Origin of the sequence: Rubellimicrobium arenae (genome assembly GCF_017916275.1) — a bacterium.
Classification (GTDB): Bacteria; Pseudomonadota; Alphaproteobacteria; order Rhodobacterales; family Rhodobacteraceae; genus Rubellimicrobium; species Rubellimicrobium arenae.
Genome location: NZ_JAFMST010000008.1, coordinates 1 through 55,015 on the forward strand (window position 1 = coordinate 1; position 55,015 = coordinate 55,015).

The 55,015-nt window shown below is 70.9% G+C and carries 59 protein-coding genes (1 of these 59 cut by a window edge); 25 read left to right on the forward strand and 34 right to left on the reverse strand.

All coding sequences use genetic code 11. The features are described from left to right. Positions 1–207: 207 nt before the first annotated feature. The 8 genes from ybgC to J3P31_RS13490 form a co-directional block, all read right to left on the reverse strand. Positions 208–597 (reverse strand): tol-pal system-associated acyl-CoA thioesterase, encoded by a 390-nt coding sequence (ybgC, locus tag J3P31_RS13455; protein ID WP_210529302.1) that lies wholly within the window; start codon positions 595–597, stop codon positions 208–210. Positions 598–743: 146 nt separating this feature from the next. Continuing rightward, positions 744–1,760 carry a Holliday junction branch migration DNA helicase RuvB gene (gene ruvB, locus J3P31_RS13460; RefSeq protein ID WP_210529006.1) on the reverse strand — a complete coding sequence of 339 codons (1,017 nt, stop codon included), beginning with the start codon at positions 1,758–1,760 and terminating at the stop codon, positions 744–746. A gap of 46 nt (positions 1,761–1,806) precedes the next feature. Then, complete coding sequence (ruvA, locus tag J3P31_RS13465) at positions 1,807–2,508, reverse strand: Holliday junction branch migration protein RuvA (RefSeq protein ID WP_210529007.1); 702 nt, start codon at positions 2,506–2,508, stop codon at positions 1,807–1,809. Next, the gene (gene ruvC / locus J3P31_RS13470; RefSeq protein ID WP_210529008.1) at positions 2,505–3,080 is read right to left on the reverse strand and encodes a crossover junction endodeoxyribonuclease RuvC; all 576 of its coding nucleotides are present in this window, start codon (positions 3,078–3,080) and stop codon (positions 2,505–2,507) included. Before ruvC ends, ruvA begins: the two co-directional genes overlap by 4 nt. A gap of 434 nt (positions 3,081–3,514) precedes the next feature. After that, the gene (locus tag J3P31_RS13475; RefSeq protein WP_210529009.1) at positions 3,515–4,393 is read right to left on the reverse strand and encodes a 50S ribosomal protein L11 methyltransferase; all 879 of its coding nucleotides are present in this window, start codon (positions 4,391–4,393) and stop codon (positions 3,515–3,517) included. A 78-nt stretch (positions 4,394–4,471) separates the two neighbouring features. Then, a complete protein-coding gene (gene msrA, locus J3P31_RS13480) occupies positions 4,472–5,122 on the reverse strand; it encodes a peptide-methionine (S)-S-oxide reductase MsrA (RefSeq protein WP_210529010.1) in 651 nt (216 codons plus the stop codon). 69 nt (positions 5,123–5,191) lie between these two features. Then, a complete protein-coding gene (locus J3P31_RS13485) occupies positions 5,192–5,392 on the reverse strand; it encodes a hypothetical protein (RefSeq protein WP_210529011.1) in 201 nt (66 codons plus the stop codon). A 6-nt stretch (positions 5,393–5,398) separates the two neighbouring features. After that, positions 5,399–7,603, reverse strand: a complete 2,205-nt coding sequence (locus J3P31_RS13490; RefSeq protein ID WP_210529303.1) for a primosomal protein N' — start codon at positions 7,601–7,603, stop codon at positions 5,399–5,401. 362 nt (positions 7,604–7,965) lie between these two features. On the opposite strand from J3P31_RS13490, the gene J3P31_RS13495 reads away from it, so the two are divergent. The 4 genes from J3P31_RS13495 to J3P31_RS13510 all read left to right on the forward strand — a co-directional run bounded on the left by J3P31_RS13495 (position 7,966) and on the right by J3P31_RS13510 (position 12,115). After that, positions 7,966–8,652 (forward strand): DUF484 family protein, encoded by a 687-nt coding sequence (locus J3P31_RS13495; RefSeq protein ID WP_210529012.1) that lies wholly within the window; start codon positions 7,966–7,968, stop codon positions 8,650–8,652. Then, the gene (locus J3P31_RS13500) at positions 8,649–9,563 is read left to right on the forward strand and encodes a tyrosine recombinase XerC (RefSeq protein ID WP_210529013.1); all 915 of its coding nucleotides are present in this window, start codon (positions 8,649–8,651) and stop codon (positions 9,561–9,563) included. Before J3P31_RS13495 ends, J3P31_RS13500 begins: the two co-directional genes overlap by 4 nt. A gap of 68 nt (positions 9,564–9,631) precedes the next feature. Continuing rightward, the gene (locus tag J3P31_RS13505) at positions 9,632–11,047 is read left to right on the forward strand and encodes a YcjX family GTP-binding protein (RefSeq protein ID WP_210529304.1); all 1,416 of its coding nucleotides are present in this window, start codon (positions 9,632–9,634) and stop codon (positions 11,045–11,047) included. A gap of 51 nt (positions 11,048–11,098) precedes the next feature. Further along, complete coding sequence (locus J3P31_RS13510; protein WP_210529014.1) at positions 11,099–12,115, forward strand: YcjF family protein; 1,017 nt, start codon at positions 11,099–11,101, stop codon at positions 12,113–12,115. A gap of 98 nt (positions 12,116–12,213) precedes the next feature. Here J3P31_RS13510 and J3P31_RS13515 read toward each other — a convergent pair whose 3' ends face one another. The 12 genes from J3P31_RS13515 to J3P31_RS13570 all read right to left on the reverse strand — a co-directional run bounded on the left by J3P31_RS13515 (position 12,214) and on the right by J3P31_RS13570 (position 25,607). After that, on the reverse strand, positions 12,214–13,038 hold the full coding sequence (locus J3P31_RS13515; RefSeq protein WP_210529015.1) for an NAD-dependent epimerase/dehydratase family protein: 825 nt from the start codon (positions 13,036–13,038) through the stop codon (positions 12,214–12,216). 60 nt (positions 13,039–13,098) lie between these two features. Continuing rightward, the gene (locus tag J3P31_RS13520; RefSeq protein WP_368373083.1) at positions 13,099–13,899 is read right to left on the reverse strand and encodes a glycosyltransferase; all 801 of its coding nucleotides are present in this window, start codon (positions 13,897–13,899) and stop codon (positions 13,099–13,101) included. Next, on the reverse strand, positions 13,896–15,113 hold the full coding sequence (locus J3P31_RS13525) for an NAD-dependent epimerase/dehydratase family protein (RefSeq protein ID WP_210529016.1): 1,218 nt from the start codon (positions 15,111–15,113) through the stop codon (positions 13,896–13,898). The genes J3P31_RS13520 and J3P31_RS13525 overlap by 4 nt, the downstream gene beginning before the upstream one ends. Positions 15,114–15,272: 159 nt before the next feature. Then, entirely contained in the window at positions 15,273–16,268 is a 996-nt protein-coding gene (locus tag J3P31_RS13530) for a sensor histidine kinase (RefSeq protein WP_210529017.1), read from the reverse strand. Between the two features lie 187 nt (positions 16,269–16,455). Continuing rightward, positions 16,456–17,448 carry an ABC transporter permease gene (locus tag J3P31_RS13535; protein ID WP_210529018.1) on the reverse strand — a complete coding sequence of 331 codons (993 nt, stop codon included), beginning with the start codon at positions 17,446–17,448 and terminating at the stop codon, positions 16,456–16,458. Then, positions 17,445–18,965, reverse strand: a complete 1,521-nt coding sequence (locus tag J3P31_RS13540; protein WP_210529019.1) for a sugar ABC transporter ATP-binding protein — start codon at positions 18,963–18,965, stop codon at positions 17,445–17,447. Before J3P31_RS13540 ends, J3P31_RS13535 begins: the two co-directional genes overlap by 4 nt. After that, positions 18,962–20,098, reverse strand: coding sequence for an ABC transporter permease (locus J3P31_RS13545; protein WP_210529020.1), 1,137 nt, complete (start codon positions 20,096–20,098; stop codon positions 18,962–18,964). Before J3P31_RS13545 ends, J3P31_RS13540 begins: the two co-directional genes overlap by 4 nt. Before the next feature lie 51 nt (positions 20,099–20,149). Further along, positions 20,150–21,154: a sugar ABC transporter substrate-binding protein gene (locus J3P31_RS13550; protein WP_246849514.1), complete on the reverse strand. Its 1,005-nt coding sequence runs from the start codon at positions 21,152–21,154 to the stop codon at positions 20,150–20,152. Beyond that, complete coding sequence (locus J3P31_RS13555; protein ID WP_210529021.1) at positions 21,129–22,538, reverse strand: four-carbon acid sugar kinase family protein; 1,410 nt, start codon at positions 22,536–22,538, stop codon at positions 21,129–21,131. Before J3P31_RS13555 ends, J3P31_RS13550 begins: the two co-directional genes overlap by 26 nt. Further along, positions 22,535–23,776, reverse strand: a complete 1,242-nt coding sequence (locus J3P31_RS13560; RefSeq protein WP_210529022.1) for a ribulose-bisphosphate carboxylase large subunit family protein — start codon at positions 23,774–23,776, stop codon at positions 22,535–22,537. The genes J3P31_RS13555 and J3P31_RS13560 overlap by 4 nt, the downstream gene beginning before the upstream one ends. Beyond that, the gene (locus J3P31_RS13565) at positions 23,773–24,816 is read right to left on the reverse strand and encodes a Gfo/Idh/MocA family protein (protein WP_246849515.1); all 1,044 of its coding nucleotides are present in this window, start codon (positions 24,814–24,816) and stop codon (positions 23,773–23,775) included. The genes J3P31_RS13560 and J3P31_RS13565 overlap by 4 nt, the downstream gene beginning before the upstream one ends. 77 nt (positions 24,817–24,893) lie before the next feature. Next, on the reverse strand, positions 24,894–25,607 hold the full coding sequence (locus J3P31_RS13570) for an FCD domain-containing protein (RefSeq protein ID WP_210529023.1): 714 nt from the start codon (positions 25,605–25,607) through the stop codon (positions 24,894–24,896). A gap of 164 nt (positions 25,608–25,771) precedes the next feature. On the opposite strand from J3P31_RS13570, the gene J3P31_RS13575 reads away from it, so the two are divergent. From J3P31_RS13575 to J3P31_RS13590, 4 genes are all read left to right on the forward strand, one after another. Next, positions 25,772–26,608 carry a phosphogluconate dehydrogenase C-terminal domain-containing protein gene (locus J3P31_RS13575; RefSeq protein WP_210529024.1) on the forward strand — a complete coding sequence of 279 codons (837 nt, stop codon included), beginning with the start codon at positions 25,772–25,774 and terminating at the stop codon, positions 26,606–26,608. Beyond that, complete coding sequence (locus J3P31_RS13580) at positions 26,605–27,423, forward strand: sugar phosphate isomerase/epimerase family protein (RefSeq protein WP_210529025.1); 819 nt, start codon at positions 26,605–26,607, stop codon at positions 27,421–27,423. Before J3P31_RS13575 ends, J3P31_RS13580 begins: the two co-directional genes overlap by 4 nt. Before the next feature lie 108 nt (positions 27,424–27,531). Beyond that, the gene (locus J3P31_RS13585) at positions 27,532–29,001 is read left to right on the forward strand and encodes a mannitol dehydrogenase family protein (RefSeq protein ID WP_210529026.1); all 1,470 of its coding nucleotides are present in this window, start codon (positions 27,532–27,534) and stop codon (positions 28,999–29,001) included. A 44-nt stretch (positions 29,002–29,045) separates the two neighbouring features. Further along, positions 29,046–29,825: an SDR family oxidoreductase gene (locus tag J3P31_RS13590; RefSeq protein WP_210529027.1), complete on the forward strand. Its 780-nt coding sequence runs from the start codon at positions 29,046–29,048 to the stop codon at positions 29,823–29,825. Here the strand turns inward: J3P31_RS13590 and J3P31_RS13595 are convergent. The 6 genes from J3P31_RS13595 to nth all read right to left on the reverse strand — a co-directional run bounded on the left by J3P31_RS13595 (position 29,822) and on the right by nth (position 35,988). Then, entirely contained in the window at positions 29,822–30,928 is a 1,107-nt protein-coding gene (locus J3P31_RS13595; RefSeq protein ID WP_210529028.1) for an N-acetylglucosamine-6-phosphate deacetylase, read from the reverse strand. The two genes, J3P31_RS13590 and J3P31_RS13595, sit on opposite strands and share 4 nt — an antisense overlap. Continuing rightward, positions 30,928–32,172 (reverse strand): class II D-tagatose-bisphosphate aldolase non-catalytic subunit, encoded by a 1,245-nt coding sequence (locus tag J3P31_RS13600; protein ID WP_210529029.1) that lies wholly within the window; start codon positions 32,170–32,172, stop codon positions 30,928–30,930. Before J3P31_RS13600 ends, J3P31_RS13595 begins: the two co-directional genes overlap by 1 nt. Then, positions 32,172–33,260 (reverse strand): AgaS family sugar isomerase, encoded by a 1,089-nt coding sequence (locus J3P31_RS13605; RefSeq protein WP_210529030.1) that lies wholly within the window; start codon positions 33,258–33,260, stop codon positions 32,172–32,174. Before J3P31_RS13605 ends, J3P31_RS13600 begins: the two co-directional genes overlap by 1 nt. Next, entirely contained in the window at positions 33,257–34,246 is a 990-nt protein-coding gene (locus J3P31_RS13610; protein WP_210529031.1) for an SIS domain-containing protein, read from the reverse strand. The genes J3P31_RS13605 and J3P31_RS13610 overlap by 4 nt, the downstream gene beginning before the upstream one ends. A gap of 114 nt (positions 34,247–34,360) precedes the next feature. Continuing rightward, positions 34,361–35,347, reverse strand: coding sequence for an adenosine kinase (locus tag J3P31_RS13615; protein ID WP_368373084.1), 987 nt, complete (start codon positions 35,345–35,347; stop codon positions 34,361–34,363). Then, positions 35,344–35,988, reverse strand: a complete 645-nt coding sequence (nth, locus tag J3P31_RS13620; RefSeq protein ID WP_210529032.1) for an endonuclease III — start codon at positions 35,986–35,988, stop codon at positions 35,344–35,346. Before nth ends, J3P31_RS13615 begins: the two co-directional genes overlap by 4 nt. 88 nt (positions 35,989–36,076) lie before the next feature. Here nth and J3P31_RS13625 point away from each other — a divergent pair, with 88 nt between their 5' ends. Beyond that, positions 36,077–36,943: a methylated-DNA--[protein]-cysteine S-methyltransferase gene (locus tag J3P31_RS13625; RefSeq protein WP_438270299.1), complete on the forward strand. Its 867-nt coding sequence runs from the start codon at positions 36,077–36,079 to the stop codon at positions 36,941–36,943. 108 nt (positions 36,944–37,051) lie between these two features. Further along, complete coding sequence (locus J3P31_RS13630) at positions 37,052–37,705, forward strand: YiaD family glycine zipper/OmpA-like lipoprotein (RefSeq protein WP_210529033.1); 654 nt, start codon at positions 37,052–37,054, stop codon at positions 37,703–37,705. Between the two features lie 943 nt (positions 37,706–38,648). Here J3P31_RS13630 and J3P31_RS13635 read toward each other — a convergent pair. The 5 genes from J3P31_RS13635 to J3P31_RS13655 form a co-directional block, all read right to left on the reverse strand. Next, complete coding sequence (locus J3P31_RS13635; protein ID WP_210529034.1) at positions 38,649–39,215, reverse strand: F0F1 ATP synthase subunit B family protein; 567 nt, start codon at positions 39,213–39,215, stop codon at positions 38,649–38,651. Position 39,216: 1 nt separating this feature from the next. Next, the gene (locus J3P31_RS13640; RefSeq protein ID WP_210529035.1) at positions 39,217–39,768 is read right to left on the reverse strand and encodes a F0F1 ATP synthase subunit B'; all 552 of its coding nucleotides are present in this window, start codon (positions 39,766–39,768) and stop codon (positions 39,217–39,219) included. 74 nt (positions 39,769–39,842) lie between these two features. Then, positions 39,843–40,079 carry a F0F1 ATP synthase subunit C gene (locus J3P31_RS13645; RefSeq protein ID WP_139078458.1) on the reverse strand — a complete coding sequence of 79 codons (237 nt, stop codon included), beginning with the start codon at positions 40,077–40,079 and terminating at the stop codon, positions 39,843–39,845. A gap of 40 nt (positions 40,080–40,119) precedes the next feature. Continuing rightward, entirely contained in the window at positions 40,120–40,884 is a 765-nt protein-coding gene (locus J3P31_RS13650) for a F0F1 ATP synthase subunit A (protein WP_210529036.1), read from the reverse strand. Further along, positions 40,865–41,218 carry an AtpZ/AtpI family protein gene (locus J3P31_RS13655; protein ID WP_210529037.1) on the reverse strand — a complete coding sequence of 118 codons (354 nt, stop codon included), beginning with the start codon at positions 41,216–41,218 and terminating at the stop codon, positions 40,865–40,867. The genes J3P31_RS13650 and J3P31_RS13655 overlap by 20 nt, the downstream gene beginning before the upstream one ends. 294 nt (positions 41,219–41,512) lie before the next feature. On the opposite strand from J3P31_RS13655, the gene J3P31_RS13660 reads away from it, so the two are divergent. Further along, complete coding sequence (locus tag J3P31_RS13660; RefSeq protein ID WP_210529038.1) at positions 41,513–41,875, forward strand: ArsR/SmtB family transcription factor; 363 nt, start codon at positions 41,513–41,515, stop codon at positions 41,873–41,875. Positions 41,876–42,050: 175 nt separating this feature from the next. After that, positions 42,051–43,784, forward strand: coding sequence for a calcium-binding protein (locus J3P31_RS21760; protein WP_210529039.1), 1,734 nt, complete (start codon positions 42,051–42,053; stop codon positions 43,782–43,784). Here J3P31_RS21760 and J3P31_RS13670 read toward each other — a convergent pair whose 3' ends face one another. Further along, positions 43,785–44,708, reverse strand: a complete 924-nt coding sequence (locus J3P31_RS13670; RefSeq protein ID WP_210529040.1) for a DMT family transporter — start codon at positions 44,706–44,708, stop codon at positions 43,785–43,787. A gap of 5 nt (positions 44,709–44,713) precedes the next feature. Continuing rightward, positions 44,714–45,595: a LysR family transcriptional regulator gene (locus J3P31_RS13675; protein WP_210529041.1), complete on the reverse strand. Its 882-nt coding sequence runs from the start codon at positions 45,593–45,595 to the stop codon at positions 44,714–44,716. 233 nt (positions 45,596–45,828) lie between these two features. Between J3P31_RS13675 and ffh the strand changes: the two genes are divergently transcribed. The 11 genes from ffh (at position 45,829) to rpmE (ending at position 52,091) form a co-directional block, all read left to right on the forward strand. Then, positions 45,829–47,346: a signal recognition particle protein gene (gene ffh / locus J3P31_RS13680; protein ID WP_210529042.1), complete on the forward strand. Its 1,518-nt coding sequence runs from the start codon at positions 45,829–45,831 to the stop codon at positions 47,344–47,346. 175 nt (positions 47,347–47,521) lie between these two features. Further along, positions 47,522–48,034, forward strand: coding sequence for a GNAT family N-acetyltransferase (locus tag J3P31_RS13685; RefSeq protein WP_210529043.1), 513 nt, complete (start codon positions 47,522–47,524; stop codon positions 48,032–48,034). Then, positions 48,031–48,621 (forward strand): GNAT family N-acetyltransferase, encoded by a 591-nt coding sequence (locus J3P31_RS13690; RefSeq protein WP_368373085.1) that lies wholly within the window; start codon positions 48,031–48,033, stop codon positions 48,619–48,621. Before J3P31_RS13685 ends, J3P31_RS13690 begins: the two co-directional genes overlap by 4 nt. Further along, entirely contained in the window at positions 48,618–48,920 is a 303-nt protein-coding gene (locus tag J3P31_RS13695) for a chorismate mutase (RefSeq protein WP_210529044.1), read from the forward strand. Before J3P31_RS13690 ends, J3P31_RS13695 begins: the two co-directional genes overlap by 4 nt. Before the next feature lie 21 nt (positions 48,921–48,941). After that, positions 48,942–49,289, forward strand: a complete 348-nt coding sequence (gene rpsP, locus J3P31_RS13700) for a 30S ribosomal protein S16 (protein WP_210529045.1) — start codon at positions 48,942–48,944, stop codon at positions 49,287–49,289. A 9-nt stretch (positions 49,290–49,298) separates the two neighbouring features. Next, positions 49,299–49,802 (forward strand): ribosome maturation factor RimM, encoded by a 504-nt coding sequence (rimM, locus tag J3P31_RS13705; protein WP_210529046.1) that lies wholly within the window; start codon positions 49,299–49,301, stop codon positions 49,800–49,802. Positions 49,803–49,875: 73 nt separating this feature from the next. Beyond that, positions 49,876–50,295, forward strand: a complete 420-nt coding sequence (locus J3P31_RS13710) for a hypothetical protein (protein WP_210529047.1) — start codon at positions 49,876–49,878, stop codon at positions 50,293–50,295. Positions 50,296–50,395: 100 nt separating this feature from the next. Further along, positions 50,396–50,560 carry a DUF1328 family protein gene (locus tag J3P31_RS13715; protein WP_210529048.1) on the forward strand — a complete coding sequence of 55 codons (165 nt, stop codon included), beginning with the start codon at positions 50,396–50,398 and terminating at the stop codon, positions 50,558–50,560. Positions 50,561–50,613: 53 nt separating this feature from the next. After that, complete coding sequence (gene trmD, locus J3P31_RS13720) at positions 50,614–51,441, forward strand: tRNA (guanosine(37)-N1)-methyltransferase TrmD (protein WP_210529049.1); 828 nt, start codon at positions 50,614–50,616, stop codon at positions 51,439–51,441. 51 nt (positions 51,442–51,492) lie between these two features. Beyond that, a complete protein-coding gene (gene rplS, locus J3P31_RS13725; RefSeq protein ID WP_210529050.1) occupies positions 51,493–51,873 on the forward strand; it encodes a 50S ribosomal protein L19 in 381 nt (126 codons plus the stop codon). After that, positions 51,870–52,091 carry a 50S ribosomal protein L31 gene (gene rpmE / locus J3P31_RS13730; RefSeq protein ID WP_210529051.1) on the forward strand — a complete coding sequence of 74 codons (222 nt, stop codon included), beginning with the start codon at positions 51,870–51,872 and terminating at the stop codon, positions 52,089–52,091. The genes rplS and rpmE overlap by 4 nt, the downstream gene beginning before the upstream one ends. A gap of 171 nt (positions 52,092–52,262) precedes the next feature. Here the strand turns inward: rpmE and J3P31_RS13735 are convergent, their stop codons facing one another. After that, a complete protein-coding gene (locus J3P31_RS13735; protein WP_210529052.1) occupies positions 52,263–53,621 on the reverse strand; it encodes a DEAD/DEAH box helicase in 1,359 nt (452 codons plus the stop codon). Between the two features lie 315 nt (positions 53,622–53,936). On the opposite strand from J3P31_RS13735, the gene J3P31_RS13740 reads away from it, so the two are divergent. Together J3P31_RS13740 and J3P31_RS13745 are read left to right on the forward strand one after the other, a co-directional pair. Continuing rightward, on the forward strand, positions 53,937–54,746 hold the full coding sequence (locus tag J3P31_RS13740; protein WP_210529053.1) for a division plane positioning ATPase MipZ: 810 nt from the start codon (positions 53,937–53,939) through the stop codon (positions 54,744–54,746). Positions 54,747–54,857: 111 nt separating this feature from the next. Further along, on the forward strand, positions 54,858–55,015 hold the 5' end (the start) of the coding sequence (locus tag J3P31_RS13745; RefSeq protein ID WP_210529054.1) for a bactofilin family protein. 217 nt of this gene lie beyond the right edge of the window; only the first 158 of its 375 coding nucleotides appear in the window; it begins with the start codon at positions 54,858–54,860; its stop codon lies off the right edge, out of view.

Here is a 55,015-nt window from a genome sequence, read left to right on the forward strand (position 1 = left end):
TCAGCCCCACCATGATGAGCTTCACCGCAAAGGTCGCGTGGGCAAACAGCCCCCACATCGTGTAGTCGGTCGCCTGGTCCATGTGCCTGTCTCTGCCGCCTGCCGCCACTCGAGGGCGCGCTTGGGGGGTGGGGATAACTCAGAGACGCAGAAGATGCCAACCGTCTTGGCGCAATCCGAAGCGAATGTGTCTTCGCGACTGCGGCGCTAGTTTGCGGCGGCGCGGAGCTGCGCGGGAATCCGCCGAGGTCGCCCGCTCGCGTCCATGGCGACCAGCGTCACGGCGCTTTGGAACAGGCAGTCGGCTTGACGCCATATCTGTTGCGACAGCACCAGGCGCGCACCGGCGGCCGCAGTCACCTGGGTCCGCACCTCGAGGATGTCGTCGAATCGCGCAGGCATCAGGTAGTCGGCCTCGACTCGCCGGACGGCAAAGACGATTCCCTCCTCGGCGCGCATACGGCCCTGGTCGATCCCAGCGTTGCGTGCCCATTCCGTGCGGGCGCGTTCGATGAAGCGAAGATAGTTGGCGTAGTACACGACGCCGGCAAGGTCGGTGTCCTCATAATAGACGCGGACAGGGAAGACATGGACCATGCTGGCAACTTTTCCGGCCCAGCCGCCGCCGTCAAGCCGACAGGTCGGAACGGGGCCGTCGGCCAGACGTACCATCCGGGGTTCCAAGACCCAGCGCACGCTTGAATTGGCGGTCTCCGAATGCCGTCGTTCTGAAGTCGTTGGATTCAGCCGAAGAGATCGGTCTGCGCCCGGGGTGGCTCCACGCCCAGATGGCGGAAGGCGGCCTGCGTCAGCATGCGCCCGCGCGGGGTGCGTTGGACCAGCCCCTGCTGAAGCAGGTAAGGCTCGATGACCTCCTCGATGGCGTCCCGTGCCTCGGAGAGGGCGGCGGACAGGGTCTCCACGCCGACCGGCCCCCCCAGGTAGCTGTCGGCGATCAGCTTGAGATAGCGGCGGTCCGCCCCATCCAGGCCAAGATCATCGACGCCCAAGCGGTTCAGCGCCCGATCGGCGATCTCACGATCGATGCGCCCATCGCCTTCGACGACGGCAAAGTCCACCACCCGCCGCAACAGGCGCCCGGCGATCCGCGGCGTCCCACGGGCCCGGCGGGCGATCTCGCGCGCGCCCTCGGGATCGGCCGGCGCGCCCAGAAGCCGGGCGTTGCGGATGACGATCTCGTAGAGTTCGTCCACGGTGTAGAATTCGAGCCGCGTGGGGATGCCGAAGCGGTCGCGCAGCGGCGTCGTCAGCAGCCCCAGCCGGGTCGTCGCCCCGACCAGCGTGAAGGGCTGGAGCTCGATTCGCACGGTCCGCGCCGCCGGCCCTTCGCCGATCACGAGGTCGAGCTGGAAATCCTCGAGCGCGGGATACAGGACCTCCTCGACCACCGGGCTCAGCCGGTGGATCTCATCGATGAACAGGACGTCCTTGGCCTCGAGATTCGTCAGGATCGCGGCCAAGTCCCCGGCCTTGGCGAGCACCGGTCCCGAGGTCATCCGGAACCCCACCCCCAGTTCCCGCGCCATGATCTGTGCGAGCGTGGTCTTGCCGAGCCCCGGCGGGCCGTAGAACAGGGTATGGTCCATCGCCTCGCCCCGCATCTTGGCGGACTCGATGAAGACCCTGAGGTTGGCGCGCGCCTCGTGCTGGCCGATGAACTCGGACAGGAGTTGCGGACGCAGCGCCTTGTCGGACATGTCCTCGGGCTGGAGGTCGGGGCGGAGAAGCGGATCGGACATGGGACCAACCTAAGTGTTCATGTTGTGTTCCGCCAGAGCCCCGGCGTCATTCCTTGGGCGCAAGAAGCCGCAGCGCCGCGCGGATCAGATCGGGCGTCCCGGCGCCGGGATTTGCATCGGCGGCTTGCGCCACTGCCTGCACCGCCTCGCCGGGGGCATAACCCAGGTTGCCCAGGGCCGACAGCGCGTCGGCCTGCGCCAGGGCGGACCCATCGGGCTCGCGGCGGCGGGACCCCTTCTTCGCGGGGGCCGCGTCCTCGACCGGCTCGACGACATCGCCCTCCTCGGGGTCGAGTGTGTGGGTGGTGGCGGTCGAGGTTCCGACCAGACCTGCCATTGCCATCACGCCGGGCGCCTTCTCCCGAAGCTCGTTCACGACGCGCTGCGCGGTGCGGGGCCCGACCCCCTTGGCGCGCGCCAGCGTGGCCCAGTCCCCGAGGGCGATCGCGCGGCCCAGGGCGTCCGGCCCCAGGGCCCCCAGCAGCGCGAGGGACACCTTGGAGCCCACCCCCTGCACGGTCAGGAGCAGCCGGTGCCACTCCTTCTCGACCAGGGTCGGGAAGCCGAACAGGGTCCAGCCGTCCTCGCGCACCTGGAGTTCCGTGAAAAGTGCCACGGCCTCGCCGTTCCGGGGAAGGCTGGCCATGACGCGGTCCGAGACATGGACGAGGTAGCCCACCCCGCGCACGTCGATCAGCACATGGTCCTGCGCCCGATACACGAGCCGCCCCGCCACGCGACCGATCACCGGCGCACCTCCCGCAGGGCGCGGGCGAGCACGGCCCGAGCGGTGTTCGCCCGCTCCTCGGCGTCGCGGTCCTGGGCCTTGGCGATGGCTGCGGACAGATGTGTGGAGGACTGGAGATGATGCGCGTGGCAGATGGCCACCGCCAGGGCGTCCGCCGCATCCGGCCCGGCCAGCGACACGCCCGGCAGGTGGAGCCGCACCATGTGGTCGATCTGGGCCTTCGCGGCGTGGCCGACGCCGACGATGGCCTTCTTCACGGCGTTGGGCGCATATTCCCCGACCGTGATCCCGTACTGGGCCGGGACGAGAAGGGCGATCGCCCGCGCCTGTCCCAGCTTGAGCGTGCCGACGGCGTCCTTGTTGACGAAGGTCTGCTCCACCGCGGCGGCTTCGGGGTCCTGCGCCGAGACGACGGCCCGCATCTGGTCGTAAAGCCGAAGCAGGCGGATCGCGAGGTCACCCTGTCCGGAATGGACGATGCCGTTGGCGATATGGCGAATACGCGGCCCATCGACCTCGATGACGCCCCAGCCCATGTTCTGGAGGCCCGGATCGATTCCCATCACGCGCATCCCTGCCCCTTTCGCGCCACCAGTGCCGACCCGGGACCTAGCACAAAGGGGGAACGGGAACCAGTCGGACCCGGGAACTCCCCTCCCCTGCGGCCCTGAGGCCACTCTGTCCCGACCAGGACGTAACGCGCGAACCCCCGTGGGAGCGCCATTCGCCCCTGGACACCGGGGCGAGACCGAAGGCTTGGAGGACGACGAGAGAGCGGCCGGCCCGGCAGGCTTGCCCTTGGGCCCATGCGCCTGACCGGCCGCTCACTTCCCCGGTCTGCGCCGCGCTGTTCTTGTTATCGCTGGCGACCTGCTGCTCGAAGGTGGCCTGTCGCTCGGGGTTCGTGAGGCCAAGGCGCCGGAGCGCCCTGGCCTGTTGCCGGCCCGATGACACGCCAATATGGCGAAATAACGGCAGATCGGCCTGCAAGTGGCTGTTTACGCCATCATTTCTCGGGTGCAGCCAGGATCAGCGTCGCCCATTCGCCGATCTCCTCCCGCTCGATCTCGGTCAGGCCGGCTTTGGCATAGGCGGCGGCAACCTCGTCCGCCTGGTTGGTCAGGAGGCCCGAAAGGATCACGCGTGCCCCCGGCGCGGCCGCGGCCGCGATGTCCGGAGCCAGCGTGATGAGCGGTCCCTTGAGGATGTTGGCCAGGATGAGGTCGAAGGGCGCCCCGTCGCGGAACTCGGGCGCGTCCAGGCCGGCGGCCTCGATGCAGGCCACGCGGTCGCCCAGTCCGTTCGCCCCAAGGTTGGCGCGGGCCGTCTCGACCGCGACCGGGTCGATGTCCCCGGCGACGACGGGACTCGCCTCGGGCCAGAGCCGCGCGGCGCCCATCGCCAGCACTGCGGTCCCGGCCCCGACATCCGCTACGCTGCGCGGATGGAAGCCGCCCCGCTCCAGCCGGTCGATGGCGCGAAGGCAGCCGACCGTCGTGCCATGGTGGCCGGTGCCGAAGGCCATCGCGGCCTCGATCAGCAGGGGCACCATGTCCGTGGGCACCTTGTCGGCGTCATGGGAGCCGTAAAGAAAGAACCGGCCCGCCTGGACGGGCGGAAGGTCGCGCCGGACCTTGGCGACCCAGTCCACGTCCGGCACCTCGGACAGGGTCCAGGGCCGCGCGCCATGAACGGCCGCCAGCAGATCGAGCACGATGCCGTCCGGCTCGTCCTCGAAATGGGCGCCGATCTCGAAGCGGCCCGAGCCGTCCTCGATCTCGAAATGGCCCACGGCGAAGGGCGGCGGGTCGAGATCCTCCACGGCCTCGGCCAAGGCCTGCGCCGAGGCAAGGCCGTTGGTGGTGGTGATGGCGGAATACATCATGGGGCGGGCCCTCCTTCGGGAGGAGGGCCTAGGGTGCCCGATGCCAACGGTCAACCGGAGGCGAAGGCCGCCCGGTGGTCATACGGCGACGCCGACCGGGCAGGTCACGCCGGTCCCGCCCACGCCGCAGTAGCCGCGCGGGTTCTTGTGGAGGTACTGCTGGTGGTAGTCCTCGGCCAGGTAGAAGGGCCCGGCGTCCTTGATCTCGGTCGTGATCGCGCCATAGCCCGCCGCCCGCAGCCGCTCCTCGAAAATGGCCTTGGTCCGTTCGGCCGCGTCCCGCTGGGCGTCGCTGAAGGTGTAGATGCCCGAACGGTATTGCGTGCCCCGGTCGTTGCCCTGCCGCATCCCCTGGGTCGGGTCATGTCCTTCCCAGAAGGTCCGGAGAAGATCCTCGTAGGAGATGACCTCCGGATCGTAGACCACGCGCACGAGCTCGTTGTGGCCCGTGCGGCCGGTGCAGACCTCCTCGTAGGTCGGGTTCGGCGTGTAGCCCGCGCCGTAGCCCACCATGGTCGAGTGGACGCCGGGGAGCTTCCAGAACATCCGTTCCACACCCCAGAAGCAGCCCATCCCGAACTCCGCGACCTCCATCCCCTCGGGCACGTCCAGGCTGATCGGGGTGCCCAGCACGGCGTGCGTGTCGGAGGTGGGGATGGGCCGCGAGCGGCCGGGCAAAGCCTCGTCGGCGCTGATCATGCGGGTCTTGTCGGGGAAAAGGCTGAACATGCGGAGCACTCCTGTCCTGTCGCGGCAGATATAGGTGCGCCTCGCTGCCTTCGTCAGGGGCGCGCGTCCTCAATCCATCGCGATGGCAAAGCCGGAGAAGGCCCAGGACAGGAACACCCCCGCGCCCAGCCAAGCGGCTCCGAGCCCCAGCCCGACGGCCAAGGCAGCCCCGACCCGTCCCCGCATGCCCCGGCGGACGAGCCACGCCGTCAGGAGCGCCGGGCCCAGCGCCGCGACCAGGGTGCCCAGGACGAAGGCCGCATCTGACATGGGACCTCACATGAAGCTTTGGGGATCGATGTCGATGGTGAGCCGCAGGTCCGAGGGAAACCGGAACTGCGCGACCCAGCGGGCGATCGCGTCCTGAAGCGGCGCTCCCCGGTCGGCCTTGATGAGGAGCCGGACGCGGTGCCGCCCCCGCACGCGGGCGATGGGCGCGGGCGCGGGCCCCCAGACCTCGGCCCCGATCTTCGCCAGCGGCTCCTTGCTCCGGGCCATCTCCACGGCCTTGTCCATGGCCTCCTGCGCGTCCTCGGAGGACAGGATGATCCCGGCCAGCCGCGAGAACGGCGGCATTCCGGCCATGCGCCGCGCGTCCGCCTCGGCCCGCCAGAACCCTTCGTCGTCGCCCTTGAGGATCGCCTGGATCACAGGATGGTGCGGCTGGTAGGTCTGGAGCAGCGCCTCGCCCGGCGCGTCCGACCGCCCGGCCCGCCCCGACACCTGCCGCATCAGCGCGAAGGTGCGCTCGGCCGCGCGCAGGTCCGATCCATAAAGCCCCAGGTCCGCGTCGATCACCCCGGCCAGCGTCAGCTTGGGGAAGTTGTGCCCTTTGGCCACCAGCTGCGTGCCGATGATGATGTCGGCGGCGCCGTCGGCGATCTGCTCGATGGCGTCCTTGAGCGACTTGGCCGAGCCGTAGAGGTCCGAGGACAGCACCGCCGTCCGCGCCGTCGGGAAGAGCGCCGCGACCTCCTCGGCCAGCCGCTCCACCCCCGGCCCCACGGGGGCGAGCTTGCCCTCGGCCCCGCAATCGGGGCAGGCGACGGGCATCGGAAAGGTCTCGCCGCACTGGTGGCACATCAGGCGCCGCATGAAGCGGTGCTCCACCAGCCGCGCGTCGCAATGCGGGCAGCCCAGCTGGTGGCCGCAGGACCGGCAGAGCGTCACCGGGGCATAGCCGCGCCGGTTGATGAAGAGGAGCGACTGCTCCTCCCGCTCCAGCCGGTGCGCCACGGCCTCGGCCAGGGTGGGTCCGACCCAGTTGCCGCGGGCGACGTCCTCCAGCCGCATGTCGACGGCCTTGATGGTGGGCAGCACGGCAAGGCCCACCCGCGCGGGCAGGGTCAGGCGCGCGTATTTCCCGGTCTGGGCGTTGTGCCAGCTTTCCAGGCAGGGCGTGGCCGAAGCCAGGATCACCTGCGACTTCTCGATGGAGGCGCGCAGCACGGCCATGTCACGGGCGTTGTACAGGACGCCGTCCTCCTGCTTGTAGGAGGTGTCGTGCTCCTCGTCGACGACGACGAGGCCCAGGTCGCGGAACGGCAGGAACAGGGCCGACCGCGCCCCCACCACGAGGCTCGCCCCGCCGAGGGCCGTCTGCCGCCAGAGGCGCCGGCGCTCGGACTGGGTCATCCCCGAATGCCATTCGGCGGCCGGCGCCCCGAACCTCGCCTCGACGCGCGACAGGAAGGCCCCGGTCAGCGCGATCTCGGGCAGCAGCACCAGCGCCTGCCGGCCTTGGCGCAAGGTCTCGGCCACGGCCTCCAGATAGACTTCGGTCTTGCCCGAGCCCGTCACGCCCTTGAGGAGGGTGGTGTTGTAGGTCCTCGCCTCCGCCCCGATCCGCAGCGCCGCGGCGGCCAGCATCTGGTCCGGCGTCAGGGCCACGCCCTTTCCGTCGACGTCCAGCACCGGATAGGGCCGGTCGCGCGGGGTCTCGCACTCGATGACGGCGCCCTGGGTCACGAGGCCGCGGATCACCGCCGTCCCGACCCCGGCCATCGACGCCAGCTCGCCCAGGGTCAGGCTCAGGTCCGGGTGGTCGCGCAGCACGGCCAGCACGCGGCCGCGGGCGTCCGTCATCCGCCCGGCCTCGCGCGGGCCGATGCGGTAGACGTGCCGCATGGCCTGGCCTTCGGTCAGCCCCGGCGCACGCGTGGCGAGCCGCACCATCGCTGGCAGCGGCGTCAGCGTGTAATCGGCGGCACGGCCCAGGAACTCGCGCATGGAGGAGCGGAGCGGCGGCGCATCGAGGATGCGCGTGACCGGCCGCAGGCGCGCCTCGGGAACCTCGCCCGTGCCCTGCCCCCAGACGATCCCCACGATCTTGCGCGGGCCCAGCGGCACCTCCACGAAGGCGCCCGGGGCGCATCCCTCGGCCGGCGCCTTGTAGTCGAGCAGGCGGTCAAGCGCGCCGAGCGGCAGGATGCCGACGCGTTCGCCCGGGGCGAAGCGCGCCTCGTAGGAGGGCTCGGCCATGCGCCAGACCGGGGGCGCCGCGGCGGGGGAGGGTTCGGGCTGCCCCTCATCGTCCGGCCGCCCGGGCGCGTCCAGGAGGTCGAGGCCGAACGGATCCCCCTCCGTCCCAGGCCCGGCCGGCAGGGCGGCCGGGACGATGCGCTTGTCCTTGCGGGGCTTGGGCATTCTGAGTCCCTCCGGGAGGCTGGTTCCCGATATGTTCCATTTTGGTCACAGGAACAAGTCTTTTGCCCCAAGGAACAGGTCTGGCGTGAAGGCCACGATTCGCCGAAGGCCCGTCCCTGCCTCGCCCGACTCGGCTGGTCAGGTCGGGCGCGGCTGATAGTCTGCCGTCCGAACACCAACGAAAAGAGTGTGACGGCATGAGCAGCAGCCCCATCATGGACCCCAAGGTCCGCGAGAGCATCATCGCGGACCCTGCGGTCCTCCTGGACGACAAGGACATCATGCGGGTCCTGGTCGCCGCCAACGAGAGGGCGATGGGCCCCAACATCGTGGACCTGCGCGGCATCGCGATGGACCGGCTCGAGGCGCGGCTCGACCGGCTCGAGGACACGCATCGGAGCGTCATCGCCGCCGCCTACGACAACGTGGCCGGAACGGCCCAGATCCATCGCGCCGTGCTGCGCCTTCTCGAGCCCCAGCGCTTCGAGACCTTCCTGCGCGACTTGGGCGGCGACGTCATGCAGATCCTGCGCGTCGATTCGCTGCGCCTGGTGATCGAGGCCGACCAGGCCGACGGCGACGACGGGGTCGAAAGGCTCGACAGCATCCTTTGCATGGAGCCGCGCGGCTTCGTGGACGCCTACCTCCGCGCGGGCAGCGGGTTCCCGGCCAAGCCCGTGGTGCTGCGGCAGGTCGGGCTCGCCTCCATCCATGCGGACGACATCGAATCCGAGGCTTGCCTGCGGCTGGACCTCGGCGAGGACGTGGGCCTGCTCGCCATGGGATCGCGCGCCGTCTCGCACTTCTCGCCCCAGCACGGCACGGACCTCCTGGGCTTCTTCGGCGCGGTGGTCGAGCGGGCGCTGCGCCGCTTCATCGGATGATCGCGCCCCAGTTCTCGGATGCGCTGGACGCCTGGCTCGGGCAGGGCCGGGCGCGCCGGGGACTGTCGGACAAGACCCTCGAGGCCTATCGGGCCGACCTCGTCGCCTTTCTCGCCTTCCTGACCGCCCATAACGGCGGGACCGAGGGGACGGCGGCGCTGGCGCGGCTGACAGCATCGGACCTGCGCGCCTTCATGGCCCACGAGCGGGCCCGCGGCCTGTCGGCCCGCTCCCTCGCGCGCAGGCTTTCGGCGGTGCGGGGCTTCTGCGGCTGGCTGGCCGACCGCGAGGGGTTCGATGCCACGGCGGCCCTGTCCGCCCGGGGACCGCGCCCCAAGGCCCGCCTGCCCCGCCCCCTCTCGCCCGAGGGGGCAAAGGACATGATCGACGCGGTCGAGGCCGAATCATCCGAGCCTTGGGTCGCGGCGCGCGACGCCGCCGTGGTCACGCTGCTCTACGGACTGGGCCTGCGGATCTCCGAGGCCCTGGGCCTGACGGGCGCCCAGGCCGACCTGCCCGCCACGCTCCGCATCACCGGCAAGGGTGGCAAGGAACGGATCGTGCCGGTGCTGCCAGCGGCGCAGGCCGCGGTCGCGGACTATGCGCGGCTCTGCCCCTTCGGCCTGGACAGGGACGGCCCTCTCTTCCGTGGGGTGCGCGGCGGGCCTCTTTCGCCGCGCCTCGTGCAGCGGGCGATGGAACGGGCGCGCCTGCGGCTCGGGCTGCCTGCGACCGCGACCCCGCATGCCCTGCGCCACTCCTTCGCGACGCATCTGCTGGCCGCCGGAGGCGACCTCCGCGCGATCCAGGAGTTGCTGGGCCATGCGTCGCTATCCACCACCCAGGGCTACACGGCGGTCGAGGCGGCCCATCTCCTCGAGGTCTATGAACGGGCGCATCCCCGGGCCTGAATCCAGCCGTTCCCGCCCTACAATTCCCAGGCTCGCTTCCCTATGTTCCTGGTGAAGGCGAAGGGGACATCATGATCGGTTCGGTCACCGGGAGCGTCTGGCAGGCGACGCGCAACATGGCCGAGGCGGTCGTCGCCCCGTTCCAGGACCCGGTGATCCGATTGGGGGTCACGGGCCTGTCCCGCGCCGGCAAGACGGTCTTCATCACCTCGCTGGTCGCCAACCTGATGGACCGGGGGCGGATGCCCCAGCTTCGCGCGGCGGCCGAGGGGCGGGTCTTGGCCGCATGGCTCCAGCCGCAGCCCGACGACGTGGTGGCGCGCTTTGCCTACGAGGATCACCTGGCCGCCCTGACCGCGCCCGATCCGCACTGGCCCGAGGGCACGCGCCGGGTGTCCGAGCTGCGCCTGTCGCTGCGCCTCGCCCCCACCGGCCTTCTGGGCGGACTGTCGGGTCCCCGCACCGTGCACATCGACATCGTGGACTATCCGGGGGAATGGCTGCTCGACCTCGGCCTGCTCGACCGCGACTATGCCAGCTGGTCCGAACGGGCCCTGGCAAAGGTTCGGCTCCGCCCTGGCGCGGAGGAATTCCTGGCGCGGCTCGACCGCATCGACGCCGCGGGCCCCCTCGACGAGGTGGCGCTCAAGGGCCTGGCCGACGCCTATGCGACGCATCTCCAGGTCGCGCGGGAGGCGGGCTATTCGGACTGCACGCCGGGGCGGTTCCTGCTGCCCGGCGACCTGGAGGGATCGCCGGTCCTGACCTTCGCGCCCCTGCCCCCCGTGCCCGAGCCCGCCCGGCGCTCCATGTGGCGCGAAAGCGAGCGGCGGTTCGAGGCCTACAAGCGGCTGGTGGTGAAGCCGTTCTTCCGCGAGCATTTCGCCCGGATCGACCGGCAGGTCGTGCTGGTGGACGTGCTGGGGGCGCTGGCCCGGGGACCGCAGGCCTTCGAGGACCTGAGGACTGCGATGGCCGACATCCTGACCGCCTTCAATCCGGGCGCCAGCGCCTGGCTCGCGCGGCTCCTTGGGCAGCGGCGGGTGGAGCGGATCCTGTTCGCCGCCACCAAGGCCGACCATCTGCACCATTCGCAGCACGCCAAGCTGACCACGCTCACCGAAGCCCTGCTGCGCGAGGCGCGCGACCGGGCCGAGTTCGCGGGCGCCGAGACGGAGGCCATGGCCATCGCCGCGCTGCGGACCACGGTCGAGGACCGGATCGCGCATGGCGGCGGGATGGTGGATGTCGTGCGGGGCCGGCTGCTGGGGTCGGGGCGGCAGGCGGCGCAGCATCCGGGCGACCTGCCCGAGGATCCGGGCCGGCTCCTGGCTCCGGCCCGCGCCGGGGCCGAAGCCTGGCCGTTGGAGGACTATGCCGTGCAGGACTTCGCGCCCGCGCCGCTGACCCTGCGCCCCGGCGAAGGGCCGCCGCATATCCGGCTCGACAAGGCGGCCGAGTTCCTGATCGGGGACCGGCTGTGATGCGCCGCCCCGACGCGTCCAGCCGACCCTGACCGCAAGGGAGATGTTCCGATGACCGACGCCCCCCGGCCCCGCGGTCCCGTCCTGATCGAGATCGAGGACGCCCCCCCGCCCACACCCGAATCGGCTCCGCCGGTCCCGGACATGCTGGCGGGGACCGCGCCACCGGCCATGGAACGGGCCATGCGCCTCGCGGCCAGGCCCCGCTCGCACCTGGGCGCCTGGTTCTGGTCGCTCCTTGCCAGCTTCCTCACCTTCGCCCTGTCGCTGGCGGCCTGGGAATGGGTGACGTCGCTCCTCGATCGCCACCCGGTCCTGGGGATGATCGCGACCGTCCTGCTTCTGGGGCTCTGCGCCGTGGCGGTGGCCATAGCGGGACGCGAGGCGCTCGCCATCCGGCGTCTCGCGCGGATCGACTCCGTCCAGCGCGAGGCGGCCAGCGCGCTGGCCTCGGGCAGCCTCGATCAGGCCCGCGCGGTGACCGACGGGCTGGTCCGGATCTACGCCGGCCGGGATGGGCTGAGCTGGGCCTCGGCGCGCCTCGTGGAGCGGCAGGGCGACATCTTCGATGCGGACGGCCTCCTGCGCCTGGCCGAGCGGGAGTTGCTGGGCCCCCTCGACCTGGCGGCCGAACGCGAGGTCGCCGGCGCGGCGCGGCAGGTCGCGGCGGTGACGGCGGTCATCCCGCTGCCGCTGGCGGATGTCGCGACCGCCCTGGGCGCCAATCTCCGGATGATCCGGCGGATCGCCGAGATCTATGGCGGGCGCTCGGGCACGCTGGGGTCCTGGCGGCTCGTCAAGGGCGTGATGACGCATCTGGTGGCGACAGGCGCCGTGGCGGTCGGGGATGACCTCATCCACGGCGTCGCAGGGGGCACGGTGCTGGCCCGGCTGTCGCGGCGGTTCGGCGAAGGGGTGGTGAACGGCGCGCTGACCGCCCGCGTGGGCATCGCGGCGATCGAGGTCTGCCGGCCGCTTCCCTTCCTCGCCCGGGAGGCGCCCAGCGTCACGGGCATCCTGGGCGGCGCCCTCAAGGGCCTGTTCGGCCGCGGAAGCGGTGAGGACTGAGGACTGAGGACCGCAGCCGACCTCTCGGCGTCAGGCCCGGCTCCTCGGAGCAGGGTCACGAGTGAGGGACATAGTCCCCGGGACGGAGGGCACGGGGGTCACCCGGCCCCGGCCAGGGCGCGCAGGGTCTGGTCCAGCGCCACCTCGCCCCCCGGTGTCCAGCCCAGGGCGCGCAGCCGGGCGCAATCCATGACGTTCGGCACCTTGACCGAAGCCGCCGGCCGCTGTCCTTCGACCCCTGTGATCCCTGACCACCGGTCCAGCAGGTCCCGGCGGTCGAGCACGAGGTCCGAGCAGTTGTAGGCCCCCGGAGCAGCGTCCAGCAGCAGCAGGACCGCCCGGGCAAGATCGGCGCCGTGCACCTCGGTCCCGCAGGCTGGGGCGATCTCGCCACCTTGGGCGAAGCTGTCGAAGAGGTCGGCCCATTTGTGGCGCTGCCCCGGCGCGGGCGGGCCATAGACCCCCGTCGCGCGCAGGCTGGTTCCGCCCAGACTGGCCAGCGCCTCCTCGGCCCGGAGCTTCACCTGCCCATAAAGGCTGTCGGGCGCGAGAGGGAGATCTTCGGTCAGGAGGCTGCCGGCCGGAAACCCGTCGTACACGGCACGGGAGGACAGGAACACGGTCCGGCGCCCCCGGGCTTCCTCGAAGAGCCGCAGGGTGCCGTCGAGGTTGGTCCGGAGGAACCCCGCGGGATCATCCCCTTCCCCACCGCGATAGCGTCCGGGGACATGGGCGAACGCGGCATGGACCAGGGCATCGCAATCGTCGAAAGGCGCGGGGTCGTGGAAGGTCCAGGGGCGGTGCTCCCCCCCGTGCGGGGAAGGGGACCGGCCAAGCGCCACGACCTGATGCCCGGCGGCCAGGGCCCCGGCGACGATGAACTGGCCCACGAGCCCGGTCGCCCCCGTGACCGCGATCCTCATTGGGGCCGCCCCTCTGCGCCCGGGGGGGGCCGGTCGGGGGCGCCCGGTTCGGGGACCATGCTAGGCGGGTCCAGGCAGGGCGGACAGGTCCGGAATGTCCCCCTCGCCCGCATAGCCCCGCCACAGGTCGATCAGGGGCCGCAGCCGGTCGGCCTTGGCGTGATCCTCCCAGGGCTTCTCGTACTGGTAGTGGACCACATGGACCGAAGCCCAGTCCCAGAGCCCCGGCAGGTTGAACCAGACATACTGGAGCATGTTGTAAATGACCGGCAGGCCGTGCCAGTCCGGGAAGGCCGACTGCAGGAAAGTCTGGTCGGTCCGCTTCCAGAAGGCCCCCGGCACGTCGAGCTGGCCCAGCAGCCGGTCGAAGGTCGCCGCCGAGGGTCGGGCCGTGAACACCCCGGAGTTCATGCGGTGGAAGTCCGCCAGCCCTTCATAGACGTTCGGAGCCGCGCAGAGTTCGGGATAGTCGAAAAGCCGGTCGATGTTCCGCACCACCAGCGTGTCGGCGTCGAGGAAGACGACCCGGTCGTAGGGCAGCTGCCACAGCCGCAGCTTGGCGAAGTTGTCGAGCGGCGTGTGGAACGGCGGCTTGGTTCCCTTGGTGAACGGGTTGAGGCCGTGGATCCGGTCCTTCTGGTGAGCGGCGTTGAACGCCTCGGAGGTGGGCAGGAGGTCCACCTCCACCAGCCGCGCGCCGCGGTCGGCCAGCGGGGCCAGCGCCGCGGCAGGGACCCCGCCGGTGTGCATCACCACCCGATCCGCCGTGGTGCCCGTCAGGGCCAGCGACCGCAGCAGGGCCCCCGCCCCCAGCGCGAATTCCGCATTGGTGACGAGGGTGACGTAGGCGCGCGAGGTCACGATGCCGGTCGAAGCGCCTGACGCTCGGGGTCGCGATCGACCTGCGCGGCCAGCTCCTTGGTCCAGGCCGAGACGGCGGGCACGCGCGAGCGGTCGATGCGGTGCGCGAACTTCTTCGCCACGTCCACCACCTCGCTCAGGAGCCCTTCCTCAAGCCGGATGGGATTGAGCCCCAGAGCGAGGAACTGGTCGTTCTTGACGATCAGCTCGTTCTCGTCGGCTTCCTTGCGGGGGTTGGGCAGGTAGGCCACCTTGGCCCCCGTCAGCCGCGCCACCATCTCCGCGAGGTCGCGGACGCGGTGCGTTTCGGTCATCTGGTTGAAGATCCGCACGCGGTCGCCGCGCTTGGGCGGGTCCTTGAGCGCGAGCTCGATGCAGCGGACGGAGTCCTGGATGTGGATGAAGGCCCGGGTCTGGCCGCCGGTGCCGTGGACGGTCAGCGGGTAGTCGATGGCTGCCTGGATCAGGAAGCGGTTCAGCACCGTGCCGTAGTCGCCGTCATAATCGAAGCGGTTGACGAGCTGCGCGTGCCGCCGGGTCTGGTCGGTGTGCGTGCCCCAGACAATGCCCTGGTGCAGGTCGGTGATCCGCAGCGCGTCGTTCTGGGCGTAGAACTGGAACAGGATCTGATCGAGGCTCTTGGTCATGTGGTAGACCGAGCCGGGGCGCGTCGGATAGAGGATCTGCTGCGCCTTCTTTCCGTCGGGCGTGTCGATCTCGACGTCGAGGTAACCTTCGGGGATCGGCGCGCCGACGCTGGAATACCCATAGACGCCCATGGTCCCCAGGTGGACGAGATGCGCGTCGATTCCGGTCTCCACCAGGGCGGCCAGGACGTGGTGGGTGGCGCCCACGTTGTTGTCCACCGTGTAGACCTTGTGGCGGTCGGTCTTCATCGAATAGGGCGCGGCCCGCTGCTCGGCGAAGTGGATGACCGCGTCCGGGCGGTATTCGGCGAACCACTGCTTGAGCCGCTCATACTCGGTGGCGAGGTTGAGGAGGTGGAAGCGCAGGGTCTTGCCCGTGACCTCCTTCCAGATGCGGCACCGCTCCTGGATGGAGTCCATCGGGGTCAGGGACTGGACGCCGAGTTCCGTGTCGATCCAGCGGCGCGAGAGGTTGTCGACGATGTGGACCTCGTGGCCCGCATTGGACAGATGCAGGCAGGTGGGCCATCCCACGAAGCCGTCGCCGCCGAGGATCGCGATCTTCATGCCAGAACTCCGCTTGCCGCCCGCATCGCGCGGACGGGTTTTCCTTAAAGGAATGACGCCAGAAGGTCCATGAGGGTTTCCCGGCGCCCCCATGTCGAAACCGAATGACGCTGCGATGCAAGGGGCCGGAGAAGACAGGCCGTCGGGTCCCCCGGGTTGTCAGGCCCGGAACTCCAGGGTGGTCGAGGTCCCGTCCGGGCCTGCCCGCACCGAGATCTCGCCCCCGAGCTCGGACGCGAAGGCGTCGATGAGGCTTTGGCCGATCCCCTCGTCCTCGCTGCCCTCCGCCTCCCCGCAGCGGTCGTCGGACACGACGAGCCGGCACAGGCCGTCCAGGTACGACAGCGCCACATGGATGGTTCCGGCCCGGCCCCGAGCAAAGGCGTGCCTGGCGGCGTTGCTCAGAAGCTCGTTCACGACCAGCCCGAGCGGAACGGCCAGCCGGGTCGGCAGGGTCAGCGAGGCGAGATCGGCCGAAACCGAAAGCGGCCCTGCCGCCCCCATCGCGTCGCGGAAGCTGGCCACGTTGCCGCCGATGTACTCGGCCACGTCGATCCGGTCGATCTGCGAGACGCCGTCGAGCCGCCGATAGAGCGCCGCCAAGGCCTGGATGCGCCCCTGGAGCCGTTCGAGCGGCGGGCGCGCGCCTTCGGGAGCCGCCCGCCGTTCCATGGCCACGATCGCCGAGATCGAGGCGAAGCTGTTCATCACCCGATGGTTCAACTCCTTGAGCAGGTTCTGGGCATGCTCCAGGGCGGCGGCCTGGTCCGCCTCGAGGCGACGCAGGTCCGTCAGGTCGCGCAACAGCAGGGCAAAGCAGCCCGGCGCGTTCACGGGTGCGGCCAACACCTCGTAGTCGCGCCCGGTGACCAGCGAGGTTTCCTTGAAGCGCAGGGGCTCCCCTCCCTGGGCCACGCGGCCGTAAAGCTCGATCCACTTGGGCTCCAGCGTCGGGACGAGGTCCAATGCCGTGCGGCCCTGGGCGTCCTCGAACCCGGTCAGTTCCTGGAACCGGCGGTTCACCCGGAGGAACCGGTAGTCCGCTGGACGGCCTTCTGGGTCCGTGATGATGGAGCAGACGGCGAAGGCGTCCTCCAGGAACGCCGCAATCGCTTCGAAAGCCGTGTCGTCGACCATGGCCATGCGTTGGAACATCGTTGCACCCTTGGCCGCACCCTGGGCCGGCCCGCCGACCGGGCCGGGCCACCGCCAGCACGGGCCACCCACCAGAACATCATCTCCTGGTTGATCCATGGCACAGGCGATGCGTTCGGCCCACAGGATTCCGGCCCCCCGGCATCGATTTCGACGCCGCGGGCAGTTCCTTGCCGAGACTCCGGCGTCAGCCCGCCCTGGGGCGGATCACCCGACGCCGCAACGACCGAAGGCGCGCCTCCCTGAGGCCGTCCAGGAACACCGCGACCAGGATCACCGCGCCCTGGAGCAGAGGCTGGAGGTAGAGGTTGACGCCCGAGAACACGAGCCCCGCCTTGACGGCCTGGATCGTGATCGCGCCCAGCACCGCGCTGCCCGCCCCGCCGATCCCGCCGAAGAGCGACGCCCCGCCCAGGACGGCCGCGGCGATGACGTCGAACTCCCGTCCTTCGCCGAAGCCCGCATCGAGCCGCCCGATCTGCGAGATGAGCACGAAGCCCGACAGCGCGGCGAGCGTGCCGGAGATGACGTAGACGCCCGCCTGGATGCGCCGGACCGGCAGCCCGGCCTTCTGCGCGGCCAGGGGGTCGTTGCCGAAGGCGTAGACGTGCCGCCCGAAGACCGTGTGGCGCAGGATGACGTGCGCGGCCGCCGCGATGATCGCGAAGATGACGATGGGCACGGGCACGCCCAATACCGAGGCCAGGCCGAAGCCCCTGAGGCTGTCCGGAAAGTCGAGCTGACGGGACTCCACCAGCCAGGTGCCGAAGCCACGATACAGGAACAGCGTGGCCAGCGTGACGATGAAGGGGATCACGCGCAGGCCGACGATGAAGACGGCGTTGATCGCCCCCAGCACCGCCCCGGTCGCCACGCAGGCCAAGAGCCCGAGCGCCACTCCCACGCCCGCGTCGCGCATCAGCAGGCCCGCGACCAGCGGCCCCAGATACATGACCGAGCCCACCGACAGGTCGATGCCCGCCGTCAGCAGCACGAAGACCATGCCCACGGCGGCGATGCCGATGAAGCTCGATTGCTTGATGATGTTGGCAAGACTGTCGGGCGCCAGAAAACCGGGGGTCAGCGCGCCGAAGATCAGCACGATGGCGACCAGCATCAGCACCGCCCCCATCCGGGTGGCGAGGTCGAGCGCGCCCTGCGGCGAGACGGCGGCGGTCATGCGGCTTCTCCGGCGGAGGTGGCTTCGCGGAAGGCGGCGGCGATGATGCGGCGCTCCTCGAAGTCGCGGCGGTCGAAGGTGGCGACGACCTCGCCCCGGCTCATCACCACGATGCGGTCGCAGAGGCCCATGAGTTCATCGAGTTCCGAGGAGATGACGAGGAGGCCCGCCCCCTCGGCCGCAAGGCGGTCGGCGATGCCGTAGATCTCGGAGCGGGCGCCCACGTCCACGCCGCGCGTCGGCTCGTCGAGGATGAAGAGCCTGGGCTCGGTCGGGAGCCACTTGCCGATGACCACCTTCTGCTGGTTGCCGCCCGAGAGCGCCCGCACCGGCTGCCGTCCGAGGTCCTGCGCCTTGAGCCGCACCGTCTCGCGCAGGTCCTGCGCGACGTCGGCGATGCGGTCGCGGTCAAGGCCCAGCCCGCCCCGGAACCTCTCGATGGCGGGGAGCGTGAGGTTGTCGCGGATGGATGCGTCCATCATCAGCCCCTCCTCGCGCCGGTTCTCCGTCACGAAGGCGAGGCCCTGGCGCACCCGGTCGCGCGGGCCGCCGGTCAGGGGCTGGCCGCGCAGACGCGCCTCTCCGCGCTCTGCCGGGTCGAGGCCCATGAGGATGCGGGCCGTCTCGCTCCGCCCCGAGCCCATGAGGCCGAAGAGGCCCAGGATCTCGCCCTCGCGGACGGTGAAGGACACGTTCTCGATGACGCCAGGGGCCGAGAGGCCCTGCACCTCCAGCACCGGCACCTCGCGCGGGACCGAGGTGCGGGGCGGATAGACGGCGGCGAGGTCGCGGCCGATCATGGTGCGGATCATGCGGGGGATGTCGAACTCGGCGATGGTCCCCTCGCCCACCAAGCGCCCGTCGCGCAGCACGGCGACCCGATCGGCGAGGCGGCGCACGTCCTGCAGGATGTGGGAGATGTAGATGACCGTCCGCCCCTCGGCCCGCAGCCCCTCGATGGCCTGGAACAGCCGCTCCGTCTCGCGGTGGGTGAGGGAGGTCGTAGGCTCGTCGAAGATGATGAGGGCCGCGTCGCGGTGAAGCGCGCGGGCGATCTCCACCAGTTGCCGCTCCCCGGGGGACAGGGAATCGAGCGTCCGGTCCGGCGGGATGTCGAGCGCGAGGCGGGCCAGGATCCTTGCCGCGCGGTCGCGCATGGCGCGGCGGTCGATCAGCCCGCGCAGCAGCCCCGGGCGGCGCGGGAAGCCATCGATGAACAGGTTCTCGGCCACCGACAGGTTGGTGAACAGGTTCAGTTCCTGGTGGATGAAGGCGATGCCCGCGGCCTTGGCGTCGGCGGCGCCCTGCGGGGCGTAGGGCTGCCCGCGCCAGAGCATGCGGCCATGGGTCGGGGGCACGATGCCCCCGATCATGTTCATCAGCGTGGACTTGCCCGCGCCGTTCTCGCCGATGACGCCGATCACCTGTCCCTCGGGGATGTCGAGCGACAGGTCGCGGACGGCGGGCACGCCGAACCAGTCCTTGCCCAGGCCTTCGAAGCGGAGGAGCGGGGTCATGCCATGCTCCTCAGCAGCCGGGTCCGCGCCACGTCGAGGAGGGCCGCGGCGAGGATCACCCCGCCCTTCACCATGTCGATGTGGAAGGTGGACAGGTTCATCAGGTTGAGCGTGTTGGACAGCAGCACGAAGAACATCACGCCGAAGACGGTCCAGATCACCTTGCCCTTGCCGCCGAAGAGCGAGGTCCCCCCGATCACCGTGGCCCCGATCACGTCGAGGAGGAAGGTTCCCTCGCCCAGCGTCGGGCGCCCGGCCTCGAGCCGCGCGGAGTAGAGGATGGAGCCCACGGTCGCGCAGAGCGCCGAGAGCACGAAGACCAGCACGATCACGCGGCGGACGGGCACGCCCGCGATCTCGGAGGCCTTGCGGTTCGCCCCGACGGCGGTGACCTGCCGCCCGAAGGCCGTCCGCTCCAGCAGCCAGTGGAGCGCCACGGCCAGCGCGACGGCGATGATCGCGGCGTAGGTGACGAGGTCGTGGACCTGCCGGCGCGGGATCTGCGAGGTGTCCTTGGGGCCGAAGTAGACGGACACGATCTCGCCCTTGCCCAGCGCCACGAAGCCGTCGGGCAGGTTGCGGATGTTCTCGCTCTGGGTCAGCCAGATGGCGAAGGCGCTGACGGTGATGAGCGACACCAGCGTCACCATGAAGGGCGGCATCTCCAGCCAGGCGACCAGCGCGCCGTTGACGAGGCCGACCAGCGCCCCGGCGATCAGCATGGCGAGGATGCCGAACCAGATGCGTCCGGCCAGCACGCCGCCGGTCTCGCCGATCAGCAGGCCCCAGATCGGCGCCTTGGAGAGCACCTCGGGCGCGCCGGCGGTGGCGATCAGCGCGGCGGCGACAGTGGAGGTCAGGCCGATGACCGCCCCCTGGCTCAGGTCGATGCCGCCGATGGTCATCACGAAGGTCTGGCCCAGCGCCACGACCAGCAGCGGCCAAGCGTTCGACAGGAGGTTCACGAGGTTGGCGGGCGTCCCGAGCGTCGGCAGGAACGGCAGCAGCACGACGAAATAGGCCAGCGAGAGCCAGAGGACGAACCAGTCTGACAGGAGCGCGCGGGCCAGCGGCCGCCGGGCGGGTCGCCGCGGCGCGGGCGCGGTCGGCGCAGGGGAAAGCATCGCGGTCATTCGGCCTCCGGAAGGGGGTCCGGGGGCGAGGGCCGCCCCCGGGTCATGGCGTCAGTTGTTCAGGAAGCCTTCGGACAGCAGGACGCAGCCCCACATGTCCATCTCGCGCTCGCCCAGATTGTCGGCGGTCAGCGCGAAGCCCGGGTCCTCGATCACCTGGTTGGGCTGGGCCTCCCCGGCGTCGATGGAGGCCAGGATGGCGTCCATGGCGCTTTGGGCCTCGAAGTAGAGATCCTGCACGCCGGTCGCGTCCACGAGCCCGTCCTTGATGAGCTTGCAGGCGGTCGCGTCGCCGTCGAGCCCCGCCAGCAGCACGTGGCCGTCCTCGCCCCGCGGCTTCCACATGCCCCGCGGCTCGAGCACCGAGCGGATGGTCGGGAAGAGGAAGTCCGAGGACGTGAAGATCATGTCCACGTTGGGGTTCGCGGTCAGTGCCGCCTCGAGGTTCGCGAGCGCGGTGGCGGCATCCCATTCGGACGCGACCTCGATGGGCTCGGCGAACTTGTCGCCGTACTTGGCCAGGGCGGCGTAGAACCCGTCCTTGCGGCCCACCGCGTTAGGGTCGCCCAGGTCGCCCACGATGATGAGCGGCTGGATCGGGCGGTCGGTGATCTCCTCCATCGCCTTCTGGGCGACGAAGTCCACGGCCTGCTCGGCGATGGTGGCGTTGTCCGCAACGACGACGATGCCCTTGGAGGTGTCCGACGGCGGGCGGTTGAAGACGGCGATCGGGACGTCGTTGTCCTGGGCCGTCTGGACGATGGTCACGGCGCTTTCGCCGTCCTGCGGGATGATGATGATCCCGTCCACGCCCTGCGCGATGCAGTCGTTGACCTGCTCGAGCTGCCGGTTCGCGTCCTCGTTGGCATTGCGCTCGATGACGGTGTGGCCCGCGTCGGCGAGGGTCGTGGTGATGGCCTTGTGACCCGCGACCCAGAACTCGGTCTCGAGGTCCTGGAACGCGAAGCAGATGGTGGCCGCCTGGGCGCCCGTGCCCATGGCGACGGCCACGGTTGCCGCACCCAAGGCACTAAGGAACGTGCTCCTTCCGGTCATGGTCTCCTCCCTGAAGATGGTTGGTGGTGGGGGTTCGGAGCGGGGGTCTTGTGCCCTCCTGCTCGGGTTCGGTCCGCGCCCCCAGGGCGCGGGCGAAAAGATCCTCCGGGCCCATCTGGCCGCCCTTGAGGATGAGTTCGATGCTGTCCGTGGCCCGGTGCGCCCGCAGCAGCGAGGCCCCGTGGGCGATCCAGGCCCAGGGTTCCAGCGCGACGACGCCCAGCGCGCGCGTCACACGCCCCGAGGTATCCCCGCCGGCGACCACGGCCCGGCGCAGGCCGGCACCCACGAGACGCGCCAGGATCTCGCCCAGGGCCTCGCCGATGCGCGCCTCCCCCTCGGCGGGTGCCAGGCCCGCAGCTGCCATGGCCGCCCGGGCCTCGGGAAGCGCCGGATCGTCGGGGCCGCGCAGGGCGACGACGACGGGATTGCGCCCCTGGGCCAGGCTGGTCATCGCCGCATCGCTGGCCCGGGTGACCGCATCCGCCCCGCCCGCCCCGAAGAGCGCCCCGGTCTCGAGCCGGATCACTGGCCAGCCCTGTCCCTCGGCCCAGGCGATCTGGCGGGCGGTGACGGCCGAGGCCGAGCCGGACACGACCGCGATCTGCCCGACCGGCAACGGGGCGGGCCGGACAGGCTCATCCTCCAGCCAGCCCTCGGCCCGGAAATGGGCGATCAGCGCGGATTCGATCCCCTGCGAGCCCAGGACGAAGCGGCGGGACCAGACGATCCGGCCGACCTCCCTCAGGTCGTCCGCCCCCGCGCAATCCACGGCGATGCCGCGGACACCCCGGGCCAACCGCCCGAACGCCGCAAGGCCCAGGTCGGGCCGCATCAGCACGGCCAGCGGCAGGCCGGTCTGGCGGCCCAGGTGCCGGACGATGTCCGCCTCGTCCATCGGCGTGACCGGGTGGCGCGACATGACGGGATGCCGGTCGATCCGATGAATGCCGCCCAGCCCCGCCGCGAACAGCTGCCCGAAGGCCTGGTAGCGCCCCATCTCGGGCGAAGCGAACAGGATCGGGGCGCAGGTTTCCCCCGTCGCGGCGAGGCCCAGTTCCAGCGCGCGGCCCAGCGAGCCCACCTGCGGCGCGCTGTCCATGGTCGAGCAGGCCTTGTACTGGATGACCGGCGCGCCGGTCGCGACCAGCGCCGCGTAAAGGCCGGGGAGATGCGCGTCCATCCAGCCCGGGCTTTCGGCCCGCGCGGTGGTGGCGATGCCAATGCCGCGCAGGCCTCTGAACCGCGTCAGCAGCTCCGGCGTCGGCGGCTCCAGGAACATCGCGGCGGGGAGCCCCGCGAAGGCCAGCGTCTCGGCCACGGCGGCCCCGCCGGTGAAGTCGTCGCCCAGCCAGGCGATCAGCGGGCCGGAGGGCAGTGTCACTTGTAGGCCTCCAGCGCGTCGGCCAGAACCGGGCTTCGCCGTGCCCGCGCGCCGATGTCCTCGCCCGCCTTGGCGGCGGCCCAGGCCTCGCGGAAGCTTTCCACCCCCGCCCTCGGTCCCTTGGGATGCGCGAGGATGCCGCCCCCCGCCGCATGGATCAGGTCGTCGGTGCCCAGCGCCGCCCAGGTGCCCGCCGCCTGCCGGATCGTCTGCCCGGAGGAGAAGACCGGCATCGCCAGCATCGGCGCGTCGTCCCAGAGCGGCGTCAGGATGGACCGGGCCGAGGCGACGACGCTGTCGTCCGGCTCGCAGAACTTGTTGGCGAGCCCGTTCACATGCAGGTGGTCCGCCCCGGCCAGCCGCCACATCCTGGACCAGGCGACATACGAGATGCCGTGGTTCGGGTGACGCCCCATCGCACCCCAGCCGTTCCGGTGGGCGTGGATCGGCAGCCGGGCGTGCCGCCGCAGCGCCAGCATGCCGGCCAGACCGACCGAATGCATCGAGGCCATGACGCAGGTTCCGCCCTCGGCCTCCACGAGGTCGTGGCGGGCGCGCATCTCGTCCACTTCGCCGGTGAGGTTGAAGGCGAACATCACCCGCTTGCCCGTGCGGTCGGCGTGGTCGCGGATCACGCGCATGACCGCGCGCACCCTGTCGTCGAAGGGGCAATGCGGCCCGTCGGCCTGAAGCTCGTCGTCCTTGATGAAGTCGATCCCGGCCTCGACCAGCACGCGCACGAGATCGGCGGTTTCCCCGGGCGACAGTCCCACGGACGGCTTGATGATGGTGCCGATGATAGGCCCGCTGTCCACGCCCGCCATCCGGCGGGTGCCCTCGATGCCGAAGCCGGGCCCGGGGTTGTGACGCCCGAACTGGCGCGGCAGCCTCAGGTCGAGGAGCTTGAGCCCCGAGAAGGCCCGCAGCTCGAACAGGTTGCCGGCCACGGTGGCCAGAAGGTTCGGCAGCGAAGGCCCAAGGTTCGACAGGGGCCAGGACAGGGTCGCGCGGGCCAGCACGGGCCGCCCTGGCGTCGCCCCGGGAAGGGATGGCCGCTCGGCCTCGCCCACCACCTCAAGACGTTCGACGCGCGCGCGGGCCAGGCGGACGCCCTCGTTGTCCTCGCCCGGGACGGACACGAAGGTGCCCGAGGATTGCTCGCCCGCCATGACCTCGACGGCCTTGGCCGGGTTCTCGGCTGTCTCGACGAGGTAGTCGGCTTCGATCCGGTCGGTCACAGGAAAACGCGCCTCCCCTGCTCCGCAGAGTCGTAAGCCGCCAGCGCAAGGGCCAGGGTCTTCAGGTTGTCCGCCCCGGAGGGCTGGGGCTCGGCCTCGCCCCGCAGGACAGCCAGGGCGTGACGCTCGAAGTTGCGGACCGAATCCTGGACGATGTGCCACGGCTTCTCGCCCCAGGCCGGCACGGCGGGCTCGACGTCCTCCTCGCGCCGGCCCGTCGCGTCGTGGATCACCAGCCGGAAGCCCTCCCGCAGCTCCAGCGTCCCGTCATCGCCCTCCAGGGTCGCCAGGGTCTGCGGGAAAGGTTCGGGGTGGAGCCTGGTATGGAAGGAGCTGTCGGTCACGCAGACCCCGCCCCCCACATGGGCGGTCAGCGCCGTGAAGGCATCCTCCCCCGCCACGCGGGGGTTGCGGCGCTGCGTTTCGCAGGTGATCGCGACCGCCTCGCCCATCAGCAGGCGCGCGAGGTCGAAGAGATGCACCCCGACATCAAGGATGGCCAGGCGCCGGAAGGTCAGCAGGTACGGCTGGGGCGCATAGACGTCGAAGCCGTGCCGATAGGAGATGCGGCCGAAGCGCGGCGTCCCGATGGTGCCCGACCGCAGCAGCTCCTGGATGCGCATGAAGGGTCTCTGCCAGCGGAAGTTCTCGTGGACGACGAGGCGCGCCCCCGCGCGGTCGCAGGCCGCGACCATGGCACGGGCATCCTCGGGGTCCTCGGCCAAGGGCTTCTGGCAGATCACGAGGCCGGCGCGGGGCGCGCAAAGCTCCACCAGGGCCCGGTGCGACGGCGGCGTCGTGGCGATGTCCACGAAGTCCGGCCGCAGGGCATCGAGCATGGCGAGAGGGTCGTCGAACGGCTCGGCCCCGAACTCCTGGGCCATGGCGCGGGCCTTGGCCCCGTCCAGGTCGCAGACCCCTGCGATTCGCACGCCCTCGGGCCCGAGATCGCGCCAGGATTGCATGTGGTTGCGCGCGAAGAACCCCGCGCCGACCAGGCAGCCGCGCCGGATGTCCGCCCTGTCCTGCGTGTCAGTCAAGGCTCCTCCCCTTCCCTGCTGAACGGATCATTATACCAGTTCGACCGCAAAGCAACTGGTATGATGACCCTTGGGCTTCAGACCCCGTCCTGGCGGTAAAGGTCGTTGGCCCGGGTGAGGTGGTCCCGCATGGCCCCGGCCGCGCGCTCCGGGTCGCGGGCGGCGATGGCGGCGTAGATCGCCTCGTGCTCCTCCAGGGTGAGCTTCTCGAGGCCCGCGCTGCGAACGGCATGGACATGGAACCGCGCCATCCAGCCAAAGACCGCGCGGACCACCGAGGACAGGACGACATTGCCGCTGACCGCCGCGATCGCGGCATGGAACTCGCCGTCGCAGGCCGTGAACTCGGGCGGCTCATGCCGCGCGAGCCGCTGTCGCGCGAGGATGTCGCGCAGGTTCTCCAGGTCAGCCTCGGTCCGCAGCTCGGCGGCAAGGCGGACCGTGCCCGTTTCCACGACGATCCGCGCCTCCTTGAGTTGGGCCAGGATGCTTTCGTCGTGGGTCAGGACGTGACGCATCGTGAGGGCGAGCTGGTCGGCCAGGAGATCGAGCCGGGGGGCCGCCAGGCGCGGCCGGTCGCCGTGGCGCACCACGATCAGGCCCAGCGAGGCGAGTTGCTGCATGGCCTCCCGGATCGCCGGACGCCCGACCCCATAGAGCGCCATGAGCTCCCGCTCGGAGGGGAGGGGATCGCCCGGGCGCAGGTCCCCTTCGTTGATCTGGGCCAGCAGACGCTCGCGAACCTCGTCGGAAAGCTTGCGGCGGCGGATGGGGTCGGCGTCCAGGGTCATGCGGTCGGTCCTTTGGGGCCAAGCCTAATCCCGACGCAGGGAATTGGCGACCCCTTCTCGTCATACCAGCCGGGATGCCGGTGCGTTGCGGCATTGACCGCCGGCCCGTCCACCTTTACTGGTATGATGAGTTGCGCAGCAACGCCGACAGGGGGAGGATCGAGATGACGCGAACGGTGGCCGTCCTGGGCGCAGGGGGAAAGATGGGGTTCCGCGTGACGCGGAAGATCCGTGACGCGGGCTATCGTCTGCGCGCCGTCGAGATCGGCGAGGCCGGCCGCGAACGGCTCCGGGGCGCGGGGATCGACGCGCTGGAGCGTGACGCCGCCCTCAAAGGGGCCGAGGTGGTGGTGCTGGCCATCCCCGATTCGGCCATCGGCGCGGTGGCCCACGAGATCGTCCCCCAGCTCGACCCGGGCACGATCGTTGTGATCCTCGACGCCGCCGCGCCCTATGCGGGCGCCCTGCCCGCGCGGGACGACATCAGCTATGTCGTCGGCCACCCCTGCCATCCGCCCCTTTACGCCTACGAGATCGACGACCCCGACCAGCGGCGGGACGTCCATGGCGGCGTGGCCCCGCAATCCATCGTCGTCGCCCTGATGCAAGGCCCCGAGGAGCATTACGACATCGGGCGTGAGGTCTGCGAGGCGATGTGGTCGCCCATCATCCGCACCCACCGCGTCACGCTCGAGCAGCTGGCCATCCTAGAGCCCGGCCTGTCGGAGATGATCGCGATGCCCTTCATCGACGTCATGACCGAGGCCATCGACGAATGCGTCGACAAATACGGCATCTCGCGCGAGGCGGCGTTCGACTTCCTGATCGGCCACATCAACGTCGAGGCCTCAATGTGGTTCGGCTTCTCGCCCAAGGTGCCGTCGGACGCGGCGCTCCGGCTCATGCGGTTCGCCAAGGGCGTGGTCGTCCAGCCGAACTGGCGCGAGGCGCTGAGCCCGGCCAAGGTCAAGGAAGCCTCCGAGCTCATCGCGCGCGGGTGACCCCGGCGGTCTCCACCGCGGCCTTCGACGGGCACCCTTGGGAGGTCGCGTTCGACAGCCTTGCCGCGCTGGGGGTGGAGCACGTCGAGCCCGCCTTCATCAAGGGCTACGTCGCCTTCACCGAGGAGGATTTCCAGCCCGCCGCCGCGGCGCGGATGGCGCGGCTGCTGTCCGACCGGGGGCTGCGGCCGCAAGGCGTCTCGGCGCATATGGACCTTTCGGCGCCGGATGCCGGCCGGATGCTGGACCGCCGGATCGGCTTTGCGGCCGAGCTCGGGGCAAGCCACCTCATCACCAACGCCGGACCGGCCGCCGGGCGCGAGGCCATCCTCCGGCGCCTGGAGGCGGCGCTTCCGGCCCTGGACGATGCGGGCCTGATCCTCGCGCTCGAGAACCCGGGCCATGGGTCCGGGGACCTGATCGGGCGCGGCGAGGAGGGCGCGGCGCTGGCCGCCCGGCTCGATCACCCCCGCCTGAGGCTGAACCTCGATGTCGGCAACCTCCTGACCTATGCGGGCGGCCTCGAGCCCGGACTGTCCGCCGCCCTGCCCCATGCCGCCCACGCACATCTCAAGGACGTGGCGGCGGATGGGCCCGACTGGCGCTTCGTGCCTTTGGGGACCGGACTGGTGGACTGGCCGGAGGTCGCGCGCACCATCGCCCGGCTGGCGCCCGACCTTCCGCTCGCGATCGAGCTGCCCCTCCGCCTTTGGCGTCCCGGACGTGGCGACCCGGTGCGGCAGCCCGAACCCCGGCCCGTTCCGGTCATCGAGGAGGCGCTGCGCCGGTCCCTAGAGACCTGGGCCGCCGCGTGACCGACCGGCGGCGCGGACCGGGGGGAATGCTCCCGCAAGGGCGTTGACTCGGGGGAGGCCCCATTCGACAACTCGACGGGCGCGAGGATCATTCCGGGAGGCGCTTGCATGGCTTCGGGTCTGCCACGACTGGGCGGGGCGACACTGGACCGGCTCCCGGCCGGGGTGCGCCGCCCGGACTGGATGCGGGGCGCCACGCGCATCCGGACCGTGCATATCGGCGCCGGCGCCTTCCATCGCGGACATCAGGCCGATTACGCCGAGGATCTGCTCCAGGGAGGCTGGGACGCCGCCCTGGTCGGGATCAACCTGAAGCCGCCAGCCCTGCGCGACCTCCTCGGGCCGCAGGACGGGTTCTACACGCGCACGCTGCGCGAGGGCGACGGGGCCGAGACGCGGCTCATGGGGGCCATCCGGGGCGTGGTGGATGCCGAGGCCAATCCCGGCGGAGCCCTGGACTGGCTGTCCACCCCGGAGGTGACGACGGTCACGATCACGGTGACCGAGAAGGGATATTGCCATGTCCCCGCGACCGGGGCGCTGGACATGGGGCATCCCGACATCCAGGCGGACCTGCGCGGCGACCTCGACCGGCCGCGGTCCCTGCCCGGCTTCCTGGTCGCCGCGCTGCGGGCGCGCCGGGACGAGGGCGGCGGCCCGATCAACCTCGTGAGCTGCGACAACCTGCCGGGCAACGGACGCATCCTGGCCGGCGTGGTGCGCGAGATGGCGGACGCGACGGCGCCGGATCTCCTGCCCTGGATCGAGGACAACCTGGCCTGTCCCTCGACGGTGGTGGACCGCATCGTTCCCGCCCTGACCCCCGAGGATCGGGACTGGCTCGACCGCCGCCTTGGCCTGCGGGACGAGGCCGCCGTCCTGGCCGAGCCCTTCCGTCAATGGGTGATCGAGGACAGCTTCCGCGCCGAACGGCCCCAATGGGAGGCGGTCGGGGCGCAGATCGTCTCCGACCTGTCGCCGCAGGAAGCGTTGAAGATGCGCGTCCTCAACGCCGCCCAGACGCTCCTGTCGCTGCTCGGCGCGCTGGCCGGGCACGACTTCTCCCATCAGGCGGTCCGCAACCCGGTGCTGCTGGGGTATGTCCATGGGACGATCCTCCGCGAGGTGCTGCCGCATCTGCCCGACGCGGTCGGAGGATCGTCCAAGGATTACCTCGACCAGTCGCTCCGCCGCATCGGGAACACCGCCATCCGGCACCGCTGCCATCAGATCGCGACGGATACGTCCCGGAAGATCCGGCAGAGATTGCTCGATCCGCTCCGCGCACGACGTGCGGGCGGGCAGCCGGGCCCCGGGCTCGAGGCCGGGGTCGCCGCCTGGGTGGCCTACCTGGCCGCCGGCCTGCCCGCCCATCGCGACCGCTGGGAGCCGGACGATCCGGTCTGGGCCCGGCTGGCGGGGTCGCGGAACGTGGACGACCTCGCCCAAGCGCTTCTGTCCTCCGAGGACATCTTCGGGTCTGACCTGTCCCGGGACGAGGCGCTTCGCGGGCGCATCACGGCGAGGGCCAGGGGCCTGCTGGACGGCGAGTTCGCGCGCGTCCTGGGCGGCGGGTGACCTCGCGGACCAAGGGGTTCCCGACCGGAAGGAGGATGGCGCCGATGGACGTGAGACTGGATGGCCGCGTGATCGTCATCACCGGAGGGTCGCAGGGGATCGACGGGGCCACGGCGCATCTGGCCGCCCAGAGCGGAGCCGCAGGCCTCCTCCTCGTGGGGCGCGACCCGGCCAAGGGCGAGACCCAGGCCAAAGCCCTGCGCGAGCGCGGGGCCGAGGTGGCCTTCCTCGGGGTGGATCTCGCTCGGCCCGAGAGCCCCGGGCAGGTGATCGCCGCCGCGCTCGACCGCTTCGGGCGGATCGACGGGCTGGTCAACGCGGCCGCCCTGACGGACCGGGGCGACCTGGTGAACGCCGATCCCGCGCTGTGGGAGCGGCTCTTCGCGGTGAACGCCCGCGCGCCGTTCTTCCTGATGCAGGGCGCCATCCGCGACATGCTGGCCCGCTGCGCCCCGGGGGTCATCGTCAACATCCTGTCCGTCAATGCCTACTGCGGCGGCCCGGATCTGGCCGTCTATTCGGCCACCAAGGGCGCGCTCGCCACCCTGACCCGGAACGCGGCCCATGCGCATCTCAGGGACCGCATCCGCGTGAACGGGATCATGATGGGCTGGACCTCGACCCCGGGGGAACAGGTCATGCAGGCGCAGGTCCTGGGCAAGGGCGACGGCTGGGAGGCGCAGGCGGCGGCGGGGATGCCGCTGGGCCGCCTGCTGACGCCCGAGGAGGTGGCGCAGGTGACGATCTTCCTGCTCTCGGACGCCTCGGGACTGATGACCGGGGCGCTGATCGACCTGGAACAGCGGGTGCCGGGGGCGCCCTAGAGAGCCCGGTCCAAGGGCCCGGTCACGGCGAAGGTCTCGTCGAGGAGGAAAAGGTCCGCCGCGTCCCGCCCCTCGATGGCCGCGAGATCGGGGCGCCCCACCAGCCGCGCCGGCACGGTCACCGCCATGCGCAGAGCCGTCTCCGCCGCGACGCCGACCCGGGCCACGAGTCGGGCCACGCTCTCGGCCATGGTCACATGCGCGCCGGCGAGGTTGCCCTCGGGGTTCACCAGCTTTCCGTCCTCGACGCGCAGATCCATGTCATAAAGCCGGAAGCGGTCGGGGCCGCCGACCGTCGGCATGGCATCCGACACGGCGTAGAAGAGGTCCGGCGCGGGCCGCGCGCGGAGCGCCAGGGCCAGCACCTCGTCCACCACATGGATGCCGTCGCAGATGAGTCCCACGGGGACGTAGGACCCCAAGGCGGCCCCCACGACGCCGGGCGCCCGGTGGGTCAGGGGCGACATGGCGTTGAAAAGATGCGTGAAGGTTCCCGCTCCTTCGGCCAGGGCGGCGCGGGCCTGGTCGGCACTGGCGTCGGAATGGCCGATCGACACGATCACCCCCATGGCCGCAAGCGCCGCGACCTGGCCGGGCGACGTGGCCTCGGGGGCCAGCGTGATCAGGACCGTGACCCCTTCGGCCCGCAGGCGGCGCAGGACATCCAGGCTGCGATCGTCCAAAGGACGGATGAAGCGGGCGGCATGGGTCCCCCGCCGCGCCACCGAGATATGCGGCCCTTCGATGTGCAGCCCCAGGATCCCGGGACGCCCGCGTGCCGCGATCGCAGCCTCGGCGGCGCGGTCCAGCACCTCGGGGGCGTCGGTGATGAGCGTGGGGAGCAGGGCCACCGTTCCCAGCCGTCGATGCGCCGCCGCGATGGCCTCCATCCCCTCCAGGGTCGGATCGGCGTTGAGGAGCACCCCGCCCCCGCCGTTCACCTGCAGGTCGACATAGCCGGGCGTGAGCAGGCCCGGCACCGGCCGCGCCTCCATCCGCGGGTCGAGCGGGGCCACATCGGCCACCCGGCTTCCGTCAAGCCGCAGCGCGAGGCCGTCCTGCAGCCGTTCGCCGTCGAAGACGCGGGCGGGGGCGATCCACATCAGGCGTCTCCGAAGAAGTAGGGCGCCAGGGCCTCCTGCACGCGGGCCTGGATCAGGGCCTCGACCCGGGGCAGGTCCGACATGGTCTCGGCCCGGTCGAGGATGGCGGGCGGAACGCCCTGGAGCAGCAGGGGATCGGGAAGCACCCGCCCCGACAAGACCTCCCGCAACCGCGTCAGAGCCGCCTGCGCTTCGGGGCGCGGCCAGTAGTAGCGGATGCGGTCGGCATAGGAGACATGCCGTTGCACGCGCAGGTCGCCCGCGTCCTCGGACAGGTGCCGGACCCAGTAGCGGGGGTCGGAGAGCATCAGGGCCTCCATGGTGTCCGGCAGGGTTCCCGCGCCCCAGCCGGCCAGGCGCGCCAGCCCGTCCAGGGCGTAGACCGCCTCGCGCCAGGCGAAGGTCAGGGCCGGGCCGACCTTCTGGAAGGCGAACCCGAGCTCGGCCAGGCGCGGAAAGACCTCGGGATGCTGGTAGTCGGTCGAGTGCGCCTCGAGGACGACCCCCTCGTGATGCGCCACGGCCTCGCGCAGGCGGGGATCACGGTCCATGGGCAGGCGGTGGATATCCATGGCCCCGAACTCCACCCCCGGCTGGACCACGAGCCCGCCGATGCGGCCCAGGTTGCGGAACGCCTCCATATGGGCGTCGAGCGTGGCGCGCGCCGCCTGCGGCTGGGTGGGGGCGATCCCATGCTCGCCCACCCGGGCGCCGCCCGGCGGGGGAACCTCGGTGCCGACGACGAAGACGAGCGTTTCGGCGGGCACGGTCTCGATGGCGGCGCGGGCCAGGAGGGCGGCGCGGGGGACCGTCTCGGCGTCGGACAGCTGGGCGGGCTCTCCGGCGCAGCCTTCCGAGCAATCCAGGTGGATCTTGGTGAAGCCCGCCCGCGCATAGGCCCGGATCATCGCGTCGGCCTTGGCCATGGCCTGGTCGGGCGGCAGGTGCCGCCAGGCCTGCGGCCCGAGATGGTCGCCGCCCAGCACGATCTGATCCCGGTCGAGCCCGATCCGGTCCGCGAGCCCGTGCACCATGGCCACGAAGTCCGAGGGCTGCTGGCCGGTGTAGCCGCCGTCCTGGTTCACCTGGTTCGAGGTGGCCTCGATCACCACGGCGCGGCCCAGTTGGCGGGCCAGCCGCAGGGACGCCTCGAGAACCTCGGGATGGGCCGAGCACACCGAGGGGATGGCGGCGCGGCGCCCCCTCCGGCTTTGGGCGATCACGTCCCCAAGAATGCTGTCCATCATGTCACCTTGTGAAGCCGGACGCCCTGCACGACGCGGGACAGGGTGTTCTTGCCCTCGAAGGGGTTGTCCACCTTGCAGCCGAGCCGGTCCGACAGCGTCGCCGCCAGCATCTGCGCGAAGGGCACGACCAGCGCCGCCCCCCACTCGGCCCCGTCCGGCATGGGCACGTCGATGTCGCCCCCCGGGCCGACCGTCGTCACCCGGGACTCGGGGAACTGCGCCCGGAGCTCCTCGGCCAGGTCGGCCTCGTAGCGGGAGGGATGCCGCTCGGGGGAAAGATACAGGACGATGTCGGTCGCGCCCTGCACGAAGCTCTTGGGGCCGTGGCGGAAGCCCAGGGTCGAGTCCCAGAGGCAGGGGATCGCGCCCGCCGCCAGCTCCATCACCTTGAGCGCGCTTTCGCGGGCGGCGAAGGCCAGGCCGCCGGTGCCGAGGAACACCATCCGTTCCGGCGTACGGGCCGCCGCCACGCCGGCCTCGTAGAGGGGGAGGAGGTCGCGCAGCTGCCGGGACAGGCCGGCCAGGGGCCCGGGCCCCTCGGGCGCGACGAGGGCAAGGGCGGTCAGCAGCATCGTCGTGAAGCTCGAGGTCATGGCGAAACCCGCGTCATGCGCGGCTTCGGGCAGGACCAGGACCTTGAACGGCGACTCGCGGATGTTGGGATCGGGCCAGACCTTGGGCGGGCGGGTGGCCAGCGTCCCCTGGGGATTGCAGGTCACATGCAGGCGCGGCGTTTCGGGCGAAAGGACGTCGAGCACGTCGAGGAGACCGAGGCTTTCGGCCGAATCGCCCGAGCGCCCGAAATGGATCACCAGCGCCTTGGTCGGCATGTAGGGCTGCGGACGGCTCACGAGGTCCGTCGTGGGAATGGCGCGGAGCCGCTGGTTCAGCACCCCCTCCAGCCCGGCGACGACGATGTCGCCGATATAGGCCGAGCTTCCGGCCCCGCAGAACCAGATCTCCTTGACGGCCAGCGAGGCGATCCAGTCCCGCGCCTCGCGCAGGGCGGAACTGCGGCTCCAGGTGTCCCAAAGGTCGGGCTGCTGCTGGATCTCGCGCCAGGTCGCGGTGGCTTGGAGGCTCATGTCGTGCGCGTGACCTTGGACAGGGTTTCGGGGGCGTCGGGATCGTGGCCCCGCGCCAGCGCCGTGGCGTGGACCACCGGATAAAGCAGGCACAGGAGAAGTGCCGCCGCCGCCGCCGGGGTGAGGTCCGTGGCCCCCACGTCGGCGGGAGACACGCGATGCACGACCGCATCCTGATCGGCGAGGCGCTGCTCGGCGACGTCGAGGCTGTCCGCGGTCCCCGGCGCGCCGGTATCGAGCAGGAGGACCGTCAGCCCTTCGGTGGCAAGCTGGAGCGGGCCGTGCAGGACCTCGGAGGCGGAATAGGCCTCGGCGTGGAGGGCGCAGCATTCCTTGAGCTTGAGCGCGATCTCCTGGGCCGCGCCGAAGCCGGTGTCCCGGCCGATGACATACACGCTCTGGGCCGATTCGAGCGCGTGCCGCAGGGACGTCAGATGCGGATGGGCCTGCCCGCCGAGCCGGGCCACGACCTCGGCGGAGGCCTGGGCCCGGGCCGCGTAGGAGGGCACGAGCGAGGACAGGAGCGCCAGCCCCGCGCCGACCGCGCCGACGACGGTCTTGGTGGCGGGGACGGCCAGCTCGGGCCCGGCGCCGATGGGCAGGCAGGCCTGCGCCTCGGCTTCGACCGGGGAGCCGGGGACGTTGGTGATTGCGACGACATGGCCGCCGCGCGCCCGCGCGCCCTGGGCGGAGCGGATCAGATCCTCGCTGGCCCCCGACTGGGAGACGAGGAGGATGAGCGCGTCATCGAGGGCGACGCCCTGGCCGATCGAGAACACGGAGGGCGGCAGCGAGGTGACCGGGCGGCCCGCCTCGCGCATGATCTCGTAGGCCAGGATCAGGGCCGCGGCGTCCGAGGAGCCGCGCGCGATGGTGTAGGCGCCGCGCCAGCCGGACGGGAGCGGCGGCGCGTCCTGGCGGACCGCCCGCAGGAAGGCGTCGGGAGCTTCGGCGATCTCGGCGGCCATCTGGTTGCCGGCGGTCATGGGCGGGTCCTTGCAGTTGGGAATGGGGCGCGTCGTGCCATCCTTATGCAGCCGCGCGGCTTAGGAAAGTCCGACGGCGCCGCGCGGTCGGCCCAGCCGCCGCGCAACGCCCCGTCACACCAGGCCGGCCTGCCGGAACAGGTCCCGGAGATCCGCCTCGGGCCGCGCGCCGAAATGCGAGATGACCTCGGTCGCGGCGACGCAGCCCATCCGGCCCGCGGTCTCGAGCCCCTGCCCCGTCGCGAGGCCGTACAGGAATCCCGCGGCGAAGAGGTCGCCCGCGCCCGTCGCATCCACGGGCACGACACGATGGACGGGGATGGTGGCCCGCTCCTCGCCGCGCAGGAGGATGACCTCGTCGCCCGAACGGGTGCAGACCACGAGGCCGCAGTCCTGGGCCGCCATGCGGAGCGCGTCGTCGAGGTTGCACTGGTAGAGCGATTCCCATTCGTGCTGGTTGCCGATCACATAGTCGAGGTCGCGCACGAGGCGACGGAAATCCGTCCGGTGCCGGTCGACGCAGAACGGGTCCGACAGCGCGATGCCCGCCTGCCCGCCGCCCCCGTGCGTGATCCGCGCGGCGGTCTCGAAGGCGTCCTTGCCGGTGGGCTTGTCGTACAGGTAGCCTTCGAGGAACAGGATGTCGGCATGGGCGCAGACCGCCTCGGGCACGTCCTCGGGCGACAGTTCGGACGAGATGCCGAGATAGGTGTTCATCGACCTTTCCCCGTCCGGGGACACGAAGATCATCGACCGGGAGGTCGGGAGGTCCGCGCCCGCGACCGGCGGGTTCGGGAAATGGCTGCCCTCGGCGGCGAAGGATTCGGCGTAGAAGCGGCCCAGCGGGTCGTCCTTGACCCGCCCGATGAAGGCCGTGCGCAGCCCCAGGTTGCCCAGGCCCGCCATCGTGTTGGCGACCGACCCGCCGGGAACCTGCCGGGGCCGCCCCATGGCGGTGTAGAGCTCCTCGGCCCGGTCCCGCTCGATGAGCTGCATGATGCCCTTTTCGATCTTCATGCGGTCGAGAAAGGCGTCGTCGGTTTCCGAGAAGACGTCCACGATGGCATTCCCGATGCCGATGACGTGGTAGCGGTCGGTCACGTGGTCTTCTCCTCGAAGGTGCAAAGGTCGCGGATCAGGCAGTCCGGGCACCTGGGCTTGCGCGCCACGCAGGTGTAGCGGCCATGCAGGATCAGCCAATGGTGCGAAAGCTGCTGGTATTCGACGGGAACGTGGTTCTCGAGCGCGCGCTCCACGGCGACGACATCTGCGCCCAGGGCCACGCCGACCCGGTTGGAGACCCGGAAGACATGCGTGTCCACCGGCTGGGACGGAAAGCCCCACCACATGTTCAGGACCACGTTGGCGGTCTTGCGCCCGACGCCCGGCAGCGCCTCGAGGGCGGCGCGGGAGGAGGGCACCTCGCCCCCGTGCCGCTCCACGAGGAGGCGGGACAGGGCGATTACGTTCTTGGCCTTGTTGCGGTAAAGGCCGATCGTGCGGATGTGGGGGATCAGCCCCTCCTCGCCCAGGGCCAGCATCTTCTCGGGCGTGTCGGCGATCGGGAACAGGTCGCGGGTGGCCTTGTTCACGCTGGCGTCGGTCGCCTGCGCCGAAAGCGCCACGGCCACCAGGAGGGTAAAGGCGTTGAGGTGCTCCAGCTCGCCCTTGGGAAGGGGGTTGGCGGCGCGGAAGCGCCGGAAGACCTCGATCTGCTCGGAGTAGCTGAGTTGGCGGGACATCGCGACGGGTATGCCCGCCCCGGTCGCAACCCGCAAGTTCCGGGTCGCGGGCCGGGGGCCCCTCCCCTACAGTCCGGGACGCCACCAGATGGACGGCCATGCCATGGACCAGAGCAGCTACCATTACGACGTCATGCGCCGCGCGATCGACCTGATCGACCGTGCCGAGCAGCCGATGAGCCTCGAGGAGATCGCGGCGGCGATGCACATGAGCCCCGGGCATTTCCAGCGGCTGTTCTCGGCCTGGGCCGGCGTGTCCCCCAAGCGCTACCAGCAGTATCTCGCGCTGGGGCACGCCAAGGCGCTGCTGCGCGACCGCCGGGCGGTGCTGGACGTCGCGCAGGAGGTGGGGCTGTCGGGGCCGTCGCGGTTGCATGACCTGTTCGTGCGGTGGGAGGCCATGACTCCGGGCGAGTTCGCGCGCGGCGGCGAGGGCGTCGCGATCCGCGCCGGCCGGTTCGAGACCCCCTTCGGCCCCGCCGTGGCGATGGCGACCGACCAGGGGCTCTGCGGCCTGGGCTTCGCCGCCGAGCAGGGGGAGGCGGCCGTGCGCGCCGACCTGGCCGCCCGCTGGCCCGGCGCCGCCGTCACGGAGGACCCGCAGGCGGTCCGGCCCTGGGTCGAGGCGGCCTTCGCCGGGGGCGGCCGGCCCCGGCTCCACTTGGTCGGAGCGCCGTTCCAGATCAAGGTCTGGGAGGCGCTCCTGACGATCCCCCCGGGCCACGTGGCCACCTATGGGGAGATCGCCCGGGCCATCGGGCACCCCAAGGCCGTGCGGGCCGTGGGGACGGCCGTCGGACGCAATCCGGTGTCCTGGCTCATTCCCTGCCATCGCGCGCTGCGGACGACCGGGGCCCTGGGCGGCTATCACTGGGGCCTGCCGGTCAAGCGCGCCATGCTGGCCTGGGAGGCGGCCCGCGCCGACTCCGGCGAACCTGAGCGGGGCGCCGCCTAGACCAGCGGGAACATAGTTATCAGGCGGGCGTTATCGCATATCAGTGAGGTTCCGGTCATACGGACCGGGCCAGGGCGTCGCTGCGCCCGATCTTGAAGGAACGAACAGATGGCATTCGAACGACTCACCCTTTCGGTCATGGCCGCCTCGGTGCTGGCCCTTGCGGCCTGCCAGGCTCCGGCCCCCGGCCAGGACGTCAGTCAGACCCGCAACGGCGCCGCCGTCGGCGCGGGCATCGGCGCGCTGGCGGGCGCCCTCACCGGCGACAACCCCGAAGAGCGGGTGCGGAACGCGGCCATCGGCGCCGCCGTCCTGGGCGCGGCGGGCGCCGGCGTCGGGGCCGTCCTTGACCGGCAGGAAGCGGAACTGCGCGCCGAACTCGGCAGCGGCACCGTGACCAACACCGGCAACCAGCTGATCGTCACGCTGCCCCAGGACATTCTGTTCGGCACGGATTCGGCTTCGGTTTCGCTGCAGTCGCAGCAGGATCTCCGCGCGGTGGCGAATTCGCTCAACAACTACCCGAACACGACCGTCAACGTGGTCGGCCATACGGACAACACCGGCGACGCCGCCTACAACCAGGACCTGTCCGAGCGCCGTGCCCAGGCCGTGGCCCAGGTTCTCATCGGCAGCGGCGTGTCCCCGGCCCGGGTCAACACGATCGGCCGCGGCGAGGATGCGCCCATCGCCTCCAACCAGACGGTCGCCGGCCGCGCGCAGAATCGGCGGGTTGAGATCATCATCACGCCGAACCAGTAACCGCTGGTCGCAGATCCATGACAGGAAGGGCCGCAGGGGTGATCCCTGCGGCCTTTTTCATGCGACCCGGCCCTGCGCGGCCGGGTTGGGATGGAGCAGGGGCAGCAGGATCGGGCATCGTCCGGCAGCAGGTCGCTAGCTTCCGCTCGACTTACGCTTGCCCCTGCTGCCTCGGGATCCGACGCGGCCCCGGAGATCGCATAGATGGCAGGGAGCAAGCGCCGATCTGGTCCATGACCCTGGGGTTGTGCGGGGGCGGACGGGCCGCACCATCCTGCTCCGGGCCAGCACCCTGCGGCCCACCGCGGCGCCCGCTGGACACCTCGGATCGCCCGGGCGCAGCAGTGCCCTCCGGAGGAATCCCGTGGCCCCCCACGGCCGGACCTGGGCGACCTGTCCCCTGATCGGTTCACATTGCAGGCCAGCGGGGCGCCCGTCTCCGGAACGCGGCACCCGGACTGAAGGGCGTCGCCGATGCATCGGCCCAGGGACGCGGGTGTCGCGATCGACGCAGGCCGTGGCGCGGCCTCCGACGGAGGCGAGCGTCGCCGTGGCGATTGCCTGGCAATGCGACGGCCACGAGCCGCTGGCCTTCCTCCAAGACCCGAGCGAGCGCCTCGGGACGCCGGAAAAGCGCTACGCGGCACCGGTCGGGCGGGTCCAGCGAGAGCAGGCGCAGGACGGCCAGAGGCTCACGGCGCCGGGATCGCCGAGGCTGCCGATGTGGCAGGAGGGCGCCGGTGTCCTGTCGGTAGGCTCGGCTTTCGACAAGACGAACGCCCGCCTGATCTCTCAGGCGGGCGCGTCCATGATCTTGCTAGGGTTGGCCAGATGGCAAGGCAAGGCTGGCAGATCAAACTCCTCCTGCCCTACCCATGCGCCGGGACAGGGCGGCTCGTAGCACGATCCCGCCCGCGCCCGATGCATATGGCGCCGGATGGCGTCAGTGCAGGCGGTCGGCCACGGTCCCGATCGACTCCTCGATCAGTTGGGCGCGGGCAGCCGGCGTAAGCTGGGCGGCCAGCACCTCCTGAGCGGCGGCGACGGCCACCGTCACCGCGCGGTCGCGCACTTCGCGGATCGCCTTGGCCTCGGCGGCCGCGATCTGCTCCTCGGCGGAGGCGAGGCGGCGCTGGACGGCGCGGGCCGCGTCCTCCTTGGCCTGGGCGGCGGCGCGCTCGGCCTCGGCGCGGGCGTCGGTCACGATCCGTTCGGCCTGGGCAGCCATCTCCTGGCGCTTGCGGTCGAAGGAGGCGACGAGCTGCTGCGCCTCTTCGCGCAGGGCGCGGGCTTCGGCGATCTCGCGGCGGATCCCGTCCGCGCGGCGGTCGAGCAGGGCCGACAGCTTGCCGGGTACGCCGGCGTAGATCATGATCGCCAGCACCAGAAGGAACGCCAGCAGCACGATGAAGTTCGTGTTATGGAGCGAGAAGAACCCGTACTCCGCATGGTCCTGCGCAAGCGCAGGCGTGGCCGCGAGAAGCGCGACGACGGTTGCGAGCTTTCTCATGTCAGCCTCCCACACGCTGGGACACGGCGCGGTCCACGGCGACCTCGTCCACCTGCGCGCCCATGACGCGAAGGATCTCGCGGGCGGCGTCGCGGGCCACCTCGGCCACGCTGGCCTGAGCCTGCGCCTGGATGCCGGCGACGGCGCGGGCGCCTTCGGCGGCACGGGCGTCGATCTGCGCGTCGGCTTGGGCCAGCGCGGTGTCGAGCTCGGCCTGGATCTGGGCGCGGGTCGCCTGGGCTATGCGGTTCGCTTCGGCGCGGGCGTCGGCCACGGCCTTGTCATAGGCGGCCTGCGCGTCGCGGGCCTGCGCCCGGAGGGTTTCGGCGGCGGCGAGGTCGCTGTTGATCGTGCCTTCGCGGGTCGCGATGGTGGAGCCGATGCGCGGCAGGGCCATCCGGGTCAGGATGAAGTAGATCGCGACCAGCGCGATTACGGCCCAGAAGATCAGGTTGTCGAAATAGGCCGGCTGCAGGAGGGGAATCGGTCCCTCGGCCGGAACCGCCGTGCCGTGCGTGAGCTCGGCTGCGGCGTCGTGGGCGTCATGCTCCATCGAAAGCTCCTCGTGGCACAAGCGAAGGCGGCGGGATATGGACCCCGCCGCCGCTCAGGTCTGGAGTTCGCGGATCAGACTGCGAACAGCAGGAGCAGCGCCACGAGGAAGGCGAAGATGCCGAGGGCTTCGGCGAAGGCGAGGCCGATGAACAGCGTCGCGGTCTGCGAAGCGGCTGCGGACGGGTTGCGCAGGGCGCCGCCCAGGTAGTTGGCGGCCACGTTGCCCACCCCGACGGCCGCGATGCCCGAGCCGATGGCCGCGAGGCCAGCGCCCATGAACTGGCCGAGTTCGCCGATATTGCCTTCCATGATCGTTCTCCTTGAGTGGGAAGGGTTGGTCCGGATGCCGTCAGTGGCCCGGATGCAGCGCGTCCTTGAGGTACACGCAGGTGAGGATGGTGAAGACGTAGGCCTGGATCCCGGCCACGAGGATCTCGATCCCGTAGATGGCGGCGACGCCGAGGATCGCGAAGGGGCTGATCGCGGCCACCTGGGCAAAGCCCGCGAAGACCTTGATCACGGTGTGGCCCGCCATGATGTTGCCGGCAAGACGGATGGAGTGGCTGACCGGGCGGACGAAGTAGGAGATGAGCTCGATCACCGCGATGATCGGGCGCAGGAACAGGGGCGCGTCGGTCATCCAGAACAGGCCCAGGAACTTCTTGCCGTTCAGCACGAAGCCCAGGACCGTCACGAAGATGAACACGCCGAAGCCCAGGACGGCCGTGACCGCGATGTGCGAGGTCGCGGTGAAGGACATCGGCAGAAGCCCGAAGAAGTTCGTGAACAGGATGAACAGGAACAGCGTCATGATCAGCGGGAAGAAGCGGCCGGCGTCATGGCCCGCGACGTCGTCCACCATCTTGCGGATGAAGGAGTAGATCAGCTCGGCCACGGATTGCGCCCGGGTCGGGACGATCGAGCGCGAACGGGTCGAGAACACGAACAGGAGGAAGATGGCCAGCACCGCCAGCCCCATCCAGAGCGTGGCGTTGGTAAGCGAGAAGAAGGCCGGGTTGTAGTCCTCTCCGCCGCCGCCGAAGAGCGGGGTGAGCCGGAACTGGTCGAGCGGATGGAACGTCAGGCCAACTGCTTCATGTGCCGTTTCTTCCATCCTGGCCCTCCTTGCCGCGGGCCACCTCGGCCTCACGCTTCAGTTGCACTTCCTTGGCCGAGCGGAGCATCGTCTTGACGCCGGCCGCGAGGCCCAAAAACAGAAACAGCACCAGGAAGATCGGCATCGTCCCCGCCAGGGTGTCGATCCCGTACCCGATGCCGGCGCCGATCATCAGACCGGCCACAAGCTCGATCACCATTCGCCAGGCGAGGTTCGCCTGCGAGTAGTGCTCCTCCGTATGGGGCTTCGCCGGCGCGCCCCGAGCCTTGGCGAGCCGCTCCTCCAGCGCGTCCAGGCGCGCATCGTGGGAACGGTCGTCGGGATCGGACATGGGCCTGCCCCCCTCCGGAAGGTCGGTGGGGTGCTAGGCGACCCAGCCCACGGAGTCAAGCAGAAGCCCCGGCAGCCAACTCGTTGTTTTCCTTGCAAAGTGGCGGCAGGCAGGCATTTCGTCGGCGCCCCGCGTCGTTCAACCTGTCGGTTGAGCATCGGGTGGAGGGAGCGGGAGGCCGCGCCTGGACGGCCCGGCTGCGCGGGACACCCGCCCTTTCACGCCCGCGTGGACACTGGCCACCGGGCCGGCTGCCCTCTTGACGCCCGCCGGCGCGGGCCGGTTAGTCGTCCCATGATGCCCAACCTCGACACCGTCTTCGCAGCGCTGGCCGATCCCACGCGCCGGGCGATCCTGTCCATGCTGCTGGAGGACGACATGGCGGTCAGCGACGTGGCCAGCGCCTTCCCCGTCTCGCTGGCCGCCGTGTCGAAGCATCTACAGGTCCTGGCGGAGGCCGGGCTGATCAGCCAGGAGAAGCGCGGACGCATCACCTGGTGCCGGCTCGAGCCCGACGCCCTGCGCGAAGCAAGCACCTGGATGGCGGGGTTCGGGATGATGGAAGCGCTGGACCTCGATGCCTTCGAACGGTTCCTCGAACGTGAGCTGACCGAGGAGGAGCCGGAGCCCGAGAGCCCGCAGGTCCAGGCCACCTGACCTGACCGTGGCCGCGCCGACCGGCCTGAACGTCATCGGGAAGCCACAGGACGGCCCGCTTCGGTGACCCCCCTTGGGGCCGCCCTTTCCATTCCTCAGGCGATCGGGAATCCGTGGCGCACGCAGGAGTTGAGCCCCGGGGCGGGGCCAGGTCCCGCGCTCGGGAGAGATCGACGTGGCATACATCCTCAAGGTCACCTCGCCGGACCACTTCACGGTGGTCGAGGGGCGGCAGAGCAAGCTCGTGTTCACGTCGACGGGCATCCCCGGAAGCGCCGACGGCTCCGACAGCTTCGACACCTACACCTCGGGCCTGACCGCCAGCCTGTCCGACGTCGTCTTCGACGAGGTGGGCGTGCTGACGAACAGCAGCTCGCCCGACGGTTACGTCCGGCGCGAGGAGATGCCGATCTACGCCTTCGACGATGGACGGAACGAAGGCCCCGAGACCCTCGTCGTGCGGGTCTACACGGGGTTCGGCACCCGCTTCGCCGACGGCCGCACCTTCCGGGAGATCGTGGTCACCATCCTCGACGCGCCCCCACTCGAGGGCACGGGCGGGGCCGACAGCTTCGACGGCCGCAGGGGAGACGACAACTACCTGGCGCTGGACGGGGACGACATCCTCCTTGGCCACTCCGGCAACGACATCCTGAACGGCGGGCTCGGCGCCGATCGCATCGAGGGCGGGCCCGGACGGGACACGCTGCTGGGCGACGAGGGCGACGACTGGCTGAGCGGCGACGAGGGCAACGACAGCGTCGACGGGGGCTCGGGGAACGACCGCATCCAGGGCGGGCTGGGCGACAACCTCCTGAACGGCGGTTCGGGCGACGACAGCATCACGGGCGATGCCGGCCAGGACACGATCCTGGGCGGGTTGGGCGACGACCGCATCCATGGCAACGGGCTGGCCGACTCCCTGTCCGGAGAGGGCGGGACCGACATCCTCCGCGGCGGGTCCGGCGATGACGCGCTGTCGGGCGGGGACGATCCCGACAGCCTTTATGGCGGGACCGGCGACGACCTCCTGACCGGCGACGCCGGAAACGACCGGCTGAGCGGTGGCGCCGGGAATGACCAATTCCTCGGCGGCGCAGGCGACGACCTCCTCCTGGGTGGCGGCGACCATGACGTCCTGCATGGGGGCGAGGGGAACGACACCGTCCTGGGCGGGACGGGCGCGGACTGGCTGCATGGGGACGGCGGGGATGACCTCCTCCTCGGGGGCTCGGACTACGATTCCGTCCATGGGGACGCCGGCAACGACGTGATCCGGGGCGGGGACGGGTCCGACGACCTGTCCGGGGACGGGGACGACGACCGGATCGACGGCGGCACGGGGGACGACACGATCCGCGGCGGCCTGGGCGACGACAGCCTCCGCGGCGGGTCGGATGCGGACGTCATCCGCGGAGGGACCGGGACCGACCTCCTGGCCGGCGACGATGGGACGGACTCGCTGTATGGCGGGGCCGGCGACGACCTGCTCGACGGCGGCGCGATGTGGGACGAGCTTTACGCCGGGACCGGGAACGACAGCCTGATCGGCCGCGACGGCAACGACTGGCTCAAGGGCGGCGCGGGCGACGACAGCCTGTCGGGCGGAACCGGGCGCGACTGGATGGTCGGCGGCGCGGGCGACGACCGTCTTCGGGGCGGGGCCGACGGGGACTGGTTCGACTTTTCGGGCGGCCGCGACGTCATCGAGGATTTCACCGACGACCTGGACATGATCGGCTTCGATGGCGCCATCGTGCCCGCGGACATCCACGACATCCCCGACCTCGTGGCGATGGCCCGCGTCGTCGACGGCGATACCGTCTTCGATTTCGGGAACGGCAACGTGCTCACCATCCTGGGGCTGACGGACCCGGGCAAGCTGGCGAACGACACGGGCTTCTACTGATCAACCCCGTTCGGGCCGCAACAGGAGAAGGAGCGCGGCCCCCGTCATCGCGACCCCCAGAAGGACCAGCGCGGGCGGCGGTGGCGCACCCAGCGCTTCCTCCCACAGGAGGACCCAGGCGGGCACGAGATAGGTGTAGGCCATCACCTTGGACGAGGGGAGCCGCAGGGCCGCGAACTGGAGCAGCACCATCGTCGCCGCCGACGCGAAGACGGCCACATAAAGGAGCGTGACCCAGACCAGCGCGGGCAGCGCCGCCCAGTCGGTGGCCAGGATGCGGGGCAGCCCCAGCGCGGTGAGGAGGATCGCCCCGGCGAGCACCACGCCCAGCGAGAATTCGGCCGCGCCCTCGCCCCGGTTCAGGCGCGCCACCAGCGGGGTATAGAGCGCGTGCGCCACGCAGCCCAGGAAGTAGATGGCCTCCCCCCGCCCGAGGTCGAGCGCCAGGAGCGCGCCCAGGTCCGCGCGGAAGATGACCCACAGCGCCCCGGCTCCGCCCAGCGCCAGCGCCGCCGCGATCCGCCCCGAGAACCGCTGCCGCAGGAGCCACCAGCCGAAGCCCGCCGCCATCAGCGGCGTCAGGGTGAAGACCGCCGATGCGCTGACCGGAGGAGCGGTCTTCAGGCCCTCGAACATGAGGACGAAGTAAAGCGTGTAGAGCACGCCGAGAAGCCCCTGCCGCCACACGGCCCGCGGCCGCCTCATCCCGCCGCCCATCGCGAGGCCCGCCCCGATCACCAGTCCGGCGACCCAGAAGCGGAGGGCCGTGAAGGCGACGGGATCCACCGCATCGGCCACGCGCGCGCCCAGCGAGAAGGACCCGGCCACCAGGGCCGAGAACACCAGCATCGCCAGATGCCCCTGCCCCTGGGACCCGAGGACGCCACGCGCCCTGGGCGCCTCCGGGACAGGGGGGACGGCCATGCGGCTCAGGCGTCCCAGCCCTTGGCCCGCTCCTTGAGGAGGGCGAGGATGGCCTGGACCTTGGGCGTGCGGTGCAGGTCCACATGCGTCACGAGCCAAAGCGGCACGGTCCAGCCGTCGCGCGGGGGAAGCACCTCGCGCAGGTCGGGATGGGCGCGCTGTTCCAGCACGGACACGAAGCCCAGCCCCGCCCCGGCCACGATGGCGTCGGTCAGGGACGTGTCCTGCGCCACGCGGAAGGTCACCCGGTCGCGGGGCGCCAGTTCCGCGATCCAGCGATTGAAGGGGCCGCGCCCGTCCACGTTGTCGAGCCCGACATACTGGTGCCGGGCAAAGTCCTCGGGCGTCCGGGGCACGCCATGGCGCGCCAGGTAGGCCTCGGATCCCACGAGCGAGATCCGCAGCCGGACGAAGGGCTGCACCACGTTGTCGGGCTGCGACGGCTGCTCGACCCCGGCCCGGATGGCGACATGCGCCTCGCCGTATTCGAGGCGGAACAGCCGCCCGTCGGCGAGGTAGCGGACGACAACGCCCGGATGGGCGGCCTGGAATTCGGCCAGGACGGGCGTGACATAGGGCGAGAAGGTGGCGAGCGAGGTCACGACCAGCTCGCCGCTGACGCCGCCGCCCTGGTCGCGGATGCGCCCGACAAGCTGGGCGAAGCGGTCCTCGGCCTCCTCGGCGACGCGCAGGAGGTCGCGGCCCGCCTCGGTCGGGGTGTAGCCGCGTGCGTGCCGCTGGAAGAGCTTGGCGCCCAGGCGCTGCTCCAGGGCGTCGACGTGGCGGATGACCGTCGCGTGGTGGACGCCCAGCGCCTCGGCCGCCGCCGAGACGGTGCCCAGCCGCGCCACCTGGAATGCCGTGCGGATCTCGTCCCAGCTCGTCATCGAACCCCCTGCCCTGTCTTGTGGCAAGGGACGCGGCGAAGGGCAACTCCCCCGCGTCCCCTTGACGGCTGGGCGCGGCGCGCGTATGCGCGGGTCGTCACCGGAATGCATCGTGCCTTCCGGTCCCCCTTTCATGGGGGATCGCCGTCCGCCAGCGCAGATGCGCCCGCGGGCGCCGTTGTGGTTTGGGCCGCCTGTCCCCACCTTCGGGGCCTGGGACAAAGGAGTGGACGATGTTCGAGAACCTGTCCGACCGCCTGGGCGGCGTCTTCGACCGGCTGACGCGCCAGGGCGCGCTGACCGAGGCCGACGTGCAGACCGCCATGCGCGAGGTGCGCACCGCTCTTCTCGAGGCGGACGTGTCGCTGCCCGTCGCCCGGGACTTCGTGAAGGCCATCGAGCGGAAGGCCACGGGCCAGGCGGTCACCAAGTCGGTCACCCCCGGCCAGCAGGTCGTGAAGATCGTCCATGACGAGCTGGTGCGCGTGCTGGGCGGCGACACGGACGCGGGCGCGCTCAAGATCGACAGCCCGCCCGCGCCGATCCTGATGGTCGGCCTCCAGGGCGGCGGCAAGACCACGACCACGGCCAAGCTGGCCCGCCGCCTCAAGGAGCGCGAGGGCAAGAAGGTCCTGATGGCCTCGCTCGACACCAATCGCCCGGCGGCGATGGAACAGCTGGCGATCCTTGGCCAGCAGATCGGCGTGGACACCCTGCCCATCGTTCCGGGCGAGGATCCGGTGGCGATCGCGCGGCGCGCCAAGACCCAGGCGGCGCTGGGCGGCTACGACGTCTACATGCTCGACACCGCGGGCCGGCTCCACATCGACGAGGTGCTGATCCAGCAGGCCGCGGACGTCCGCGACGTGGTCAAGCCGCGCGAGACGCTGCTCGTGGTGGACGGCCTCACGGGGCAGGTCGCCGTCGAGGTCGCCAAGGAGTTCGACGCCAAGATCGGCGTGTCGGGCGTGGTCCTGACCCGGATGGATGGCGACGGGCGCGGCGGCGCGGCCCTGTCGATGCGCCAGGTGACCGGCAAGCCGATCCGCTTCGTGGGCCTGGGCGAAAAGCTCGACGCGCTCGAGACCTTCGACCCCGAGCGGATCGCCGGCCGCATCCTGGGCATGGGCGACATCGTCGCACTGGTGGAGCGGGCGCAGCAGACCTTCGAGGCCGAGCAGGCCGAGCGCATGATGAAGCGGTTCCAGAAGGGACTTTTCAACATGAACGACCTGCGGATGCAGCTCGAGCAGATGCAGAAGATGGGTGGCGTCGAGGCCCTGATGGGCATGATGCCCGGCATGAACAAGATGCAGAAGCAGGCCGCCGAGGCCGGGCTCGACGACAAGATGATCCGCCACCAGATCGCGCTCATCAACTCGATGACCAAGAAGGAGCGGGCGAACCCCGACCTCCTGCAGGCATCGCGCAAGAAGCGCATCGCGGCGGGCGCGGGGCTCGACGTGGCCGAGCTCAACCGCCTGCTCAAGCAGCACCGCCAGATGGCGGACATGATGAAGAAGCTGGGCGCGATGGGCAAAGGCGGGATGCTCAAGCAGGCCGTGCAGAAGATGTTCGGCAAGGGCGGCCCCTCCGAGGCCGACATGGCCGCCGCGCAGCAGGCGATGGCCTCGGGCAAGATGCCCCAGCTTCCGGGCGGGATGCAGCTTCCCAAGGGCTTCGGCGGGATGGGCCTGGGTCAGGGCGGCGGGCTCCCGCAGGGCCTGTCGGGATTCGGCAAGAAGAAGTGACCTGCCTCACCCTCCATACGGAGCGGCTGACGCTCGGCCCGGCGACGATGGCCCGGTTCGCGGCCGTCGTGGCGCCGGGCCGCGCCCGCGTCCCAGGCGCCGCGCCCGAGGGCAGGCAGGCCTGCGCCTCCGGCCAGGCGGTCACGACCCCGCGCCCCCCGGTGGGAGAGGCCGCATGATCGAAACGCCGCGCCTTCTCCTCCGTCGGCCTGTCCCCGCGGACTGGGACGCTTTCCGCGACTTCATGATGTCGGACCGCGCGAGCGAGTTCGGCAGCCACCGCAATCTGGGCAAGTCCTTTCGGTCCTTTGCGGCCGAGCTGGGCCATTGGGACATCTTCGGCTTCGGCATGTTCGCCGTGACCCGCAAGGGCGACGACCGCGCCATTGCCCTGGTCGGCCCGTGGAACCCGCCGGACTGGCCCGAGCGGGAGATCGGCTGGATGGTGCTGGATGCGGGCGCCGAAGGCCAGGGGATCGCCCGCGAGGCGGCCGAAGGCGCGCTTCGCCACATCTGGACCGCGCTGAACTGGGAGACCGTGGTCAGCTACATCGCCGAAGGCAACGATCGGTCGGCGCGGCTGGCCGAACGGCTGGGCGCGCGGCTCGATCCGCAGGCGGAGGCGCCCGAGGCTCCGGGCAAGACCGTGCGGGTCTATCGCCACCCCCGTCCGGAGGGCCTTGCGTGATCCCGCCGCATGAACGCATCCCCCGGTCCGGCCCTGCCGCCGACCTGGCCGCGCGGCTCGGGGCGCTGGTCCCGTCGATCGAGACCGAGCGCCTGCGGCTTCGGCTGCCGACGCTGGCCGACTTCCCCGCCTGGGCCGAGATCCTGTGCAGCCCGCGTTCCGTCCACATGGGCGGGCCCTACGACCGGGACGAGGCCTACATGGAGTTCGCCTCGGCCGTGGGGGCCTGGCTCCTGCGCGGGCACGGCGCCTGGACCATCGAGTCGAGGGCCTCCGGCGAGGCGCTGGGCTTCGTTCTCCTGGGCTTCGAGCCTGGCGACCAGGAGCCCGAGCTGGGCTTCTTCCTCCGGACCATGGCCGAGGGCCAGGGCATCGCCGAGGAGGCCGCCCGCGCGGCCCGCCGTCACGGCTGGACGCTCGGCCTGCCCTCGCTCGTCAGCTACATCGACCCGCCCAACGCCCGATCGGTCGCCCTGGCCGAACGGCTGGGCGCGCGGCGCGACCCGGAGGCCGAGGCCGCGCTGGCCGGGACCGTGTCCGAGGGCGCGCTCGTCTATCGACATCCCCGTCCGGAGGCCGCCGTATGAACCAGTCCGACGCCACCCTCCGCGCCTCCCAGCTCCTCAAGGAGCACCGCGAATCCATCGACCGCCTGGACGCGATCCTGGTGTTCACCCTTGCGGAGCGGTTCAAGCACACGCAGGCCGTGGGCCGGCTCAAGGCCGCGCACGGGCTCCCCCCTTCGGACCCCAGCCGGGAGGCGCAGCAGATCGCCCGCCTGGTGGAACTGTCCGAGAAGGCCGATCTCGATCCCGAGTTCGCCCAGAAGTTCCTGGCCTTCATCATCCAGGAAGTCATCAAGCACCACGAACGCCAACAAGCCTAAGCCATTCCAAGGAGATCCAAGATGGCCATGAAGATCCGGCTCGCCCGCGGCGGGTCCAAGAAGCGCCCCTACTACTCGATCGTCGCCGCCGACTCGCGCGCCCCGCGCGACGGCCGCTTCATCGAGAAGCTCGGCACCTACGCGCCCCTCCTGCCCAAGGACAGCGAAGAGCGCGTGAAGATGGACATGGAGCGCGTGCAGCACTGGCTGAGCCAGGGCGCCCAGCCCACCGACCGCGTGGCCCGCATGCTCGAAGCCGCCGGCGCCCTGCCCAAGGCCGAGCGCAGCAATCCCCAGAAGGGCGAGCCCGGCAAGGCCTCCAAGGACCGCGCCGAGAAGAAGGCCGCCCGCGCCGCCGCGACCGAGTAATCCAGGCTCATGGGCGACGATCGCATCGTCGTGGGCAGCCTCGCCGGGGCCTTCGGGGTCCGCGGCGAGGTGCGCCTGAAGAGCTTCTGCGCGGAGCCCGCCGACATCGCGGGCTACGCGCCTCTCCATACCCCCGATGGGCGGGTCTTTTCCGCCATCCAGATCACCGGCCAGACCCAGGGTTCCCTGACGGCCCGGATCGAGGGCATCTCCTCCAAGGAGGATGCCGACGCGCTCCGTGGCGTGTCCCTGCTGGCCGACCGGTCGCGGCTTCCCGCGCTGCCGGATGACGAATTCTACCACGCCGACCTGATCGGACTGCCGGTCCATGACCCCGGCGGCCAGCGGCTGGGCACCGTACGGGCCGTTCTGAACCACGGCGCCGGCGACATCCTGGAGATCGCCCGTCCCGGCGGCGCCACCGTGCTGCTGCCGTTCACCCTGGCGGCCGTGCCCTTGGTGGACATCGCGGCGGGCCGCATCGTGGCCGACCCGCCCGAGGGCGCGTTCTAGGGGCGGCCGATCCGGAACGCCCGGGCCGCCCGTCGTGTTATCCTTCGATACGCAACGGCTCGAGAGGCTGGCCATGGCCCGCAGGAAATACATCCCGAAGCGGATCGGGAACGTGAAGATCCCTAAGAAGCTGCGCAAGTTCGGCGACCGCGTCCTCGCCGACCCGCGGGCCCGCGAGATCGCCGGCGGCGCGCTGCTGGCGGTCGGCTCGGCGCTGCTGTCGCGCGCCGCCCCCAAGGGGTCGGTGTTCCGGACCATCTTCGATCATCCGGTCGAAACCGCGAAGTCGGCGGAGCAGGCGGGGGCCAAGGCCGCCTCCGACGCCGGCGACGCCGTGAGCGGGGTCGCCAATGCCGTGGGCCAGGTGGTGGGCGAGGTCTTCGACAGCCTTCGCCGCGAACTGGGGCGCCGCCGTCAGCCCGCGACCGCCGCCCCGGAAAAGGGCGACGACGAAGCCGGTCACCGGGACGTGGACGAGGACAGGGTCCACTGACCCGACAGGGCGCGCGCGCCCCGGACCGTGAACCGCACGGCTCGCTGGCGCGTTTGCCTTCGCCCGGAGCCATGGGGGCTCCGGAACGGAAGGCAAACTCATGATCAAGTGGATCTTCATCCTCCTCGTCGTCGCCGCGATCGCCGGACTCCTGGGCATGCACCGGGTCCAGGGCGCGGCGCTGACGGGGGCCAAGTGGCTCGCCATCATCGTGCTCGTGCTGTTCCTGCTGGTGCTCTTCGGCCTCGTCGCCATCGTCAGCTAGGACGACCTCGCGGTGGCTGGCCTTGGGGACCGCCTGCGCCTAGAAGCGCGGGCATGAGCCATGATCCCTCCCGCCCCTTCCGCGCGCTTGGCCGCAAGTCGATCCGCCCGTCCCTTGTTCCCCGCGACCTCATGGCCGAGGAGGACCTGGCCGGGGTCTGGACCGCCCAGGTCATCACCCTCCTGCCGCAGGCCTTTCCCGGCGTCCTGGGCGAGAGCCTGACGGGACGCGCCCTGCAGGAGGGCCTCTGGGCGCTGCGGACCCTCGACCTGCGGGAGTACGGGGAGGGCCGCCACCGCAACGTGGACGACACGCCGGCCGGGGGGGGCGCCGGGATGGTGCTGCGCGCCGACGTGGGCGCCCGCGCTCTGTCCGAGGCCGTCTCGCGCGCCCGGGGCGACGTGCCGCGCATCCTCCTGTCCCCCCGGGGGCGGCGCATGGATCAGGCGATGGTCCGCGACCTGGCCCACCGCGACGGCGTGATCCTCTTCTGCGGCCGGTTCGAAGGCGTCGACGAGCGGCTGATCGAGCAGTTCCAGCTCAACGAGGTGTCGCTCGGGGATTTCGTCATGACAGGGGGCGAGATCGCGGCGCAGGCCTTGATCGACGCGACGGTTCGGCTTATGCCGCGCGTGCTCGGGAATCAGCATTCGGCCGAGGAGGAATCCTTTTCTTCCGGCCTTCTGGAATACCCGCAGTACACGAAGCCGGCCGTCTGGGAGGGTCGCGCGATACCGGAGGTTCTTCTGTCCGGGCATCACGCGAAGATCACCGCCTGGCGGCAGGCCGAGGCCGAAAGGCTGACCAAGGAACGGCGACCTGATCTCTGGCGGGACCACCTGGCACGGCTGGGGCGCCCGGAAGAAGACCGAGAGCTCTGAGGACGCGAGAGACCTCCGGGGATACACCCTGGGCAACCATAGGAGGGTCCCATGGACCTGATCGCGCAGCTGGAGGCCGAACAGATCGCCTCCCTCGGGAAAGCCATTCCCGACTTCAAGCCCGGCGACACCGTTCGCGTGGGCTACAAGGTGACCGAAGGCACCCGTACCCGCGTGCAGATGTACGAAGGCGTCTGCATCAGCCGCAAGCACGGCTCGGGCATCGCGGGCTCGTTCACCGTCCGCAAGATCTCCTTCGGCGAAGGCGTGGAGCGGGTGTTCCCCCTTTACTCCACCAACATCGACTCGATCACCGTGGTCCGCCGTGGCAAGGTCCGTCGCGCCAAGCTCTACTACCTCCGCGACCGCCGCGGTAAGTCCGCCCGCATCGCCGAGGTCACCAACTACAAGGCGAAGGAGGACACCAAGTGAAGTCCGGCATCCATCCCGAATACCACCTCATCGACGTGCGCATGACCGACGGCACCGTGGTCCAGATGAAGACCACCTGGGGCAAGGAAGGCGACACGATGAACCTCGAGATCGACCCGCTCTCGCACCCCGCCTGGACGGGCGGCGGCACGCGCCTCATGGACACCGGCGGCCGCGTCTCCAAGTTCAAGAACAAGTACGCCGGCCTCGGCTTCTAAGCCTTCGGCCATCACGGCACGACATCGACGCCGCGTCCCGATGCCCGGGGCGCGGCGTTTCTCGTTGGGCGACCCCCGCGCATCCCTGCCGCGTCGCGGAGCGGCCCTGGAAACGAAACGGCCGCGCCCCCTGCGAGGCGCGGCCGTTCATGGAACCCGTGGAGCGTGGCTTTATGCCGCGCGAGGCTTGCCGCCACCGCGACGGGGGCTGGCCGGGCGGCGCGGCTTCTGGGCACCCGCGGACGCGCCGGCGGGGGCCGACGCGGGCTGGGCCGCACGACGCAGCGGGTTCGAGGCCTGGCGTCCCGGCCCCTGCCCTTGGCGCCCCTGCCCCGGCTGACCCTGCCTCGGCTTGCCGGCGGGCCGGCCGCCAGGGCGCGTGGTCGCCTGGTCGGGGCTCACCTGCCAGGGCGCGCCGGAGGCGACCGGGATGCGGGCCTTCATCGCCTTCTCGATGTCGCGCAGTTCGCCCATCTCGTCGGGGGCGCAGAAGGCGACCGCAGTGCCGTCCGCCCCGGCCCGCGCCGTCCGGCCGATGCGGTGGACGTAATTTTCGGGCACGTTGGGCAGCTCGTAGTTGTAGACGTGCCGGATGCCCGGGATGTCGATGCCCCGCGCCGCCACGTCCGTCGCCACCAGCACGCGCACCTCGCCTTCGCGGAAGGCGGCGATGGCGCGATCGCGCTGGCCCTGGCTCTTGTTGCCGTGGATGGCCGCGACGGCGAAGCCCGCCGCCTCAAGCTGGCGGGCCAGCTTGTCGGAGCCGTGCTTGGTACGTCCGAACACGATGGCCAGCTCGTCCCGGTGCTTGTCGAGAAGCTCGATCAGCAGGTCGGTCTTGGCGGCCTTGGCGACATAGTGCAGCCACTGGTCGATCTTGGCCACGGCCTGCCCGGGCGGGTTCACCTGCACGCGGACCGGATCGGTCAGGAAGGCGCTGGCGATCTCCTCCATCTGCTTGGGCATGGTGGCGGAGAAGAGCATCGTCTGCCGCGCCTTGGGCAGCAGCGTCGCGATACGGCGAAGCGAGTGGATGAACCCGAGGTCGAGCATCTGGTCGGCTTCGTCGAGCACCAGGAACTCGGTCTTGGACAGGTCCACGGCCCGGCGGTCCAGAAGGTCCACGAGCCGGCCCGGCGTCGCCACGAGGATCGCGACCCCGCGGGCCATCCGCTCGATCTGCGGGGTGAAGCCCACGCCGCCGGTGATCAGGGCCATCTTGAGATGGGAGCCCTGCGCGAAGGCGTAGAGCGTGTCATGGATCTGCCGCGCCAGCTCGCGGGTCGGGGCGAGGATGAGGGCGCGGGGGGTCTTGGGCTCGGCCTTGCGACCGTTCTTCATGAGCGCGTCGAGCATGGGAAGCCCGAACGCCGCCGTCTTGCCGGACCCCGTCTGGGCCAGGCCCATCACGTCCCGTCCCGCCATCGCGTGCGGGATGGCTTGGGTCTGGATGGGGGTCGGATCGGTGATGCCCTGTTCGTTCAGGGCGTTGATGAGGCGGGGCGAAAGCCCCAGCGTGTCGAATTGCATGCGTATCCTGTGCAGGGCCGGTATGGGCCCGAATAGGTCCCCGTCCCGGGCCAGTGGCGCCGGGCAGCGAGGGGTGGCAGCCGATGCGCTGACCCTTGGGCGGCATTGCCCTGGGGCCGTCACGGCGCGGCTTCCCCTGCGTGAAGGTGGGAACCTTGATCCCGCCGACCTTGCGCAGGTCTTGCGCTCTGCTCACGCGGCAGGGACGGCGGTCGTTGGGATGTGAGCGGTGAAGCCCGTGAAGTCAAGGACCCTTCGGCTTTTCCTTGACCCCCTGCGCGATTATACCGCCCCGGAGAACGAGGGGGTCCGCAGGTGGCGCATATCATCGTCGTGGGCAACGAAAAGGGCGGGGCGGGCAAGTCCACCGTTGCCATGCACGTCGCCTTGGCGCTGGCGCGGATGGGACACCGGGTGGGGACGATCGACCTCGACCTGCGCCAGCGCTCGCTGGGCCGCTACATCGAGAACCGGCTCCGCTTTCTCGGGAAGGAGGGCCTCGACCTTCCGACCCCGCGCGACATGCTGCTCCCCGACATCGACGAGGATGCGGTGCCCCCGGGGGAGAACGCGTCGGACCTGCGGCTGTCCGCCGCCGTTGCCGCCCTCGAGCCGGACTCGGACTTCATCGTCATCGACTGCCCCGGATCGCATACCCGCTTCGCCCAGGTCGCCCACAGCCTGGCCGACACGCTGGTGACGCCGCTCAACGACAGCTTCGTGGACTTCGACCTGCTGGCCCGGATCGACACCGACGGAGAGAAGATCCTCGGCCCCTCGGTCTATGCCGAGATGGTCTGGAGCGCGCGGCAGCTTCGCGCCCAGGCCGGCCTGGCCCCCATCGACTGGATCGTGCTGCGGAACCGGCTGGGCAGCCAGGCCATGCTGAACAAGCAGCGGATGGAGGCGGCGCTGGCCCGGCTCGCCAAGCGGATCGGCTTCCGGGTCGGGCCCGGGTTCAGCGAACGCGTGGTCTTCCGGGAGCTGTTCCCCCGCGGCCTCACCCTGCTGGACCTCAGGGACATCGGCGTCAACAGCCTCAGCATGTCCAACGTGGCGGCCCGGCAGGAGCTGCGCGAGCTTGTCCGCGCGCTGGGCCTGCCAGGGGTGGAGGTGCGGTTCTGACGCAGGTGGGCCGGCTCTTCGGGCGCGCGCACGCGGGGACCTTGCCAGGCCAGCCCCAGTCGGGCTTCATGCGCGCAAGGGGTGCCCCGTCGCCCGAAGGGAGAATGAATCATGGCCATCAGCAGCGGCGCCGCCGTCAATCCCGGTCCCGCGCCCTATGGCGCGCAGGGTGGGCGGTCGCACCTGATCGCCGGCACCCGGATCGTCGGCGACATCACCGCTCCGGGCCTTCTTGAGATTCAGGGCGAGGTCGAGGGGCGGGTGATCGC

Coding starts and splice junctions, on each gene's coding strand:
- ybgC (WP_210529302.1), bottom strand. CDS start 597: ATGGTCCATGTCTTCCCTGTCCGCGTCTATTATGAGGACACCGACCTT.
- ruvB (WP_210529006.1), bottom strand. CDS start 1,760: ATGTCCGATCCGCTTCTCCGCCCCGACCTCCAGCCCGAGGACATGTCC.
- ruvC (WP_210529008.1), bottom strand. CDS start 3,080: ATGCGCGTGATGGGAATCGATCCGGGCCTCCAGAACATGGGCTGGGGC.
- J3P31_RS13475 (WP_210529009.1), bottom strand. CDS start 4,393: ATGATGTATTCCGCCATCACCACCACCAACGGCCTTGCCTCGGCGCAG.
- msrA (WP_210529010.1), bottom strand. CDS start 5,122: ATGTTCAGCCTTTTCCCCGACAAGACCCGCATGATCAGCGCCGACGAG.
- J3P31_RS13485 (WP_210529011.1), bottom strand. CDS start 5,392: ATGTCAGATGCGGCCTTCGTCCTGGGCACCCTGGTCGCGGCGCTGGGC.
- J3P31_RS13490 (WP_210529303.1), bottom strand. CDS start 7,603: ATGGCCGAGCCCTCCTACGAGGCGCGCTTCGCCCCGGGCGAACGCGTC.
- J3P31_RS13495 (WP_210529012.1), top strand. CDS start 7,966: ATGAGCAGCAGCCCCATCATGGACCCCAAGGTCCGCGAGAGCATCATC.
- J3P31_RS13500 (WP_210529013.1), top strand. CDS start 8,649: ATGATCGCGCCCCAGTTCTCGGATGCGCTGGACGCCTGGCTCGGGCAG.
- J3P31_RS13510 (WP_210529014.1), top strand. CDS start 11,099: ATGACCGACGCCCCCCGGCCCCGCGGTCCCGTCCTGATCGAGATCGAG.
- J3P31_RS13515 (WP_210529015.1), bottom strand. CDS start 13,038: ATGAGGATCGCGGTCACGGGGGCGACCGGGCTCGTGGGCCAGTTCATC.
- J3P31_RS13525 (WP_210529016.1), bottom strand. CDS start 15,113: ATGAAGATCGCGATCCTCGGCGGCGACGGCTTCGTGGGATGGCCCACC.
- J3P31_RS13530 (WP_210529017.1), bottom strand. CDS start 16,268: ATGTTCCAACGCATGGCCATGGTCGACGACACGGCTTTCGAAGCGATT.
- J3P31_RS13535 (WP_210529018.1), bottom strand. CDS start 17,448: ATGACCGCCGCCGTCTCGCCGCAGGGCGCGCTCGACCTCGCCACCCGG.
- J3P31_RS13540 (WP_210529019.1), bottom strand. CDS start 18,965: ATGACCCCGCTCCTCCGCTTCGAAGGCCTGGGCAAGGACTGGTTCGGC.
- J3P31_RS13545 (WP_210529020.1), bottom strand. CDS start 20,098: ATGACCGCGATGCTTTCCCCTGCGCCGACCGCGCCCGCGCCGCGGCGA.
- J3P31_RS13550 (WP_246849514.1), bottom strand. CDS start 21,154: ATGACCGGAAGGAGCACGTTCCTTAGTGCCTTGGGTGCGGCAACCGTG.
- J3P31_RS13570 (WP_210529023.1), bottom strand. CDS start 25,607: ATGACCCTGGACGCCGACCCCATCCGCCGCCGCAAGCTTTCCGACGAG.
- J3P31_RS13575 (WP_210529024.1), top strand. CDS start 25,772: ATGACGCGAACGGTGGCCGTCCTGGGCGCAGGGGGAAAGATGGGGTTC.
- J3P31_RS13585 (WP_210529026.1), top strand. CDS start 27,532: ATGGCTTCGGGTCTGCCACGACTGGGCGGGGCGACACTGGACCGGCTC.
- J3P31_RS13590 (WP_210529027.1), top strand. CDS start 29,046: ATGGACGTGAGACTGGATGGCCGCGTGATCGTCATCACCGGAGGGTCG.
- J3P31_RS13595 (WP_210529028.1), bottom strand. CDS start 30,928: ATGTGGATCGCCCCCGCCCGCGTCTTCGACGGCGAACGGCTGCAGGAC.
- J3P31_RS13600 (WP_210529029.1), bottom strand. CDS start 32,172: ATGGACAGCATTCTTGGGGACGTGATCGCCCAAAGCCGGAGGGGGCGC.
- J3P31_RS13605 (WP_210529030.1), bottom strand. CDS start 33,260: ATGAGCCTCCAAGCCACCGCGACCTGGCGCGAGATCCAGCAGCAGCCC.
- J3P31_RS13610 (WP_210529031.1), bottom strand. CDS start 34,246: ATGACCGCCGGCAACCAGATGGCCGCCGAGATCGCCGAAGCTCCCGAC.
- nth (WP_210529032.1), bottom strand. CDS start 35,988: ATGTCCCGCCAACTCAGCTACTCCGAGCAGATCGAGGTCTTCCGGCGC.
- J3P31_RS13625 (WP_438270299.1), top strand. CDS start 36,077: ATGGACGGCCATGCCATGGACCAGAGCAGCTACCATTACGACGTCATG.
- J3P31_RS13630 (WP_210529033.1), top strand. CDS start 37,052: ATGGCATTCGAACGACTCACCCTTTCGGTCATGGCCGCCTCGGTGCTG.
- J3P31_RS13635 (WP_210529034.1), bottom strand. CDS start 39,215: ATGAGAAAGCTCGCAACCGTCGTCGCGCTTCTCGCGGCCACGCCTGCG.
- J3P31_RS13640 (WP_210529035.1), bottom strand. CDS start 39,768: ATGGAGCATGACGCCCACGACGCCGCAGCCGAGCTCACGCACGGCACG.
- J3P31_RS13645 (WP_139078458.1), bottom strand. CDS start 40,079: ATGGAAGGCAATATCGGCGAACTCGGCCAGTTCATGGGCGCTGGCCTC.
- J3P31_RS13650 (WP_210529036.1), bottom strand. CDS start 40,884: ATGGAAGAAACGGCACATGAAGCAGTTGGCCTGACGTTCCATCCGCTC.
- J3P31_RS13655 (WP_210529037.1), bottom strand. CDS start 41,218: ATGTCCGATCCCGACGACCGTTCCCACGATGCGCGCCTGGACGCGCTG.
- J3P31_RS13660 (WP_210529038.1), top strand. CDS start 41,513: ATGATGCCCAACCTCGACACCGTCTTCGCAGCGCTGGCCGATCCCACG.
- J3P31_RS13670 (WP_210529040.1), bottom strand. CDS start 44,708: ATGGCCGTCCCCCCTGTCCCGGAGGCGCCCAGGGCGCGTGGCGTCCTC.
- J3P31_RS13675 (WP_210529041.1), bottom strand. CDS start 45,595: ATGACGAGCTGGGACGAGATCCGCACGGCATTCCAGGTGGCGCGGCTG.
- ffh (WP_210529042.1), top strand. CDS start 45,829: ATGTTCGAGAACCTGTCCGACCGCCTGGGCGGCGTCTTCGACCGGCTG.
- J3P31_RS13685 (WP_210529043.1), top strand. CDS start 47,522: ATGATCGAAACGCCGCGCCTTCTCCTCCGTCGGCCTGTCCCCGCGGAC.
- J3P31_RS13695 (WP_210529044.1), top strand. CDS start 48,618: ATGAACCAGTCCGACGCCACCCTCCGCGCCTCCCAGCTCCTCAAGGAG.
- rpsP (WP_210529045.1), top strand. CDS start 48,942: ATGGCCATGAAGATCCGGCTCGCCCGCGGCGGGTCCAAGAAGCGCCCC.
- rimM (WP_210529046.1), top strand. CDS start 49,299: ATGGGCGACGATCGCATCGTCGTGGGCAGCCTCGCCGGGGCCTTCGGG.
- J3P31_RS13710 (WP_210529047.1), top strand. CDS start 49,876: ATGGCCCGCAGGAAATACATCCCGAAGCGGATCGGGAACGTGAAGATC.
- J3P31_RS13715 (WP_210529048.1), top strand. CDS start 50,396: ATGATCAAGTGGATCTTCATCCTCCTCGTCGTCGCCGCGATCGCCGGA.
- trmD (WP_210529049.1), top strand. CDS start 50,614: ATGAGCCATGATCCCTCCCGCCCCTTCCGCGCGCTTGGCCGCAAGTCG.
- rplS (WP_210529050.1), top strand. CDS start 51,493: ATGGACCTGATCGCGCAGCTGGAGGCCGAACAGATCGCCTCCCTCGGG.
- J3P31_RS13735 (WP_210529052.1), bottom strand. CDS start 53,621: ATGCAATTCGACACGCTGGGGCTTTCGCCCCGCCTCATCAACGCCCTG.